30 protein-coding genes and 1 pseudogene (1 of these 31 only partly in view) are annotated in these 41476 nt (G+C 70.6%); 22 read left to right on the forward strand and 9 right to left on the reverse strand.

Annotated features, from left to right (window positions below; all coding sequences use genetic code 11):
- A protein-coding gene (locus tag ACWDR3_RS11925) for a cellulose binding domain-containing protein (protein WP_450352339.1) crosses the window boundary here: on the forward strand, positions 1-522 show its final stretch. The gene continues 906 nt to the left of window position 1, outside the view; only the last 522 of its 1428 coding nucleotides appear in the window; the start codon falls outside the window, past its left edge; the stop codon is at positions 520-522.
- 53 nt (positions 523-575) lie between these two features.
- Here ACWDR3_RS11925 and ACWDR3_RS11930 read toward each other — a convergent pair whose 3' ends face one another.
- The 3 genes from ACWDR3_RS11930 to ACWDR3_RS11940 form a co-directional block, all read right to left on the reverse strand.
- On the reverse strand, positions 576-1139 hold the full coding sequence (locus ACWDR3_RS11930; RefSeq protein ID WP_450352340.1) for a hypothetical protein: 564 nt from the start codon (positions 1137-1139) through the stop codon (positions 576-578).
- 34 nt (positions 1140-1173) lie between these two features.
- Positions 1174-1620, reverse strand: coding sequence for a hypothetical protein (locus ACWDR3_RS11935; protein ID WP_450352341.1), 447 nt, complete (start codon positions 1618-1620; stop codon positions 1174-1176).
- Positions 1621-1714: 94 nt separating this feature from the next.
- The gene (locus ACWDR3_RS11940) at positions 1715-4600 is read right to left on the reverse strand and encodes an alpha-L-rhamnosidase-related protein (protein WP_450352342.1); all 2886 of its coding nucleotides are present in this window, start codon (positions 4598-4600) and stop codon (positions 1715-1717) included.
- Between the two features lie 351 nt (positions 4601-4951).
- On the opposite strand from ACWDR3_RS11940, the gene ACWDR3_RS11945 reads away from it, so the two are divergent.
- The 3 genes and pseudogenes from ACWDR3_RS11945 to ACWDR3_RS11955 form a co-directional block, all read left to right on the forward strand.
- Positions 4952-6784 (forward strand): glycoside hydrolase family 76 protein, encoded by a 1833-nt coding sequence (locus tag ACWDR3_RS11945; protein WP_450352343.1) that lies wholly within the window; start codon positions 4952-4954, stop codon positions 6782-6784.
- Between the two features lie 103 nt (positions 6785-6887).
- On the forward strand, positions 6888-7643 hold the full coding sequence (locus tag ACWDR3_RS11950; RefSeq protein WP_450352344.1) for an Atu4866 domain-containing protein: 756 nt from the start codon (positions 6888-6890) through the stop codon (positions 7641-7643).
- Between the two features lie 225 nt (positions 7644-7868).
- A pseudogene (locus ACWDR3_RS11955) lies at positions 7869-8231 on the forward strand (alpha/beta hydrolase); the annotation flags it as partial.
- Between the two features lie 256 nt (positions 8232-8487).
- Here ACWDR3_RS11955 and ACWDR3_RS11960 read toward each other — a convergent pair.
- Positions 8488-9198 (reverse strand): TetR/AcrR family transcriptional regulator, encoded by a 711-nt coding sequence (locus tag ACWDR3_RS11960; protein WP_450352345.1) that lies wholly within the window; start codon positions 9196-9198, stop codon positions 8488-8490.
- A gap of 133 nt (positions 9199-9331) precedes the next feature.
- On the opposite strand from ACWDR3_RS11960, the gene ACWDR3_RS11965 reads away from it, so the two are divergent.
- The 3 genes from ACWDR3_RS11965 (at position 9332) to ACWDR3_RS11975 (ending at position 11615) form a co-directional block, all read left to right on the forward strand.
- Positions 9332-10081: an SDR family NAD(P)-dependent oxidoreductase gene (locus tag ACWDR3_RS11965; protein WP_450352346.1), complete on the forward strand. Its 750-nt coding sequence runs from the start codon at positions 9332-9334 to the stop codon at positions 10079-10081.
- Between the two features lie 153 nt (positions 10082-10234).
- A complete protein-coding gene (locus tag ACWDR3_RS11970; RefSeq protein ID WP_450352347.1) occupies positions 10235-10903 on the forward strand; it encodes a hypothetical protein in 669 nt (222 codons plus the stop codon).
- A gap of 214 nt (positions 10904-11117) precedes the next feature.
- Positions 11118-11615 (forward strand): DinB family protein, encoded by a 498-nt coding sequence (locus tag ACWDR3_RS11975; RefSeq protein ID WP_450352348.1) that lies wholly within the window; start codon positions 11118-11120, stop codon positions 11613-11615.
- Positions 11616-11668: 53 nt separating this feature from the next.
- On the opposite strand, the gene ACWDR3_RS11980 is transcribed toward ACWDR3_RS11975, so the two are convergent.
- Complete coding sequence (locus tag ACWDR3_RS11980) at positions 11669-12454, reverse strand: SDR family NAD(P)-dependent oxidoreductase (RefSeq protein WP_450352349.1); 786 nt, start codon at positions 12452-12454, stop codon at positions 11669-11671.
- A gap of 407 nt (positions 12455-12861) precedes the next feature.
- Between ACWDR3_RS11980 and ACWDR3_RS11985 the strand changes: the two genes are divergently transcribed.
- Positions 12862-13200 carry a hypothetical protein gene (locus tag ACWDR3_RS11985; protein ID WP_450352350.1) on the forward strand — a complete coding sequence of 113 codons (339 nt, stop codon included), beginning with the start codon at positions 12862-12864 and terminating at the stop codon, positions 13198-13200.
- Between the two features lie 87 nt (positions 13201-13287).
- Here the strand turns inward: ACWDR3_RS11985 and ACWDR3_RS11990 are convergent, their stop codons facing one another.
- The gene (locus ACWDR3_RS11990; protein ID WP_450352351.1) at positions 13288-13539 is read right to left on the reverse strand and encodes a Smr/MutS family protein; all 252 of its coding nucleotides are present in this window, start codon (positions 13537-13539) and stop codon (positions 13288-13290) included.
- Between the two features lie 255 nt (positions 13540-13794).
- Here ACWDR3_RS11990 and ACWDR3_RS11995 point away from each other — a divergent pair, with 255 nt between their 5' ends.
- The 3 genes from ACWDR3_RS11995 to ACWDR3_RS12005 all read left to right on the forward strand — a co-directional run bounded on the left by ACWDR3_RS11995 (position 13795) and on the right by ACWDR3_RS12005 (position 18295).
- Complete coding sequence (locus ACWDR3_RS11995) at positions 13795-14493, forward strand: thioesterase II family protein (RefSeq protein WP_450352352.1); 699 nt, start codon at positions 13795-13797, stop codon at positions 14491-14493.
- A 10-nt stretch (positions 14494-14503) separates the two neighbouring features.
- Positions 14504-15331, forward strand: coding sequence for an SDR family oxidoreductase (locus ACWDR3_RS12000; RefSeq protein ID WP_450352353.1), 828 nt, complete (start codon positions 14504-14506; stop codon positions 15329-15331).
- A 486-nt stretch (positions 15332-15817) separates the two neighbouring features.
- Positions 15818-18295, forward strand: coding sequence for an amino acid adenylation domain-containing protein (locus ACWDR3_RS12005; protein WP_450352354.1), 2478 nt, complete (start codon positions 15818-15820; stop codon positions 18293-18295).
- Between the two features lie 40 nt (positions 18296-18335).
- Here ACWDR3_RS12005 and ACWDR3_RS12010 read toward each other — a convergent pair whose 3' ends face one another.
- Entirely contained in the window at positions 18336-19004 is a 669-nt protein-coding gene (locus tag ACWDR3_RS12010; protein ID WP_450352355.1) for a response regulator, read from the reverse strand.
- Positions 19001-20146: a sensor histidine kinase gene (locus ACWDR3_RS12015; protein WP_450352356.1), complete on the reverse strand. Its 1146-nt coding sequence runs from the start codon at positions 20144-20146 to the stop codon at positions 19001-19003. Before ACWDR3_RS12015 ends, ACWDR3_RS12010 begins: the two co-directional genes overlap by 4 nt.
- 118 nt (positions 20147-20264) lie before the next feature.
- On the opposite strand from ACWDR3_RS12015, the gene ACWDR3_RS12020 reads away from it, so the two are divergent.
- The 3 genes from ACWDR3_RS12020 to ACWDR3_RS12030 are packed head-to-tail and all read left to right on the forward strand — an operon-like array spanning position 20265 to position 22373.
- A complete protein-coding gene (locus ACWDR3_RS12020) occupies positions 20265-20438 on the forward strand; it encodes a hypothetical protein (RefSeq protein WP_450352357.1) in 174 nt (57 codons plus the stop codon).
- 49 nt (positions 20439-20487) lie between these two features.
- Positions 20488-21390, forward strand: coding sequence for an ABC transporter ATP-binding protein (locus ACWDR3_RS12025; RefSeq protein ID WP_450352358.1), 903 nt, complete (start codon positions 20488-20490; stop codon positions 21388-21390).
- Positions 21387-22373, forward strand: a complete 987-nt coding sequence (locus ACWDR3_RS12030) for an ABC transporter permease subunit (RefSeq protein ID WP_450352359.1) — start codon at positions 21387-21389, stop codon at positions 22371-22373. Before ACWDR3_RS12025 ends, ACWDR3_RS12030 begins: the two co-directional genes overlap by 4 nt.
- Positions 22374-22400: 27 nt before the next feature.
- On the opposite strand, the gene ACWDR3_RS12035 is transcribed toward ACWDR3_RS12030, so the two are convergent.
- Positions 22401-24338 carry an ABC transporter ATP-binding protein gene (locus ACWDR3_RS12035; protein ID WP_450352360.1) on the reverse strand — a complete coding sequence of 646 codons (1938 nt, stop codon included), beginning with the start codon at positions 24336-24338 and terminating at the stop codon, positions 22401-22403.
- A gap of 469 nt (positions 24339-24807) precedes the next feature.
- On the opposite strand from ACWDR3_RS12035, the gene ACWDR3_RS12040 reads away from it, so the two are divergent.
- The 8 genes from ACWDR3_RS12040 to ACWDR3_RS12075 all read left to right on the forward strand — a co-directional run.
- The gene (locus tag ACWDR3_RS12040) at positions 24808-26394 is read left to right on the forward strand and encodes an MBL fold metallo-hydrolase (protein WP_450352361.1); all 1587 of its coding nucleotides are present in this window, start codon (positions 24808-24810) and stop codon (positions 26392-26394) included.
- A gap of 48 nt (positions 26395-26442) precedes the next feature.
- Positions 26443-26655 (forward strand): MbtH family protein, encoded by a 213-nt coding sequence (locus tag ACWDR3_RS12045; RefSeq protein WP_450352362.1) that lies wholly within the window; start codon positions 26443-26445, stop codon positions 26653-26655.
- Between the two features lie 40 nt (positions 26656-26695).
- Positions 26696-28462 carry a fatty acyl-AMP ligase gene (locus tag ACWDR3_RS12050; RefSeq protein WP_450352363.1) on the forward strand — a complete coding sequence of 589 codons (1767 nt, stop codon included), beginning with the start codon at positions 26696-26698 and terminating at the stop codon, positions 28460-28462.
- Positions 28459-30222 carry an acyl-CoA dehydrogenase family protein gene (locus ACWDR3_RS12055; RefSeq protein ID WP_450352364.1) on the forward strand — a complete coding sequence of 588 codons (1764 nt, stop codon included), beginning with the start codon at positions 28459-28461 and terminating at the stop codon, positions 30220-30222. Before ACWDR3_RS12050 ends, ACWDR3_RS12055 begins: the two co-directional genes overlap by 4 nt.
- Positions 30219-31901, forward strand: coding sequence for an acyl-CoA dehydrogenase (locus ACWDR3_RS12060; RefSeq protein WP_450352365.1), 1683 nt, complete (start codon positions 30219-30221; stop codon positions 31899-31901). Before ACWDR3_RS12055 ends, ACWDR3_RS12060 begins: the two co-directional genes overlap by 4 nt.
- A gap of 10 nt (positions 31902-31911) precedes the next feature.
- Positions 31912-32184 carry an acyl carrier protein gene (locus ACWDR3_RS12065; RefSeq protein ID WP_450352366.1) on the forward strand — a complete coding sequence of 91 codons (273 nt, stop codon included), beginning with the start codon at positions 31912-31914 and terminating at the stop codon, positions 32182-32184.
- Between the two features lie 17 nt (positions 32185-32201).
- Positions 32202-38642, forward strand: coding sequence for an amino acid adenylation domain-containing protein (locus ACWDR3_RS12070; protein WP_450352367.1), 6441 nt, complete (start codon positions 32202-32204; stop codon positions 38640-38642).
- 8 nt (positions 38643-38650) lie between these two features.
- Positions 38651-41476, forward strand: a 2826-nt coding sequence (locus ACWDR3_RS12075; protein ID WP_450352368.1) for a non-ribosomal peptide synthetase, incomplete at its 3' end; no start/stop codon positions are given.

A 41476-nucleotide genomic window follows, 5' to 3' on the forward strand; every position in this document is an offset into this window, starting at 1 on the left:
AAGTACGGTCCCGACGGCGACCACCTCGTGCAGACCTTCTTCACCATCAACGACCTCACGGCACCGATGGCCGACGACTACGCCGAGTACGACTTCGAGTACCTGCCCAACGGCGGCTGGGGCGAGAGCTCCGACATCCTCTACACCACGTCCTGGGAGACCTACCAGGCCGACCCGTGGGTCGCGGTCAACCAGCACACCGAGGGCCGGCAGAGCTACAACGGCTGGCACGACCTGGTGCTGACCATCGACAACAGCTCCATCAAGTACTACGTCGACGGGCAGCTGTTCGGCACGCACGACGCCGCGTATCTACCGGAGCGGCCGATGTCCATCAACTTCAACCAGTGGCTGATCGACTTCGGCGGTCTGAGCAGCTCCACACCCCGGGCGTACGACCAGCAGGTCGACTACGTCCTGCACGTCAAGGACCAGGTCCTCACGCCCGCTCAGGTCGCCGCCAAGGTGACGGCGTACCGCGGCGCGGGCACCACGTTCGAGGACACCGTGCCGGGCAGCTGATCCCGCAGGACGGATGTCGGGGGCCGGAGCTCTCCCAACCGGCCCCCGATGGCTCAGGGTTGCTTGGCCATGTCCTTCACCGAGGTCGGCCCCAACTGCTTGGCGCTCGCGTACTCCGGCATCGTCATGGGCTTGTCGAACAGGAAGAACGACTGGTTCGTGCCGACCGTGAACTCCATGTACGCGCCCGTCGTGGCGTCGAATCCGTAGTAGGCGTTGCAGGTGGAGCCCGACGTGTAGGTGCCGTCCATGCCGGGCTGCGAGAGGACCGCGACGCTGTCGCCGTAGGACTCCGCCCGCTCCGTCGGAGTGAGCATCTTGCAGCGCGCCGTCGGGAGCCCCTTCATGATGAAGTACCCGTACTCGCCCTTGGCGTTCTGTATGTAGACGTACGAGAGTTTGCCCCGCTTCCCCCACGTCTTGACCCACTGATTGATCGCCTCACGGGTCGGCGAGTACTCCATGCGGCCCGCCGGCTGCTCGGCCACGAGGTGGTCGTAGCCCTCCTGCTTGCGCTTGTTCTCCTTGTCCTGGCTGGAGTCGGTACAGGACGCCAGGGCGAAGCCCACGACGAGTGCGACGACGGTGGCCAGAGCCATGCGTGCGAACTTCTTCATGCGATGCTGCCCTCTTCCCGGGTCGAGGTGGGGATCAGGTGGTGCACGTCGTGCGCTCGGCAGCGGCATCCAGCCGGTACGGCAGAGACCTGTCGCGGAAGGGCGCGCGCAGCTCCTGGGCGGCCTTCGCGTTGTAGTCGTTGACCGACTCGATCCGCGTGGCCCTCAGCGCGGTGATCGACTGGTCGATCAGTGACGTGCGGGTCTCCGAAGCGGACTTCCGCTCCTCCTGAAGCGCCTGGATCGTTCCTTCGGCGTTCTGCACGGCCCCGCACAGATCGCGGAACTCCTCGTACGTCGTCTGCTGGAACTCGGCCGGGGTGTCGGACTTCCCGCGCTCGTCCCCGTCACCGCGGAACGGGGCGGTGATCCACGCCGGGCCACCGAAGACGAACACCCCGATCACGTACACCTGCACCAGGACGGCGACCCCGACGGCAGCCCAGACCCTTAATCGTGTTCTCTCGCGTACCCCCCACATGGACATCCCCCTTCGCGGGTGGTCCCGTTGTGTGGAACCACCTTGTGCGAAGGAGGACACCGCGCCCGGAGAAGCGGTTCCGCATCGACGGGGTCTAGGAGGTCAGGTAGCAGCCCTTCCGTACGCCGGGCAGCGGATCCGTGCCGCCGAAGGTCGCGGTCGAACAACTCGCGCTGCCTGTAAGGGACTTGTAGACGAAGGTGCCTCGCGCGCCGTAGGCGACGGTCTGCTGTCCGCTGAAGGAACAGGTCCCTGCCTCGTCCGCGCAGGCCGTGCCATAGCCGACCGGGCCGCCGGTGGCGGTGTAACAGGCCTTCGACTCACCGGGGATCGGGTCGCCGAACGTGGCGTCGGTGCACGGGGTGTCACCCGTGGCCGTGATCCTGGCGAACGCCCCGAAGGCGCCGTACATCAACGGCTGTCCGGACGCGGCCGCACAAGTGCCGTTCTGGGATGCGCACTTGGTCCAGCCACCGGCCGGTGCTCCGTCGGGTGGCAGGTAACAGGACTTGGCGACACCGTCGATGGGGTCGCCGAAGTGGGCGTTGGTGCAGTCCACGGAGCCTTTGGTGACCTGGTGGACGAAGTTGCCGTTGGCACCGTAGGCGACATCGCGGTTGTAGCCCGGTACGGAGCAGGTGCCGCCCTCGGCCGCACACGCGGTGTATCCGGGCGGACCGCCCACGTCGGCCACGTAGCAGGACTTGACGAGGTTCTCCGCCGGGTCGCCGCCGAAGGAGTCGTTGCCGCAACTGGTGCTGCCCGTCACCGTCTTGTAGACGTACGTCCCCGCCCCGTAGGCCACCGAGCGGGTGCCGCTGAAGGAGCAGGTGCCGCCCTCGCCGGCGCACCGGGTGAAGCCGGGCCGCAGCGCGCCGGTGCCGGGGTCCGCGGGCGGCGCCGGATTGCCGAGTCCGGTGGCGGCCACGGTGTAACTGCCGGGGGCGACGCCGGTGAAGTAGACGTAGGTGTCGTCCTCGCTCGCCGCGGTGATGCCGGAGGTGGGCGTGAAGGTTCCGTCGCGCCATACGGTGGTGCCGTTCACGGTCACCGTGATGTTGCCGCCGCCGAACTTCGGCACGCCGATGCGACCGGTGGAGCCGGACGGGCTGGTCAGGTGGGCCGCGTAGGTGCCGGCGGCGGGGTCGCGGGACCAGGAGGCGTTGACCGGCCCCTGGGGCATGGTGATGCGGCCCTCGGCGCTGGTCAGGTCGCCTGGGTGCGGGACGAAGCGGTAGGCGCCGGTCGACGACTCGGGGGCGGTGCCGAGCACGTCGAAGGTGAGGGTCGAGGTGGGCGCGGTGGACCAGCCGTGCGCCAGGCTCATGAACGAACCGCCGTACGCCAGACCGCCGTCGGCCTTGACGCCCTCCCAGAAGGTGCTCTTGGTGCCGATGTCGGTGGTCAGCATGTGACCCCAGGTGCGGCGGATCTGGTCCAGGGCGGTGTAGTCGTCGTTGGCCGTGAAGCGGGCGTTGAGCTCCATGCCGCCGGCGAAGGGGGAAACGTTGCCACCCCACTCAGGAGTGGCCGGGCCGTAGATGCCCCAGTTCTTGCCGAGCCCCGCGATGACGCTCTTCGACTTGGCGGTGGAGTCGGTCAACCCGTACCAGACGGCGAGGGAGTTGCCGTCCTGCGGATACAGACCGCTGGTGGGGTTGTCCTTGTACATGCCCTTCGAGGCGTCCCACAGCAGGGAGTTGGCCGCGGACTTGATGGCGGCCGCCTTGCTGTTCCAGCTCGCGGCGAGCGCGCTGTCGCCCTCGGCCGTGGCCAGGGTGGCACCGCCCTTGAGCGCCGCGTACAGCAGCGCGTTGGCGGAGATGTTCTCACCGCCCTGGCCGACCCGGGCCCAGTCCTGGGTGCGGGTGACGTTGAGCAGGCTGTTGCCGTCGATCTTGTTGGTGATGAAGGCCATCCCGCGCTTGTAGTTGGCCCATTCGGAGTCCAGCCACGCCCGGTCGGCGGTGTAGGTGTAGTACGTGGACGTCCCCAGCAGGGTCCAGGTGTGGTAGGTGTCCGAGCCGGTGAGGTTGAACGGCGGTCCCGACCAAGGGATTTCGCCCGCCGCCGACTGCGCGTTGAACATCGTGGTGAGCGCGTTGCGGGTGGAGACCAGGTCGTTGGAGTACGCGTACTGCGTGGGTACGGCGATGCCCATGTCGCCCGGCCACACCGTGCGGTCGCGCTTGGCACCGTCGACCAGGACGGAGTCGCCCACGCCGACGGTCGCGCCGTTGTCCCACGCCGAGGAGGGCGGGGGCCAGGCACGGCCCTGGTTCGAGGCGATGGTGTTGAGCTGCACGGTGTACGCACCGGCGTACCAGATGCGGTTGAGCAGCTCGTCGTTGGAGGAGAAGTAGTTGGCGTAGTCGGCGGGGTTGGCCTTGCCCGGAGCCGCGGTGAAGTTGAGGCTGACGCCCTTGAGGTCGACCCAGCCAGAGGTGTCCAGGAAGACGGTCAAGTAGCGGAAGCCGCCCCGCTGTTGAGCGGTCGGAACCGTGTAGGTGCCGTTCGTGGTGGCCGTTGTGTAGAGCGCCCCGTCCTCGCCGTCGCGTCCACTGCTGCGATCGCTGTTGTTGCCCACGTAGAGGGACGACTCGCTGAAGGCCAGGCCGACCCGCTGCCCGCCGTCGCTCGCACTGCCGAAGGACAACGTTGTCACACCGCCGACCTCTTTCCCGAAGTCGAGGGTGATGGCCGACTGCGAGCCGGAGATCCGCGTCGACTGCCCGTTGAGGACGTTCTGCGGGTTGGCGACGCTGCCGGACGTGCGGTAGATCGCGGTCGGCTTGAGGGTGCGCGAGGTCGGCGAGTAGTTCGGGACGGCAACGGCCGCCGTCCGCACGCCCGTTGCGGGCGCGGAAGTCGCCGCAGGGGCGGCGGGAGCCGTGAGCAGTGCGGCGGCCACTACTGCGGCGAGGCCGAGCACGCGCTGTGGACGGGATGTTCGGATCAGCGAGGGGCGGCGGCGCCGCATGGGGTACCTCCCGGGTTCGGGTGGGGAACGAGGTGCTTGAATCGATTCAAAACTGAGCCGACAGAGGTCGGAGGTGAGTGAAGCAGTGGATGTGCGAGGCGCCTCGCCGAAGTTCCACCGATGATGTGCGCCCCGCAACGGGGTGTCAACCCGTCACAGCCGGTGTGAACCGCCCCTGGAATCACTGGCGTTGGAGGCGTTGACAGCGCCCCACCGAGCCGGTTCACTGCCTCCCTACAGGTATGGACCAGTACCCGCTCCGCATGGCTCAGTGAGACCCGACCGGCGTCCCCCACTCTGAAATCGAGGCGAGTTCCGGTGCCCTCACACAGATGCGACATCGTTGTCAGAATGCGGCTCCTCCTCACCTTCCTGCTGACGGCCGCCCTCGCGTTCGCGGCCCTCGTCCCGGCCGCCTCCCCCGCGTCCGCCGCGACCCAGGTGTGCGTGCTGTCCTGCGACACGCTGGACCCTTCGCAGGCTGTACAGGAAACGTTTCCAGTGCCGAACAAGGACCTCAACGGCCGGCGCCTCGAACTGCACATGTCCGACGCGGACGACATGGCCTGGGCCAGCATCGACAACGCCGTGACCGGCGACTCGGTGTGGCTGGACCGCTCCTGGGACGGCGGCGCCAGCTGGGAAGGGCTGCTCGGCAAGGCGAGCGTGCCGAGCTCCTGGACCGGCACCAGGACGCTGATGTACAACATCACCGACCCGCGCAACCACCGACGCGGTCTGGTCCGCGCCTGCGGCGACGCGGCCGGCGTCGGCTGCACGAACTGGGCCTATCCGACCGTCTGCGACACCCTGTGCGACGGCACGAGCGCGGGCCAGGCGGCGGGCGACGACCAGCCGGTGCCCTCAACGACCTTGTACGGCCGCACTATTCGCCTGCACCTCGACCAGAGAAACGCGATGGCCTGGGCGAGCATCGAATCCGGTGGCTCCGCTGACGAGATCTGGCTCGACCGCTCCTGGGACGGCGGTTCGACCTGGCCGGACGGCTCCTCCCGCGGCCGTACCAGCACCCCGTCCGGCGCCACCGGCACCCGTACCGCCATGTACGCGACCCGCGATCCGCGCGGGCTCCTCTACGGCGGTGCGGTCCGGGCGTGCGGCCGGGAGGCGAGCCACAACGAGGGCAGTTGCACCGCATGGGTCAGGCCGGTGCCGACCAGGGCGCGTGCCGCGGCGGACGCGCTGATGACCTCGTACGACCCCTACAACGGCTGGTGGCCCAGCAGTTGGTGGAACTCCGCCGCCACACTCACCTCGCTCATCGACTTCGCGAAGACCACCGGTGCGCACGACTACGACTGGGTCATCGCGCGCACCTTCGACCGGAACAAGGGCGTCTTCGCGGCCGGTACGCGCAGTTCGGACGCGATCGAGGGGCACTTCATCAGCCGTGCCATCGACGACTCGGCGTGGTGGGCGATCGCGTGGCTCGACGCGTACGACTACACGGGCGACTCCCGGTATCTCAACGAGGCTGTCACCATTGCCAATTACGTCCAGCAGTACTGGGACACCGGCAGTTGTGGTGGTGGCGTGTGGTGGGACCGTGAGCGCACGTACAAGAACGCGGTGACGAACGGGCAGTACCTGTGGCTGACCACGGCCCTGCATCAGCGCATCCCGGGCGACACGGTCTGGCTCCAGCGGGCGAGGACGTCCGCCGCCTGGTACCGGGCCAGCGGGATGATCAACTCGGCAGGTCTGGTGAACGACGGACTGACCTCGTCCTGCGCCAACAACGGCTCCACCGTGTGGAGTTACAACCAGGGACTGGCCATCGGGGGCTTCACCGAGCTGTGGCGGACAACCGGGGACGGTTCCTACCTGACCACCGCCCGCACGCTGGCCGATGCCGCGATCAGCAGCTCGCAGTTGACCGTCGGCGGGGTGCTCACCGAGTCGTGTGACGTCGGCTCGGCGTCCTGTGACGACAACCAGAAGCAGTTCAAGGGCATCTTCATGCGGAACTTCGCGGACCTGGCGAAGGCCACCGGTGCCAGCTCCTACCAGAGTTACGTCCAGAAGCAGGCGGACACGCTGTGGACGCGGGATCGCAGCTCCCTCAACGCCCTCGGTCAGCGGTGGGCCGGCACCAGCCCCAACCAGACCGACTGGCGTACGCAGGCCAGTGCGCTCGGGGCACTCACCGCTGCCGCGGGCTGAGCACAGGGTGGGTGCCGGGCACCTGGGATATCGGCGACCTGGTTGCGTTCCGTGGACGCGACCAGGCTGGCCGTGCACCACCCACCCACCTGAGGAGCCCGCGATGAGCGTCACCCCCACGGACACCGTGAACTGGAACAACAAGGCCTTCGAGGAGATCGTCTCGAACGACGCGGGACGCCCCGTCCTGTTCACCAACGCCCGCGTCCTGACGATGGATCCGCTGATCGGGACCATGGTCGGCGCGGACGTCCTCCTCGTGGGCGCCCTTCTGGTGGGCGTCGGCCCGGGCATCATCACGGCGGCGCAGGACGACAACGCCATCGTCGTCGACTGCACGGGCATGACCGTGGTGCCGGCCGTCGTGGACACCGTCGCGCTGGTGGGTGGCCGCGGCCATCGCTCCGAGTACGTCACGACGCTGACGCCCGGGAACGCCGGTGACCTGCTCATCGTGCCGGACGAGTTCGCGCCGGACGTGGCGGGCGCGCAGGCCACGCTGCTGACCCGTCCTGAGGAGGTCCGTGCCCTGGTCGCGGGCGGCCGGCCCGTCCTCTGGGCCGGTGCCGACGCCCCGGGTCGCCCCACCGCTCCCGAGGCCGGCATCCCGGCCGCGCAGGACCTGACCGGCAGCCCGCGCGTCGGCGTCTGGATCGACGAGAACGACTTCCTGCACCAGGAGTTGACCGCGGACGGCCGCTACGACGAGACCCGGGGCGGTCGCCCGCACGCCTACCAGGGCCGGTACTGGATCGACGGCGACCGGATCGACTACCTGGACGACCTCGGTTTCTGGGCCTTCGGGGAGTTCCGGGGCGAGGAGCTGCACCACGCGGGGTACGCGATGCGGCTGGGCTGAGCCCTTCGCCGTAGCGGTCCTGAGCGCCCGGACCGCTGCGGGAAAACCGGTTGGGCGGGGTGAACGCCGGTTGGTAACGTGCGAATTGACCGCGATACCGCGCGAGGAGGTGAGGCCCATGGACGCAACAGCTGTATGGGTGCTCCCCTCCCTTCCGCGGTCGGTCCGTTGACATAGGTGTCGCCGGGAGCGCCTCGACAAGGCGAACCCGAAGGGCATCAACCTATGCAATCTGCGTGTTTCACCGCCGAGACGACGACGAACGGTGTCATCGAGCACGACTTCACCGTGGGTGGGGTCACCGGCGCATTCTGGTCGCCCCAACGTGCCGATCGCGCGCCACTGGTGCTGATGGGCCATGGCGGCGGCAACCACAAGAAGTCACCCGCGATGCTGGGCCGGGCCCGGCGCCTCGCGCTCCACGGCGGCTTCCACGTCGCCTGCCTGGACGCGCCCGGTCACGGCGGCCGGCCGCGGACGGCGCACGACGAGCGGGAGATCGCCGCGATGCGGCAGGCGATGGAGGCGGGCGAGCCGGTCGGCCCGATCGTCGTCCGGTACAACGCCCATCTGGCGGAGCGTGCTGTAGTAGTCGGTGCTCACCCCGGCCAGGACGGCGACCTCCTCGCGGCGCAGACCAGGGGTGCGGCGCGTCCCCGCAGGCATCCCGTGGTCCTCGGGGCGCGCCAGTGCGCGACGGGCCCGCAGGAACTCGCTCAGCCGGTTGTTCTTCTCCATGCCCGCCAACGTACGGGCCGGTACCGGCGGCTGGGTGGCCGTGTCACACCCACCCAGAGCGTGGGGTCGGGGCCTCGCCGACAGACGTGAGCACCGCGCGTCGGCCTCAGCCGCGGCGTGCGAGTCCGTCCAGGATCAGCTCGATGGTGAAGTCGAAGCGTTCGTGGTCGGTTCCCGCGGTGAGTTCGGCCGCGTGGCGTTTGACGTGCGGGAAGGTGTCGGGGAGGTCGGCGAGGCGCTGGCGCATCTCGTCGCGACTGACCACCCATTCGCCGTCGCCGCGGCCGACCAGCGAGATCTCCAGGGTGTAGGAGCTGATGTAGAGCGACAGGGCGTCGATGCCCCAGGCGGCGCTCTGCGGCGCGACGCCACCGGCGAGCAGAAGGGCGAGCAGGCACTCGGCGAGACGCAGCGTGTCGTTGTTGGTGGGCGCGGCGGCGAGCGCGGCGCGGGAGATGCCGGGGTAGCGCAGGTACTGGTCGCGCAGCTGGGCGCAGACATCGGTGATCTGCTCGCGCCAGGTGGCGGGGTCCGGCTGAGGGAGAGAGATCTCCGCGCACAGCCGGCCGATGAGCAACTCGTCCAGGTCGTCCTTGTTGACGACATGGGCGTACAGGGACGCGGATCCGGTGTCCAGAGCGGTCGCCACGCGGCGCATGGTGAGCGCCGGGTATCCCTCGCGGGCGACGATGTCGAGGGCCACCTCGATGATCCCGTCGACCGTGATCGGCTTCGTGCGTCGGCCCCGCTTGGGGCTCGTGTCGGAGACGGGCAGGTTGTGCCGCGCCGCGCGCCGCTCCTGAGGGGTCGATGCCATGCCGCGAGCCTACCTCGGAACGAACCATGCACCACTGCAACGAGCACTGCTCGTAATAGCGCGAGCAGTGCTCTAGTATCGAATGGTGTTCGTGCGTGTAAGTCGCACGCCATTCATCTGAAAGGTGCGCACCATGGCCACCAAAACCGCCCTGATCACCGGAACCAGCCGTGCGGCCGGACTCGGCTTCGCCGTCGCCCGCGGCCTGGCCGAACGGGGCTATCACGTGATCCTCACCGCCCGCGATCGGTCCGCCGCGGAACCGCTGGCCGCCCGGTTGCGGCACGACGGTCACGCGGCCACGGCCCTGCGCCTGGACCTGTCCGACCGCGCCGGCATGGACGAGGCGGCCCGCCATCTCGCCGAGACCTTCGGCCACCTGGATGTCCTGGTCAACAACGCCAGCGGGATGCCCGATTTCCAGGTGCTCGACGCGCTGGACGCTGACATGGACGTCGTACGAAGCGCGATGGACGTCTCCGTGATCGGCCCGTGGGCTCTGACCCAGGCGATGCTTCCGCTGCTGTCCGCCGCACCCGCCGCCCGGATCGTGAACGTCTCCAGCCTGTCCGCCCAGCAGATCGCCACCGGTCTCGACCTCGGCGCACCCCTGCGCGCGCCTGCCTACTCGATGGCCAAGTACATGCTCAACGCCCTGACCACGGTCCTCGCCCGAGCCCTGGCCGACACCTCGATCCTCGTGAACGCCGTCGACCCCGGCAACACCGCGACGCATCCTGAGCGGGGCGACGACGAAGGGGATCGTTCGGCCGAGGAAAGCGCCCAGGACATCGTCAAGGCGGCCACCTTCGGCGCCGACGGACCCACCGGACAACTCTTCGCGGACGGACAGGTGTTCGCTGGCGGACGGTCCGCTGCCTGACTCCGCGACCGGAGCCGACGTCGGGTGGCAGTAGGTCCACCCTTCATCCGGTGTCCAGGCCCAGCGACGAGGACCGCCGCGAACGGCAAGGTTTCCCTCGTCGGCAAGGAGCCGACGAGGAATCCCGTACTCGGACGACTCAGGGGGACACCCATGAACGAAACCATCGCCAGGCGCCTGACGGGTCTCGCGGGCATCGCCACCGCGAGTGCCTTCATCGTCGAAGTACCCCTGTACTTCGTGTACTCCGGGCCGCCGCCGGACTCGAACGTCCTGGCCAGGCTGCTGATCGGAATCGTCGCGTTGGCCTCGCTGATCGTGTTCGTGACGGCCTTCCGCGAGCTGGTCAAGCGCGTGAACCCCGACTACGAATGGGTCGGCACGATGGCCTTCGCCACCGGGCTGGTCTACGCGACGATCACCCTGATCTCCAGCGGACTGGAGGCGGGCGCGGTCATCGCCGCCGACCGCCCGATCGACCCGACGATCACGGTCAGCGGCACCTACATCCTCTACGGGTCGATCGGCCGCCTGATGCTCGCGCTCTTCCTGATCACGGTGGGCTATGGCATCCGCCGTACGAACCTGCTGCCGCGCTGGACCGGCCGCTCGGCGTACGTCCTCGCCGGGGTCAACCTGGTCTTCGTGCCCTCCTTGTTCTTCGGAAACAACCCCGCACACTTCTACGCGGCGAACGGCTGGGGCACCACCGCCATGATGGGCGCCATCCTCAGCTACTGGCTGCTCGCCCTCGGCATCTCCACCTACCGCAGCGCCGGACGGCGTGCACTCGTCGGCGGCTCACCGGTCCTGCAACGCTGACTCCGCTCGCACAGCAGATGGTCGTGGTGTCCGGCATGAAGGCGGGCACCACGACACGTTTGCGGGCCGAGGGGTCTCCCTCCCGTCCAGGCGCGCGGTGAGCCGTTGTCGTCCATCTGAGCTCCACGGGTCCGCCTTGCCGAAACGGCAAGTTCCCGTGCCGGGCCGCGGCGCATCTGGTGAGACTGAGCGCATAGCAACGCAAGGAGCTTCGATGAGCACGACGCGCCGCACCCGCCGCCGCGACACCCCGCCGCCTCGGACCGGAAGCAATGAGGCCGAGGTCCTGCGCGGGTTCCTCGACTACCTTCGGACCTCCATCGCCGCCAAGGTCGACGGTGCCCGCGAACCGCAGGTGCGCACGGCCGCGGTGCCGTCGGGCACGAATCTGCTCGGCCTGCTCAACCACCTGACCTTCGTCGAGCGGTCGATTTTCCTCGGGGACGACGTCACCGACTGGCAGGCGACGTTCCAGGCCGCGTCGACGGACAGCGTGGCCGATGTCGTCGGGCGTTACCGGGACGCGGTCGAGCGCGCGAACGCGGTTCTCGACCGGTGCACGGATCTCAGCGCGCCGGTTCCCCGATCGAGGCCGGATCGGCCCGCTCCCAGCATCCGTTGGGCCCTCACCCACATGATCGAGGAAACCGGCCGGCACGCGGGCCACGCGGACATCCTCCGCGAACTCATCGACGGGGCGACCGGCCGCTGATGCCATGCCTCCTTCAGGCGGCCCCAACTCCGGGGCCGATCGCATGCGTTCGCTCAGGTGGCGAGAATGCCGCCGTCCACCGCGACGAAGCTTCCGGTGGCGAAGGACGCCCGATTGCTGAGGAGCCAGAGTGCCGCTTGAGCGATCTCGTCGGGCTCAGCCATGCGCTTCTGCACCTGCCGAGCGACGAACGCCTCTTCCAGCTCCGGAACCGCCTCGATCGCGCCGCTGATCATCTCGGTCCGGGTGGTCCCGACGACCAAGGCGTTGACGCGGATCCCATGGGCCCCGTACTCGGCCGCCGCCGCTTTCGTCAGCCCGAGCACCGCGTGCTTGGCCGCGACATAAGGGGCGGGTGCCCCGGTGGCGATGACGCCGGCGCTGCTGGCGGTGTTCACGATGGCCCCGCCGCCACCGGCGAGCATGACCGGGATCTCCTGGCGGAGGCAGTTCCAGGTGCCCCGCACGTTGGTGTCCATCACCAAGTCGTAGTCCGCCTCGGCGAGTTCGTGCAGCGGGCGGATCTCGGATCCCGCGGAGCCGGCGTTGTTGAGCGCGGCGTCCAGCGTCCCGAAGCGGTCCACGGCCACGGCGACCGCTCGCTTCACATCCTCGACGAGCGCCACATCACCCACGTGGTAGGCGGCCTTGCCACCGGCCGCCTCGATCTCCTCGACCAACTCCTTGAGCCGCTGCTCGCGTCGAGCCATCACCACCACCGCGGCCCCCTCCGCGGCGAAGAGCCGCGCGGCAGCCGCGCCGATACCGCTGGAGGCGCCGGTGACCAGGGCTGTCCTGCCCGCGAGCAGCCCACCCGGCACATGCTGATCAGCAATCATGAACTGGATCCCCCTCGATACTTCGTCGGCGGCAGTTCCCGCCACAAGGCCATCACACCTTGCCCCGCGGGCCGGCGCCAAGCGAGTTCAGCCGATCTTGCGCATGATTGCTTCCGCGGCCAGTGGCCGGCGGCGCCTCACTGATCGAGTGCCGTTGGGTCCCGGCGAGATGGCCGCGGACCGGGCTTGAGTGAGTGTCAGGTCCATCATGCCTGATCAGAGGCGTTTTCGGTAGGACGTAGCGCACGCCCGTTCGGTCTTGTTGTGGGTGGTGCCGTGACCGCAGAATCGTCGTCATCCACTCTTCGGCCCACGTGCCGGCATCCGTCATCGGCTGCCGGTGCGTTCGCCGCGCTGTCTCGCCGTGGGACAGCGCTGGTCGGGGGGTGGTGGGACGAAGGGGATCGATGGATCAGGACATGGTTGTGCTGGCGAAGGTCAGGCTGCTCAGTGCCAACCGGCGGGTGGTGCGGGGCGCGGAGGGACTGTGGATCTACCGTCTTCTGACCCAGGTCGACGCGGAGGCATACGGATCGAAGCTGGCGTACGTCCTGGTGGAGGAGAGCGGCTCGCCCCTGGTGCGGGAGATGCCCGAGCGACGGTTGGAGCTGTTGGACGAGGCCGTGGAAGTGGCGAAGGCCCTGAGTACGGAGAACCCGTTCCGGGCGAAGGTACTGGGGAGGGCACTGGCCGCCAGGCAGCGGGAGCTTGATGCCGCACCGGCGAATCCGCGCACGCCCCGGTAGGACCGCGATGTGCTGACGCTGTTCGACCAGTCGCGTGCGGTTGCCGCTGTGTGCGTGGCGTGGCGCAGGCGCGGCTGGTCGACGGAGTCAGCGGAGGTGGATCAGGATCCGGCCCGCGTTGGTCGGATCCGTCTCCACACGGACGTAGAGCTTCTTGAGGTGTTTCTGTGCCAGCAGCGCCAGCACGCGCTTCTTCAGCTGGCCCGTCCCCTTGCCCGGGATGATCTGGACCGTGTCGACCCCGGTGGCGGCAGCCTTGAAGAGGGTCTGCCGCAGGGCCGTGTCGATGGCGCGGTCGCTGCGGAAGACGGGGTGCAGATCCAGGGTGAGCAGGGCCATCGCCTCCGATGAACTCGGTCCCCGTCCGGCGCCGGGTCCCCGTGGGGCTCGTCGTACGGTCGCAGCGTATGTGATCCTCCGGGCCGTCGTCCCCTCTGCGGGTCCCGTACTTCGGCCGGGGCGGGGTGGTCAACTGCGGCGCGACGGCAGTTGGACGACGCGGCGCGATGGTCGTCGATTGACAGGGCACCGGACGTGGCTGGTAGACCGAGTGCCCGGCCGGGGATCCGGATGACGGGGGCAGGGGGACTCACTGTGAGCAGGGCGTTGGTATGCCTGCCGTTCGCCGGGGGCGGGGCGGGTTTCTATCGGGGCTGGACGGACGTGCCCGACGCGGGACCATGCATCGTTCCCGTCCAACTGCCGGGCCGGGAGGAGCTGTTCGCCGAGGAGCCGTACGACGACGTGGTCACGGCGGCCGAGCAACTCGCCCCGCGCATAGCCTCATTGACCGCCGAGCACGACGGATTCGCGCTGTTCGGGCACAGTCTCGGCGCGGTCCTCGCCTATGAGGCGGTCAAGGCTCTGGCCCGGATCGGCGCACCCGCACCGGAACATCTCTTCGTCAGCGGATCGCCCGGTCCCCGCAGCGGCCGTACGGACCGGGCGACCGGGCTGGGCGACGACGAATTCCTTGCCCGGGTCGAGCAGTTCGCCGGATACCGGCACGAGGCGCTGGACGATCCGGAGCTGCGCGAGATCCTCCTCCCGCTGCTGCGCGCGGACGTGGAGATGCACGAGAACTACAAGCCGCGCTCCGACGAACCGATCACCGTCCCGGTCACCGCGCTGCGCGGCAGCGACGACACGCTCGTCGGCGCCGACCAGGCCCGCGAGTGGTCCGGCGTCACCACGGCTGCCTTCCACTACGTCGAGATCCCCGGCCGGCACATGTACCTCGTCGACGCGGCACGGCCGCTGTTGGAGAGCGTCACCCGAACTCTCGCCGGGTGAAGGGCCGTTCATGAAGCTGCTCGACGGCATGACCGCGGTCGTTACCGGAGCCGCGCGCGGACTCGGCCGCGCCTGCGCCACCCGGTTCGCCGCGGAGGGAGCCGAACTCGTCCTGGTCGACATCGCCGAGGACCTGGCCGGGGTGCCGTATCCGCTGGGCACCGAGAGCCAGCTCGCGCACACCGCCGACCTGTGCCGTGCCCACGGGGCCGCCGTGCTCACCGAGGTCGCGGACGTCCGCAGCCTGGAGGCGTGCGAGACGGTCGCCGAGCGGGCGCTGGACCGATTCGGTGCGGTCGACGTCCTGGTCAACGGGGCCGGGATCGCCGCCCCTTCGGGCAAGGCGGTGCACGAGATCGCCGAGGACGAATGGCGGCTGATGATCGACACGGATCTGTCCGGCGCCTGGCACATGATGCGGGCGATCGTCCCGGCGATGGTCGCCCGCCGGGAGGGCAGCATCGTCAACATCGCGTCCACCGCCGGGCTGGTCGGCTACCGCAACTTCGCCGGGTACGTCGCGGCCAAGCACGGGCTGATCGGACTGACCAAGGCCGCCGCGCTCGACTACGCCCCGTTCCGGGTGCGGGTCAACGCGCTCTGCCCCGGCTCGGTGCGCGACGATCCGCTCGTCGAGGGCCGGATGCTGGCCGAGATCGCCCGGTCGCTGGAGGTGGACGTCGCCGAGCACGAGGAGATCTTCACCCGGGCCCAGCCGATGAACCGGCTGATCGAGCCGGAGGACATCGCGGGTGCCGCGGTCTGGCTGGCAGGGCGGGACGCCGTGCAGGTCACCGGCACCACACTGACCGTGGACGGTGGGTTCGTCGCGAAGTGAGGCGCAGCAAGTGAGTGGCGGGTGTCCCACCGACCAGGAGACCGTATGGCACATCAGCTCCGATCTCGCGTCCATCCCTCAACCACCCAGGAGCGAAAGGCCGTTCAGGGTGCCGACCCCTGTCACAGTCTTGTCCTACGGCTGAGCCCCGACGTCACTCTCGACGCAGCGCGGAATCGCCTCCGAGAGGCTGCGGCCGGTCACCCGGCGCTGACCGGGTTGCCGCTCTGGCACGACCGGCTTGCCGTCGCCCGCGACGATCCCGCCGCGCGGGACCGGGTCCGAGCGGAGAGTCGGCGCACCCTGCACGGTTCGGGCCGTCCGGTTCGTGCCCTACTGGTTCAATTCGCCGACGGTTCCGGCGACTTGGTGCTTGTGGCCCGGCGGTCCGTCCTGTCCCCGTGTGCCCTGCGTGGTCTGGGGCAGGTGCTGTCGGGTGCTGGTCCGTGTCTGCCGGTGGAACCCGCGCCGGTGTCGGGTCGGCCGGTGACCGGTTTCGGCTCGGCTCCCGTGTGGGGGCTCGGTGATCCGGGCGCCGGCGGGCGGTACGGCGAGGTCGCCGTGCCGGCGGCGGTACCCGCGGCGGGCGACCCGCTCCTGCTGGCGGCGCTGGCCCTCACCGGGGCGCGGCACTCCGGCCGGGGACAGGCCGAAGTCGTTGTCTGGAGTGGAGCCGCGGACTCCACCGGCGGCGGCATGGTGCACCGCGTGGACTGCGACGAACAGCTGACAGTGAGCGACCTATTGACGCAGTGTCAGTTGGCGGTCGAGGGGGGATCCCCCGCGAGTGGCGACCCCGTGGACGACGGACCGCTGCCCGAACTCGGCATGGTTCTCGACGAGGAGCATCCCGGGGAGTCGTATCTACCCTTCCTGGAAACGGAGTTGCCCGTCCTCGTGCACTGGACGCGCGCGGCCGACGGCCGTACCCGTGGCCTCCTCCGTCATCGCGAACGAGATCTGGCGCCACGGATCGCGCGGGACTTCGCCGAACATCTTGCCCACGTGCTGGGACAGCTGGCCACCGCCGAACCGGATCTGCCGTTGGGTGACGTCGAGTTGATGCCGCTCGACGCGTGTCTGCGCATCGTGCGAGAGGGCGCCACGCCCCGGCACCCCGAGGCGCAGGCGGGAACCGACGCCACTGTCCACGGACTGCTGGCGGAGGTCGCCCGGCGGCAGCCGCACGCCGTTGCCGTGGTCGACGACACGACCGAACTCACCTACGCCCGGCTGGAGGAGCGGGCCGAGCAGTTGGCCCGGGGGCTGGTGGTGCTCGGGGCCCGGCCCGATGACGTGGTCGCCGTGGCACTGGACCGTACCGCCGAACTCGTGGTGGTGCTGCTCGCGATCCTCAAGGCGGGGTGCACCTATCTGCCGCTGGATCTTCGGCATCCGGCCGAGCGCCGTCGATACACGGTCGAGCACGCCGGTGCGGTCGCCGTCGTCGCGGACCCGGACGCGTCCGCATCCCTCGAACTCCTCGACGGAGTGCGGTGCGTCTCGCCGGGCGAGCTGAGCGACCTCGCCGACCGGGTCGGTGCGGACACCGCGCTGCCGGCCGACACCGATGGCTCCCGGCCCGCGTACGTCATCTACACCTCCGGAACGACCGGGCGGCCCAAAGGAGTTGTGGTGCCGCACCGCAATGTGGCCGCCCTGGTGTCGGCGACCCGGGGGGACTTCGGGCTCGGGCCGCAGGACACCTGGACCTTCTTCCACTCCAGTGCGTTCGACTTCTCGGTGTGGGAGATCTGGGGGTGTCTGCTGACCGGTGGGCGGCTGGTGGTGGTGCCGTACTGGGTGGCTCGGGACACCGAGCTCTTCCATGAGCTCGTCGAGCGGCGGGGGGTGACCGTGGTGAGTCAGACGCCGTCGGCGTTCGCCCAGTTCATCGAGGCCGATGCGGTGCGGCAGGCGTCGCTGCGGGTGCGGCTGGTGGTGCTGGGGGGCGAGGCGCTCGACGTCGGGGTGCTCGCCGGGTGGTTCGGGAGGCACTCCGCGTCCAGTTGTCGTATCGCCAACATGTTCGGGATCACCGAGACCACCGTGCATGTCACCGAGCAGACCGTGACTCCGGCGGAGGTCGTGGCCGGCAGCCGGAGTGTGGGGCGGGCGTTGCCGGGCTGGTCGTTGTCGGTGCGGGACGCGCGGGGCAGGGTGCTGCCCGCCGGCGTCGCCGGAGAGATCCATGTGGGCGGCGACGGTGTCGCGTCGGGGTATCTGCGCCAACCCGAGCTGACCGCCGAGCGGTTCGTCACCGATCCGTACGGCGGGGGACGGCTGTACCGTTCCGGTGACCTCGGGCGGATCCGGGACGACGGCCGGCTCGACCACCTCGGGCGGATCGACAGCCAGGTGAAGATCCGCGGCCACCGCATCGAACTCGACGAGATCCGGCAGGTGTTGCTGGGCCACCCCGCGGTCGCCGCGGCCGCTGTCGTGCTGCGCCACGGCAGTCCGGGGGACCGGGACACCGCGCGCATCGACGCGTACTACGTGCTGCGGGGTACGGCCGCGCCGAGCGGTCCGGAGCTGCGCCGGCATGCCGCGACCCTGCTGCCGGAGTACATGCTGCCCGCCACCCTCACCCGGCTCGACGCGATCCCCTTGACCACGAACGGCAAGACCGACCTGGCCGCGTTGCCGGAGCCCTCGGCTCCGGCGGCGCAGCCGACCGGGCCGGTGGAGGGAGTCGAGCCCGGTGAATCCGAGGGCAGTCGCGGCGATTCCACGGCCGGTACCGTCCTCGCGTTGTGGAGCCGACTGCTGAACACGGACGTCGGCCCGCACGACAACTTCTTCGAGCTGGGGGGCAATTCGCTGCTGGTGGTCCGACTGCTGCGAGAGTTGCCGGACCACGGCTTGCCCCGGATCGCGGTGCGGGACTTCTACCGGAACTCGGACGCCAGGAGCTTCGTCCGGCTGGTGCGTTCGGTCGCGGCGGCGGACACGGGTCCGTGACCCGGCTGCGCGGGAGGCACCTCTCCGGCTCCCGCGTCCGTCAGCGGCGCCGGTCCGGCGAATCCATCAACCGGCTCTCCCACGCCCACGCCGCGACCTCCACCCGGTTGCGCATGCCGAGCTTCGTCTGAATTGTCGCCAGGTGGCTCTTGACCGTGCTGATCGAGATGAACAGCTGTGCCGCGATCTCCTGGTTCGTACGGCCGCGGCCGATGGCCCTGATGACCTCCAACTCCCGTTCGGACAGGGGCTGGGAGGGGTTCGCCGTCGTCGGTTGTCGGGCGGGGGCGAGCTGGCGGAGCAGGCGCAGGGTGATCGACGGGGAGATCAGGGCGTCGCCGGAGCTCGCGGCGCGGACCGCCTCGACCAGCAGAACCGGGCCCGCGTCCTTGAGGACGAACCCGACGGCGCCGGCCTGCAGCGTGCCGTAGACGTACTCGTCGAGGTCGAACGTGGTGACGATGACCACGCGGAGCGGGTCGGTGACGCCGGGGCCGGCCAGGGCGCGGGTGACCTCGATGCCGTCCAGGCGGGGCATCCGGATGTCGACGAGGCACACGTCGGGGCGCAGCCGCCGCGCCATCTCGACCGTCTCGGCGCCGTCGGCCGCTTCGCCGACGACCGTGATGTCGGGCTGGTCCTCAAGGATGAGGCGCAGGCCGCTGCGGATCATGGCCTGGTCGTCGGCGAGCAGAACATTGATGGTCAACGACGGTCTCCCGAGGGGATCGGCAGGGTGGCGAACACCGACCAGCCGGCGTCGGTGCCGGGGCCGACCCGGAGCGTACCGCCGAGGGCCTCGACCCGTTCGCGCATTCCGATCAGGCCGAATCCGCCCGAGTGACGGTGCCGGGCGGGGGAGGGCGGGGCGTCGTCCGTGATGCGTACCGTGATGTGCTCGTCGGCCTGGGCGACGTCGACCGTCGCGCTGCGGGCGTGCGCCGCGTGGCGGGCGATGTTCGTCAACGACTCCTGCACGATCCGGTAGACGGTCGCCGTCACCTCGGGCGGCCAGGACGTCGGCTCGTCCGGCAGGCCCAGATGGACGGCGGGGCCGTGTCCGTCGAAACGGCGTACCAGCTCGGTGAGTTGCTCAGGACCCGGCGAGGTGGTGGCCCCGTCGTCGGAGTCGCGCAGCAGTCCCACCACACGACGCATCGCGGCCAGCGCGTCGGTGCCCGCCGTCTCGATGCCCTCCAACGTCTCGTCCAGCTTCTCGGGGTACTTGCGGCCGATGATCCGGGCTCCCTGCGTCTGCAGCACGATGCCGGTGATGTGGTGGGCGACGACATCGTGCAACTCCCGCGCCAGCGCCAGCCGTTCGTCATGCCGCGCGGACTCGGCGGACACCCGGTGCTGGTAGTCGCGGAAACGCAGCCACAGGCCCACCGCCACGGCCGCGCACCAGCCCTCCGTGCCCCGGCGGAACAGCGTGCCGGAGGCGCCGGAGGTGACGTCGGCGGTGAACAGGCCGATCGCCATGAGCAGCAGGCCGGCCACCGCGACACAGGCCGCTGTCCGGGTCGGCAGGGTACGGACGGAGTAGGTGGCCAGGATCAGCAGACCGAGCAGCGCCACCGCGCCGGGCTCGCCCGGCAGATCACCGATCCGGGCGACGACGGCGGCGACCGCCGAGACGACGAGAGCGACGATCGCCGCCCACTGCCCCAGGCGGTGCCGGAACAGGGCGGCAAGGCTCACCGTCGCGCCGACCGCCAGATCGAAAATCCAGGGCCGGCCCTCATGGGCGTAGATGGCGGCGACCACGACGAGCAGGGCCGCGAACACGACGGCGAACCCGGCGTCGATCGCGGTCCGGTGCCAACCGGTCGTTGACTCTTCAGCGTTCACGCGATTCACGCTACGGGAACGCCCCCGGCGTCGAACCGGCCGAAAGTACCAGTGCGTTCGCCCAGAGGCGTGCTTTCGGCGGGTGCGGGTACCGGCCCGGATTCCACATCCTGAGGTCATGACCGATCTCGTCGCACACTCCGTGACCTCGCTCTCCGTCCTCGCCGCGCCGGACCACCCGGCCACCGAGCGCAGCCCGATGCTCTACCTCCTCTACGTGCTCAGCGCCCTCGGCGTCATCCTCCTCGTCTACGTGATCGTCCAGGCCATGCGGAAGAACAACCGTCCGTGACCCGGCCGCCGACGCCGCACACCCCCACTCACCTCGACCAGGGAAAGACATGACTCCAGTACTGGAAGCCGACAAGCTCGGCAAGCGGTACGGCAAGCACCAGGCCCTGACCGACTGCGACCTGAGCATTCCGCAGGGGCGGGTGATCGGTCTGGTCGGTCCCAACGGCGCCGGCAAGTCGACCCTGCTCAACCTGGCCTGCGGGCTGATCCAGCCGACCTCGGGCTCGGTCCGGGTGCTCGGCTCCCGCCCCGCCGCGAACGCCGACCACCTTGCCAAGGTGGGCTTCGTCGCCCAGAACACCCCCGTGTACGCCGACCTGTCCGTCGCGGACCATCTGCGCATGGGCGCCCGGCTCAACCCCCGCTGGGACACCCCGCTCGCCCAGCGCCGTATCGAGCAGATCGGCCTGGAGCCCAAGCAGAAGGCGGGCCGGCTCTCCGGCGGACAGCGCGCCCAGCTCGCCCTCACCCTGGCGGTGGCCAAACGGCCCGAGCTGCTCATCTTCGACGAGCCGGCCGCCGCCCTCGACCCGCTGGCCCGGCGCGGGTTCCTGGAGAACCTGATGGAGTTCGTCCTCGACCTCGGGGCCAGCGCCATCCTCTCCTCGCACGCGCTCTCCGACGTGGAGCGGGTCTGCGACTACCTGATCGTGCTGGCCGAGTCCAAGATCCAGGTCGCGGGCGACGTGGCCGAACTGCTCGCGCAGCACCACCGGATCGTCGGCGCCTGGGACGATCTCGCGGTGCTGCCCGCCGGCATCGAGGTCATCCGGTCCGAACCGGCGCGGCGCGAGAGCTCCGCGATCGTCCGGTCCACCGGCCCGCTGCCCACCGACGCGCGCTGGAGCGTGGAGGCCCTCGACCTGGAGGAACTGGTCCTGGCGTACATGACCCGGGCCAGCCTCGCCGACGCCGTACCCGCATCGATGGCTCAGGAGACACACCGATGACCTGGCTGACCTGGCGGCAGTTCCGCACACAGGCGCTCGTGGGGCTCGGCGCGCTGGTGGCGGTCGCGATCTACATGGTCGTCATCGGCCTGCAGTCCCGTGACCGCTACGACCAGCTCCACGCCCAGTGCGACGGCGGCGGCTGCTCGAAGATCCTCAGCTCGCTGACCGACGACTACGGACTCGCGTATGACTTCGCCGGCTATCTGCTCATCGCCGTACCCGGCATCATCGGGCTGTTCTGGGGGGCACCCCTGATCACCCGCGAGCTGGAGGCCGGCACCCACCGGCTGGTGTGGAACCAGAGCGTGACGCGCACCAAGTGGCTGGCCGCCAAGCTCGGCCTGGTCGGGCTGGCCGGCATGGCCGTGACCGGCCTGTACAGCCTGCTGCTGACCTGGTCCGCCAGCAAGGTCGACCTCGTCGCCGACAACCGCTTCCAGCCGCTGGTGTTCGCCGCCCGCAACATCGCGCCGATCGGCTACGCCGCGTTCGCCCTGGTGCTGGGCACGATGGCGGGGCTCTTCCTGCGCCGGACCGTGCCCGCCATGGCGGTGACCCTGGTGATCTTCGCCGTACTGCAGATCGTCGTGCCCTTCGTGCTCCGCCCGAACTACGCCTCCCCGGTGACCGCGAAGGTGCCGGTCACCGCCGAGACGATCCGCAACCTGTCGATGATCGGCCACTACGGCAAGATCGGCGGGCTCAGCGTGGGCGGCGGGCCCTGGGTGGTGTCCACCAGCGCGCTGCTGAACTCGGAGGGCAAGGAGGTCGGGCACACCGACTGGTACCAGAACTGTGTGAACAAGGGGCTCGAGGAGATCCCCGGCTGTCTCGCGGCGGGCAAGCTGCACGTCCAGGTGACCGAGCAGCCGGCCGACCGCTACTGGAAGTTCCAGTGGTTCGAGACCGCGCTCTTCGCCGGACTCGCGGCGGTGCTCGCGGGGTTGTGCTTCTGGCGGATCAGAGGACCCGTCAACTGAGGCCGCACACAGGCCTGAGCGGACACGTCAGCGGCCGGTCGCCTCGCGACCGGCCGCCGTCGCGTTGCCGGCGGGCAGTGGGCCGGAGCCGTCCTGAGCGGCGAACTGGGTCCGGTACAGGGTGGCGTACCGGCCGTCGGCGTCGAGGAGTTCCTCGTGCGTGCCGCGCTCGGCGATCCGCCCCGACTCGACGAAGAGGATCTGGTCGGCCTCGCGGACGGTGGACAGCCGGTGCGCGATCACCAGTGAGGTCCGGTCGGCGAGCGCGGTCTTGAGAGCGCGCTGGATGGCGGCCTCCGACTCGGAGTCCAGATGCGCGGTGGCCTCGTCGAGGACGACCACGGGCGGGTTCTTCAGCAACAGCCGGGCGAGCGCGAGCCGTTGCTTCTCGCCGCCGGACAGCCGGTGGCCGCGGTCGCCGACCACGGTGTCCAGCCCGTCGGGCAGCGCCGAGATCAGCTCCCAGATCCGGGCCGCCTCACAGGCCTCGACCAGCGCGCGCTCGGGGGCGTCCGGCGCCGCGTACTGGAGGTTGGCCCGCACGGTGTCGTGGAAGAGGTACGTGTCCTGCGTGACCACGCCGATCGCGTCCCGCAGGGAGTCCAGGGTGAGCTCCCTGGCGTCCTGGCCGCCGATCCGGACCGTGCCCGAGACCGGGTCGTACAGACGCGGCACCAGCTGGGTGATCGTGGTCTTGCCGGCCCCCGACGGGCCGACCAGCGCGGTCAGCCGGCCCGCGGGCGCCCGGAAGGTCAGGTCGTGCAGGACCAGGGAGTCGTCGGCGCGCTCCCGGGTCGGCAGTGCGATCGACTCCAGGGAGGCCAGGGAGGCCTCGGCGGCGTTCGGGTAGCGGAAGCTGACGCGGTCGAAGGCGATCTCCGGGGCCGTGCCGGCTGTCGTCGGTACCCCTTCGTCCGTGGACGCGGGCCTGGCGGGGGAGGCCAGCGGGCGGGCGTGCGGGCTCTCGGAGATCAGCGGCTTGAGGTCGAGGATCTCGAAGACCCGGTCGAAGCTGACCAGCGCCGTCATGACGTTGATCTGCAGGTTGGACAGCTGGTTGATCGGGGCGTAGAGCCGCGAGAGCAGCGTGACCATGGCGACCAGGGTGCCGATCTCGAAGGCGCCCTCGATGACCAGACGGCCGCCGAAGCCGTAGACCAGCGCGGTCATCAGCGATGCCAGCAGGGTCGCCATGATGAAGAACAGCCGCCCCACCGTCGCCTGCAGCACACCGACGTCCCGGACGCGTCCCGCGCGCTCCCCGAACAGGGCGGACTCCGCCTCCGGCCGTCCGTAGAGCTTGGCGAGCATCGCGCCGCCGACGTTGAACCGCTCGTTCATCAACGAGCCGATCTCGGCGTCGAGTTGCATGCTCGTCCGGGCCAGTCGCTGCAACCGGCGGCCGACCGCCTTGGCGGCCAGCAGGAACAGTGGCACGATCACCAGGGCCACCAGGCTGATCTGCCAGGAGAGATAGAACATCGCGGCGATGATGAGGACCACGGACAGGATGGTCGACAGCGCTTGCGACAGGATCGCCACGACCGCCTGCTGACTGCCGATGACATCCGCGTTGAGCCGGCTCACCAGCGCGCCGGTCTGCGCCCGGGTGAAGAAGGCGATCGGCTGGCGCTGCACATGGCCGAAGATCTGCGTGCGCAGGTCGTAGACGAGCCCCTCGCTGACCCGTGCCGACAGCCAGGTCTGTATGTACACGGCGATCGCGCTCAGCACCGCCAACGCACCCACGGCCACGGACAGTTGGACGACGACATCGGTCTTGCGCGGCACGATGCCGTCGTCGATGATCATCTTCAGCAGCAGCGGGCTGCCGGCCAGAACAGCCGCGTCCACCACGGTGAAGACCATCAGCGCGGCCAGCGCCCTGCGGTACCGCAGGGCGTACGGAAGAATCCGGCGTACCGTACCGGGTTTGATCCGCTGTTTGCTGATGCCCTCGTGCATGCGCGGAATGAATGCCCCAGATGTGCTCAACGCTGAAATCCTTCCGGGTGTTTCCGACTCGGTGAAGCCACAATGGCGGGATTGCCCGAGGACGACGTCGTCGTCGAAAGGCGAAGCGCACCGAGGCTATTGCCGCCACGGACGTGGAACAAGCGCTCGCCATGCTGTAGCAGTGTGGGGGCGACGCCGGGCAGCGGTACCGGATCCGCAGGTGACACTGTTCAACCGGCGCGAAGCAGCGGTTGAACAACGGCGGCACAGATGAGCGGTGTTGAGCGGCCTGTAGTGGTGTGACATCGTCCTGTCTCCGAGGCCCAAGGGGGCCGCAACGGGGATGTGACAGGGTCGTGGCGGGTAATTCCCGTGACCCTTCGGGGGGTAATCCGCGGCGAAGTCGTCGAAGGCGCGCGGAAATTCGCTGAATACATGAACCCCGATTTTTGCCGGACTTCCTGGATGGGGTGCTGTGGTGGGTGACGCAGAGAAGTTCCTTCGATCGAGGGCGATCGTGGAGCCCTTGGTCGACCGGTTCTACGCCTGGTTCCACACGGTGGCACCGGTCCAGGCCGCGATGAACCTGGCCAACCTGCAGGTGCCGCTCCTGGAGTCGTACCTCCAGTCGCCGCAGGTGCACGTCGCGGCAGGCACCAACCCGGAGCTGCGCGGCGGCTACTTCGTTAACGTCGCCGAGGAACGCGGCGACGAGATAGGCGACCTGCTCGCCTCGATCAAGCGCGACCGCGCGCCGGCCCTGCGGTTCGCCGCGGCCGTCGCCGACGCGGAGGAGCTGCTGCGGCAGAACGCGACCGGGTTCGATCTGACCCCGTTCTACCCGCAACTGCCCGCGGAGCTGTCGGGGCTGGTGGAACTGGCCTACGACACGAACAACCAGGCGTCCGTGCGCTATCTGGAACCGCTGCTGTACACGAGCGAGCTGTACAGCGAGGCCCGGCAGTCGGTGCAACTGTCCCTGGAACCCGGCGTGGAGCGGCCGTTCATCCTCAGCACCCCGCGCCTGCCGTCGCCCGACGTGCTGGAGCTCGACATCCCCTTCCGCCACCCGGGCCTGGCGGAGCTCTTCCGCGCCAGGTTCCGGCCCACCAGCGCAGCCCGGCTGCGCGAGGCACTCGAACTCGACGACGCCCAGGCCGAGTTCCTGCCCAGGCTGCTGGCCGACGAGCCCAGCGTGTCCACCGACCGGCACATCGAGGCCGGTGGCCGGATCCGCTACTTCGGCCACGCCTGCCTGGTCCTGCAGACCCCCGACGCGGCCGTCGTCACCGACCCGTTCATCAGCGCCGACGCCTCCGCGGGCGACCGGTACACCTACGACGACCTGCCCGACCACATCGACCTGGTCCTGATCACCCACGGGCACCAGGACCACATCGTGCTGGAGACCCTCCTCCAACTCCGCGGCCGGGTCGGCACGGTGGTGGTCCCGCGCGCCGGCAAGGGCAGCATGGCGGACCCCTCCATCGGCCTCTACCTCAAGCACCTCGGACTTCCGGTGCTGGAGGTCGACGACTTCGACGAGGTGCCCTTCCCGGGCGGCAAGGTGGTCGCGACCCCCTTCCTCGGCGAGCACTGCGACCTCGACATCCGCGGAAAGTCCACCTACTGGGCCCAGTTGGCGGGCAGGAACGTGTTCATCGGCGCCGACTCCTCGGGCATCGACCCGGGCCTGTACCGACGCGTCCGCGAGCACCTGGGCACCGCCGACCTCGCGTTCCTCGGCATGGAGTGCGACGGCGCCCCGCTGACCTGGCTCTACCAGGCCCTGCTGACCCGCCCGGTCTCCAAGAAGATGAGCAACTCGCGCAAGCTGTCCGGCTCCAACGCCGCACAGGCCGCCGCCATCACCACCGAACTCGGCGCCGGCGAGGCCTACATCTACGCCATGGGCGAGGAGAGCTGGCTCGGCCACGTCATGGCCACCTCGTACACCGAGGACACCTACCAGCTCAAGCAGATCGACGAGTTCCTCACCTGGAGCTCTGACCACGGCGTCAAGGCCGAACACCTCCTCAACCAGCGTGAGTGGCGCTGGCAGTGACGCCTCCCGACACCACCCATGAGGAACCCACCCGGAAAGGAACCTCCCGTGCCCAATCCGTTCGAGGACGACGACGCCCCCTACCTGGTCCTGGTCAACGACGAAGGCCAGCACTCGCTGTGGCCGGTCTTCGCCGACGTACCCGAGGGCTGGCAGCGGGTGTTCGGCGAGGCCGCACGTCAGGACTGCCTCGACTACATCGAGCAGAACTGGACCGACCTGCGGCCCAAGAGCCTGATCGAGGCCATGGAGAAGAACTAGGCCCGCACACCGTGCGGTCGGGCCGGGGGGAGGTCGCGCCATGACAGTGGAACTGCTGCAACACCGGAGCGTGGCGGAGGCGTTTGCCGAGCGCGCCGCCGCGCACCCGGAACGCATCGCGCTGACGATCGTCCGGAGCTCCGCCGAAACGGAGCAGGAGACCCTCTCCTACGGCGAGTTGGCCCGGCGCGTCCGACGGCGCGCCGAGCGTCTCGCCGCCCGGTTCGCGCCCGGCGAGCGCGTACTCGTCGCCCTGCCCACCGGCACCGCGTTCGTCGAGGTCTACCTCGCCTGCCTCACCGCCGGCCTGGTCGCCGTACCGGCGCCGGTCCCCGGTGACTCGGCCAACGCCACCGACCGGGTCGCCGGGATCGCCGAGGACTGCGCCCCCGCCCTGGTGATCGCGGAGGCCGACGCCTGGGAGCCGCTCGCCGAACGGCTGCGCGGACACGGACCGGTCGTGGAGGCGGCGGGCGCGGCCGGCCCCGGCGACGGTCCGGCGCCGTACCGCGGCGACCGGGACACGCTCGCCGTCCTTCAGTACAGCTCGGGATCCACCGGAAGCCCGCGCGGAGTGATGCTCAGCCACGGCAACGTCCTCGCCAACACCGCCGCGTTCTGTGCGGCCACCGGCGTCGGGCCCGAGGACGCCTTCGGGATCTGGCTGCCGCTCCACCACGACATGGGACTGTTCGGCCAGCTCACCGCCGCACTGCTCCTCGGCGCCCCCATCGTCCTGATGCCGCCGACCGTGTTCGTACGGCGGCCCGTGGAGTGGCTGCGCATGATCGACCGGCACGGCATCACCGTCACGGCCGGCCCCGACTTCGCCTACGACCTGTGCCTGCGCCTGGTGACGGACGACATGCTCGACGGAGTCGACCTGTCCCGGCTGCGCGTCGCCTTCAACGGCGCCGAGCCGATCCACGTCCCCACCATGACCGCCTTCACCCGCCGCTTCGCCCGAGCCGGCCTCCGTCCCGACGTGATGTCACCCGCCTACGGCCTGGCCGAGGCCACCGTCTACGCCACGGCGGTCCCCATCGGCACGGCGCCCACGGTGCTCGTGGCCGACCCGGGCCGGCTCGCCGCCGCCGAACACCCGCGCCTGTGCCCGGCCGAGAGCGGCACGGGCAGGGAGATCACCGCCGTCGGACGGCCGGGCCATCCGGAGATACGGATCGTCGACCCCGACACCCGACACGCCCTGCCCGCCGGCTCGGTCGGCGAGATCTGGGTGCGCGGAGCGAACGTCGGCTCCGGCTACTGGGGGCGCCCCGAACTCGACGCCCAGGTCTTCGCGGCCCGCCTCGAAGGCACAGGCGTCGACGAGCAGGACACCGGCTCCTGGTTGCGTACAGGCGATCTCGGCGCGCTCGTCGACGGCGAACTCTTCGTGACCGGCCGGCTCAAGGAACTGCTCGTCGTCCGTGGCCGCAACCTCTTCCCGCACGACCTGGAACAGGAGGCCCGGGCCGCCCACCAGGCCCTGCGGGGACACGTCGGCGCGGCCTTCGCCGTCGCCGCACCCGACGAACGGATCGTCCTCGTGCACGAGGTCGCCCCCAGGACGGCGGACGACGAACTGCCCCGCGCCGCGGCCGCGGTGACCCGGCGCCTGACGACCGCGTGCGGGGTCCCCGTCCACAACGTCCTGCTGGTCCGCCGAGGCACCGTACGTCGCACCACCAGCGGCAAGATCCGCCGCGCCGAGATGCGCGACCGGTTCCTCGCGGGCGACATCACGGCACTCCACACCGAACTGGACCGAGAGGTACGGCAGTTGAGCGCAGGGGGCACCCCGTGACGGCACCTCGGACCGCCTACGCGGTATCGGACACCGCCCTCGACGCCGCCCTCGGCGACCCCGAGGAGTCCGCCGTCCGCAGCGCCGCCCTCGACGCCGCCGAGGAGTTCCCCGCGCACCTGTGCGCCCGGCTCGACGCGTTCGGGCTGCCCGCCCACTACGTACCCGCCGAGCAGGGTGGAGCCCTCACCGATCACGAGGAACTGCTGCGCCTGTGGCGGACGGTGGCCCGTCGGGACCTCAGCGCGTTGATCGCCCACGGCAAGACCTACCTGGGCGCCGTACCGGTATGGCTCGCGGGCGACGCCGAGCAGACCGCGGCGACCGCCGCCGCCGTCCTCGCCGGCCGGCCCGTCGCCTGGGCCCTGTCCGAACCCGACCATGGCGCCGACCTGTTGGGCGGCACCCTCACCGCCACACCGCACCCGGGCGGATACCGGCTCGACGGCATCAAGTGGCCCGTCAACAACGCCACGCGCAGCAGCCATCTCACTCTGCTTGCCCGCACCGGCGCGCCCGGCGGCGCACGCAGCCACAGCCTGTTCCTCGTGGACAAGCCGGCCCTGGCGGCCGGGACGTGGCACACCCTGCCCAGGGCCGCCACCCACGGCGTCCGCGGCATCGACATCTCCGGCCTCGCCTTCGACGGGGCGACTCTCCCGGCCACCGCCCTCCTGGGTCCCGAGGGCACGGGTGTCGAGACCGTCCTGCGCGCTCTCCAGCTGACCCGCACGATGTGCGCGGTCCTCTCCCTCGGCGCCGGCGAACACGCCCTGCGACTGACCGCGCGCTTCACCGCAGAGCGCGTCATCCAGCGCCGCCCCCTCGTCGACCGCCCCCACCCCGGCGCGGTCCTCGCCCGCTGCGCCGCACTCCTCGCCGCCGTCGAGGCCACCGCACTGATCGGCGCCCGCTCCATCCACGGCCTCACCGCGGAGCTGAGCGTGAGCTCGCTGGTGGTGAAGTCCCTCGCCCCCACCCTGGTGGACGCGGTCCTCGGCGAACTCGCCGAACTGCTCGGCGTCCGCTCCTATCTCACCGGCGTCCACGCGCACGGCGCGTTCCAGAAGGTGCGGCGCGACCACCACGTCGTAGCGGTGTTCGACGGCAGCACACCGGTCAACCGCAGTGCTCTGGCACAGCAGTTCCCCCGCCTGGTACGCGGCTGGACCACCGGCACGGTCGACGCCGACGGCCTGGCCGAGACCGTCTCGGTCGGCACCGCGCCCCGGCCGCTGGACCTCTCCGAGCTGACCCTGATGTCCCGGCACGGCAGTTCCGTCGTCCAGTCACTGCCCGCGCTCGTGGAGTCGATCGCCGTCCGGGGCGCCCCCACCGGGCTCGCCGAACACGCCGCCGCAATGCGGGCCACCGCCGCCGCGCTGACCGGCCCGCTGAGCGAGGTACGGCCGGCGCCCCGACCGCCCATGCACGCCTACGAGTTGGCCGAGGCGTACGAACTCTGCTTCGCGGGCGCCGCATGTCTGCACCTGTGGGCCGCGCACCACGACCGGCACGCCGGGGAACCGCTGTGGCAGGACGGCCTGTGGGCCAGGGCCGCGCTGCGCGCCCTGTCGGCCCGGCTCGCCGATGTGCTGCGCGCGCCCCGCCCGGGCCCGGCACCCGGCGACGACCACATCGACGGCCTGCTCTCCCACCACATCTGCGAGTCGACGGCCATCGGCGCCCCTGTCACGCCCTTCGGCACACCCCTGCCGCTCGCCACGGGCGACCGGCAGGCCCGGGAGCGCACCGCGTGAGCGCCGACCGTCTCGACACCCTGCTCGGCGACCCAGGTGACCCCGACAACCCGGTCGGGCACGCGGCCGTACTCGCCGCCGACGAACGCCAGTCGATGCTCCCCGAGGGCGAGCGACTGCTCGACGCGTACGGCATGAACGCCGAGTACGTGCCCGCCGCCTACGGCGGCCGGCTCACCCGCGTCGACCGACTCGCCGAGATCCTGCGCACCTTGTGGCGCCGCGACCCCTCCCTGGGCCTGGGCCACGGCTTCAGCTCCTTCATCTCCGCCGTAAACGTCTGGAGCGCGGGCGACGAGCAACAACGCCGCACCACGGCCCGGTTGCTGCTCGGCGGACACAAAATAGCCGCCGCCTTCCACGAGTTGGACCACGGCAACGACTTCCGGCACGCCGAGTGCGCCGCCCGCCCGACCCCCGGCGGAGGCCATCTGCTGTCCGGCCGCAAGGAGATCGTCACCAACCTCGCCCGAGCGCAGGCACTCGTGCTGTTCGCCCGCACCGGCGACCGCGGCGGCAGCCGCGACCACAGCCAGTTCCTCCTCACCCGCGAGACCCTCCCGGCGGACCGCGTCCACGACCTGCCCCGCTACCCCAGCTCCGGCATGCGCGGTGTCCAACTCGGCGGCATGCGATTCACCGACTGCCCCCTCCCCGAAGGCACGATGCTCGGCACACCGGGCCAGGGCATGGAGATCGCCCTGCGCGCCTACCAGATCACCCGCTCCGTCTTCCCGGCCATCAGCGTCGGCCCGCTGGACACCGCGCTGCGCACGACCCTCGCCTTCGCCCGCGACCGCCGCCTCTACGGCGGGACCGTCGCCGACATCCCCTACGTACGCGCCGTCGTCGCCCGCGTCCACGCCGACCTGCTCGCCGTGGACGCCTTCTCCGGCGTCGGCGTCCGCGCCCTCCACCTGGCCCCCGGCTCCACGGCCGTGTACGCGCCCGCCGCGAAATACCTGACGTCCCGAATGGTGCTCGACGCCTTCGAGGACCTCCGCTCGGTGCTCGGCGCCCATGCCTACCTGCGAGAAGGCCCGTACGCCATCTTCCAGAAGCTGGCCCGCGACATCGAGCCCGCCGCCTTCGCCCATGTCTCGCGCGCTGCCTGCCTGGTGATGCTCCTGCCGCAACTGCCCCGCCTCGCCCGCACCGCCTGGGAGACCGGCCCGGCCGCCCCGCCCTCCCTCTACGACCTCGGCGCGGACCTCCCCCCGCTGCGCCTGGAGAGCCTGGTGGCCGGCATGCCCCGCGTCGACGGAGTCATCGGCACCCTCACGGAGATCGCCGCCGGCGAGCCCTACAGCGGACCCGAAGGCCGGTTCGCGGCCCGCTTCGCCGGTGAACTGCGCACCCTGCGCAAGGAATGCGCCGAGCTCTCCCCGGCGGACATCACCATCGACGCCTCGCCCGAGGCGTTCGCGCTCGCCGACCGCTACACCGTCGTCCTCGCGGCCGCGGCGATGCTCGCCGTGTGGCGCCGGGGCGGCGACCGCCACCCGAGGGCCGCGCTCGCCCTCGCCCTCGACCGGCTCACCGGACGCCTCGGCGGCGCCCCGGTGCTGACCCCCGCCGAACGCGCGGACGCCGAACAGCACGTGTTCGACCTGGCGGTCGAGCGGTTCGAAGACCGCAGGCTCCTCGATCTGACCGCCCGGCCGATCCCGGGCCGATGAAGGGAACACCGTGACCGAGACCGATCCGACGCCCGCCCTGCGGACCCCCGAGGGCATCCAGTCCTGGCTCCTCGAAAGGGTCGCCCACTACCTCCAGCGGCCCAGCGAAGAGGTCTCCGCGGACGCGTCCCTCGCGGAGAACGGAATCGACTCGGTGTACGCGTTCGCCCTGTGCGGCGAGATCGAGGACCGCTACGGGCTGCAGATCGAACCCACGCTGCTCTGGGACGTCGACACCATCACCGAACTCACCGCCCACCTCGTGGGCCTCGTCCACGAGTAAGGAAGAGGAACACGGGAATGGTCCTGCCCGCACAGGGAGTCCGGGAACTGATGTCCGGCCAGCTCGGCATCTGGTACGCCCAGCAACTCGACCCGGACAACCCGGCCTACAGCATCGCCGAATACACCGAGATCCACGGCGACTTGAACGTGGACGTCCTGGTAGCGGCGCTGCGCCACGCCCTGACCGAGGCCGACACGTTCCGGCTCCGGTTCCGGCTGGACAGCGGCCGACCCCGCCAGTACGTCACCGACCTGGCCGACCCACCGGACCACCCGATCCACGTCGTCGACCTCACCGCCGATGCCGCCCCGCGCGCCGTCGCCGAGCAGTGGATGCGTACGGACCTGGACCGCCCCGTCGACCTCCTCCAAGGCCCGCTGTCCGCACAGGCCGTCCTCGTTCTCGGCCCGCGGCACGTCCTGTGGTACCAGCGCGCCCACCACATCGTCCTCGACGGCGGCAGCCTCGCGACCTTCGCCGACCGGGTGGCCACCGTCTACAACGCCCTCCTCGCCGGCCGGACCCCCACCGAAGGCGCACCACGCCCGGTCTCCGTCCTCATGGACGCCGACCACGCCTACCGCACCTCGGACGAGATCGACCGGGACCGCCACTACTGGCACGAGGCACTGACGGACCTGCACGAGAGCGGCCCCCAGGGCAGGTTGCTGTCCGGGCGGCCCGTACGGCACACGGACGACATCGCCCCCGACGAGGCCACCCTCCTCAGGACCGCCGCCCTCCGACTCCGCACCGGACTCGCCGGCCTGGCCATCTCCGCGGCGGCCCTCCACCACCAACACGCCACCGGGGAGAGCGACTTCGTCATCGGCGTGCCCGTCGCCGGCCGCACCACCCGCCAGGAACTCGGCATCCCCGGCATGACCTCCAACGTCCTGCCGATCCGCTTCGGGCTCCACCCGCGGACGACCGTGGCCGACCTCCTGCGACAGACCGGCCGATCCCTCCGCTCCGGCCTGCGCCACCAGCGCTACCAGCACCGCGACCTCCTCGGCGACCTCCACCTCGTCGGCGGCGGCTCGCTGTGGGACCTCAGCGTCAACGTCCTCTCCCTCGACCGGCCCCTCCGGTTCGGCGACTGCACCGCCGTCCGAACGGGCCTGTCCAGCGGACCCGTCGACGAGCTGAAGATCGACCTCTACGACCGTGGCGACGACGCCGGTCTCCAGACGATCGTCCAGCTCAACCCCGACCGCCACGACCCGGCATCGGCACCAGGCATCGCCCGCCGGTTCCGCGGAATCCTGGGCCGACTCGCCGCCGCGCAACCCACCGACTCCCTGCTGCGCCTCGACCCGCTCGACACACGGGAGCGACACCGGCTCCTGACCTTCGGGCAGGGGCGTACGGCCTCCAGGCCGCCGGAGATGATGGCCCCCGGCCTGTTCGAGGCACAGGCGGCGCGAACACCGGACGCGGTGGCGGTGGTGAGCGGCGACATCACGCTGACCTACGGGGAGTTGGACGAGCGGGCGGGCCGTATCGCAGGGCGCCTGCGGGCGCGTGGCGTCGGCCGCGAGAGCGTGGTGGGGCTGTGTCTGGCACGGGGTGTGGACATGGTCGCGGCGATTCTCGGGGTGTGGAAGGCGGGGGCCGCCTATCTGCCGCTGGATCCAGAACTGCCCGCCGAGCGGCTGCGGTTCATGCTCGCCGACACCGGCGCCGCCCTCACGCTGAGCCACCGCGACCTCCTCCCGCAGGGCGTCACCGAGGACGTTCTCCGCCTCGACGACCCGGCGATCGACGCGGAGTCGGACACCCGGTCGGTGGAAGGCGCGAGCACGCCCGTCGACCCGCGCGACCTCGCGTACGTGATGTACACGTCGGGCTCGACGGGCAGGCCGAAGGGCGTCGCGGTCACGCACGGGGGACTGGCGAACTACGTGGAGTCGGTGCCGGAGAGGCTCGGCTTCGAGCAACTCGGGGCCCGGTACGCCCTGTTGCAGCCCCAGACCACGGACTTCGGCAACACCGTGCTGTTTGCCAGCCTGATGTCAGGCGGTGAACTGCACATCCTGGACGCGGCGGCGGTGACGGACCCGGCGGCGGTGGCGGAGTACCTCGCGACGCACCGCATCGACCACATGAAGGCCGTGCCCTCGCACCTGGCGGCCCTGGCGTCCGTGGCCGGTCCGGAGAGCGTGCTACCTGCCGGATCACTCGCATTGGGTGGCGAGGCGGCCCAACCCACCTGGTTGGCTGAGCTGTTGACGGCCGCCGATGCCCGCCCTGTCTTCAATCACTACGGTCCGACGGAGACCACGATCGGCGTGCTCACCGGCCGGCTGGACGCGTCTGAGGTGCGCTCCGGTGTCGTAGCGCTGGGGGAGCCCGTCCCCAACACCCGTGCGTATGTGCTGGATTCCTGGCTTCGGCCGGTGCCGGTCGGTGCGACCGGTGAGCTGTATGTGGCCGGGGCGCAGGTGGCGCGGGGCTATGTGGGGCGCCCGGGACTGACCGCGGAGCGGTTCGTGGCCTGTCCGTTCGGCGGGTCGGGGGAGCGGATGTACCGGACCGGGGACCGGGTGCGGTGGACGGAGGACGGTCGGCTTGTCTTCGCCGGACGTGTCGACGACCAGGTCAAGATCCGCGGTTTCCGTGTCGAACCCGCTGAGGTGCAGGCCGTGTTGGCCGCGCATCCCGCCCTCGACCAGGCCGTGGTGGTGGCCGACGGTACGGAGACACCCGGCGGAACCCGGTTGATCGGCTACGTCGTACCCGTCGAACCGGACATCGACCGCGAGCAACTGGCCACTGACATCAAGGAGTTCGCCGCAGTACGGCTGCCCGCGCCCCTGGTGCCCGCAGCGGTCGTCGTCCTCGATGAACTGCCTCTGACCCCCAACGGCAAGCTGGACCGCAAGGCACTGCCCGCCCCCGAGCCCGGAGCCGGAGCGGGGCGCGGGCCGGCGGACGCGCAGGAGGAGCTCCTGTGCCAGGAGTTCGCCCGCGCGCTGGAACTGCCCCGGGTCGGCGTCGACGACGACTTCTTCGCCCTGGGCGGCAACTCGCTGCTGGCCGTGTCGCTGGTGGAACGGCTGCGTACGCGCGGGGTCGCGGTGTCGGTGCCGGCGCTGTTCGAGACGCCGACCCCGGCCCGGCTCGCGACGGCCGCAGGCCCGAGACCGGTCTCCGTGCCCGAGAACCGCATCCCGCAGGGCAGCGACCGGATCACGCCCGAAATGCTGCCGCTGATCGACCTCGACGAGGCGGAGATCGCGCGGATCGTCGCGGCGGTGCCGGGCGGTGCGCCGAACATCGCCGACGTGTACCCGCTGGCCCCCCTCCAAGAGGGCATCTTCTTCCACCACTTGGCGCGGGCCGAAGGTGAGACGGACGTCTACATGAGCTGGGCCGTGCTCCGGTTCGACTCCGGGGGCCGGCTCGACCGCTTCCTCCTGGCGCTTCAGCGGGTGATCGACCGGCACGACATCTACCGCACCGCGATCGCCTGGGAGGGGCTGCGCGAACCGGTGCAGGTCGTCGCCCGGCACGCCGAACTCCCTGTCGAACACGTCATGTTGGACCCAGCCGGTGCCGACCCGGTGGACCAGTTGCGGGCCGCCGCCGGCAACTGGATGGACCTGGGCCGGGCGCCCCTGCTGCGCGTCCACCATGGCACCGACCCCCGCGACGGACACTGCCTGGCACTGCTGCGCATGCACCACCTGGTGCGTGACCGCACATCGATGGAGGTGCTGCTGGATGAGGTCCGGGCGTTCCTGGCCGGGCGGGGCGAGGAGCTGGCGGCGCCCCTGCCGTTCCGGGACTTCGTCGCACAGGCCCGACTCGGCGTCCCGCGCGAGGAACACGAGCGGTACTTCGCCGGGCTGCTCGGCGACATCACCGAGACCACCGCCCCGTACGGGCTCCTCGACGTACGGCGTGACGGCACCGGCCTGGCACGCGCCCGGCAACCGGTCGACGACCGACTGGGCGCGCGGGTACGGGAATTGGCGCGCACGCTCGCCGTCAGTCCGGCCACCGTCTTCCATCTGGCGTGGGCTCGGGTGGTCGCGACCCTGTCGGGCCTGGACGACGTGGTGTTCGGCACCGTGCTGCTCGGCCGGATGAACGCCGGCGCGGGCGCGGACCGGGTCTCCGGGCCGTTCCTCAACACCCTGCCGGTGCGGGTGAGTCTGGACGGACCGAGCGTCACCGAGGCGCTGACGGGACTGCGGGGCCAGCTGGCCGGACTCCTCGCCCACGAGCACGCACCCCTCGCCGTGGCCCAGGCGGCGAGCGGAGTCCCCAGCGGGAGCCCGCTGTTCACGTCGATCTTCAACTACCGGCACGGGCAGACCGAGTCAGGTGTCGACATCGAGGGCGTCGAGCTCCTCGTCAGCAGGGAGCACACCAACTACCCGCTGAACGTCGCGGTCAGCGAGACCGGCTCCGGGTTCGACGTGAACGTCAGCGCGCTCACCCCCGCCGACCCCGAACAGATCCACACCCTGCTGCACACCTGCCTGCACAACCTGGTCACCGCACTCACCGAGGCCCCGGACACCCCACTGGCCGCGATCGACGTGGTGGGGGAGGCGGAACGCCACCGAGTGCTGACCGGCTGGCAGGGAACGGACCGCGAAGCGCCTGAGCTGATGGTGCCCGGGCAGTTCGAGGCCCAGGTGGCGCGGACGCCGGACTCGGTCGCGGTCGTGTGCGGTGAACAGGCCCTGACCTACCGGGAGATGGACGAGCGGGCGGGCCGGCTGGCCGGACTGCTGAGGGCGCGCGGTGTCGGCCGTGGAGGTGTGGTGGCGCTGTGCATGCCGCGAGGTGTGGACATGGTCGCGGCGATCGTCGGCGTGTGGAAGGCGGGGGCCGCCTATCTGCCGCTGGACCCCGAACTGCCGCCCGAGCGGCTGCGGTTCATGCTCACCGACAGCGGCACCGCCTTGGTCGTCGGCCTTGAGGAAGAGCTCGACGAGCTGCCGTTGGGGCGTGTCCAGACGCTCCCGCTCGACCATCCGGTGGTGGCCGCCGAGTCGGCGACCCGGCCAGCGGAGGGACCAGGTGTCCCCGTGGACCCGCGTGACCTCGCCTACGTGGTCTACACGTCGGGGTCGACCGGCCGGCCGAAGGGCGTCGCCGTCACCCACGGCGGACTCGCCCACTATGTGACCTCGGTGCCCGGTCGCGTCGGCTTCGGGGATCCCGGCGCGCGCTACGCGCTGTTGCAGGCGCAGGCGACGGACCTGGGGAACACCGTGGTCTTTGCCAGCCTGGTGTCCGGCGGGGAACTGCACATTCTGGACGCGGCGACGGTGACGGACCCGGCGGCGGTGGCGGAGTACCTCGCGACCCACCGCATCGACTGCCTCAAGGCGGTCCCCTCGCACCTGGCCGCCCTCGGCTCAGCAGGCGATCCGACCGGACCCGTCCCGGCGAAGTCGCTGGTGCTGGGCGGCGAGGCGGCCCAACCGGACTGGCTGGCGGAGCTGTTGACGGCTGTCGGTGAGCGGCCTGTCTTCAACCACTACGGTCCGACGGAGACCACGATCGGCGTGCTCACCGGCCGGCTGGACGCGTCCGAGGCGGACTCCGGTCTCGTACCGCTGGGGCAACCGGTCCCCAACACCCGTGTGTATGTGCTGGATTCACGGCTGCGGCCGGTGCCGGTGGGCCTGACCGGTGAGCTGTACGTCGCCGGTGCGCAGGTGGCGCGGGGCTATGTGGGGCGCCCGGGACTGACCGCGGAGCGGTTCGTGGCCTGTCCGTTCGGCGGGTCGGGGGAGCGGATGTACCGGACCGGGGACCGGGTGCGGTGGACGGCGGACGGTCGGCTGGTCTTCGCCGGACGGGTCGACGACCAGGTCAAGATCCGCGGTTTCCGTGTCGAACCTGCCGAGGTTCAGGCCGTGTTGGCCGCGCATCCCGCCCTCGCTCAGGCGGTGGTGGTGGCGCGTGAGGACGCTCCCGGTGACACCCGGCTGGTCGGCTACGTCGTACCGGATGATCCGGATGAACTGGACACTGACGCCGGTCAGTTGGGTGAGGCGGTGCGCGCGTACGTCGCCGAGAGGCTGCCCGGATACATGGTCCCCGCAGCCGTGGTCGTACTGGAACGTCTGCCGCTGACCGCGAACGGCAAGGTCGACCGGGCCGCCCTGCCCGCCCCCGAGCGAGTGACGACCACGCGCCGGGAGCCGGCCAACGAACGGGAGTCCGCTCTGTGCGGGGCGTTCGCCGAGGTGCTCGGGCTGCCGTCGGTGGGTGTGGACGACGACTTCTTCTCCCTGGGCGGGCACTCGCTGCTCGCGACCCGACTGGTCAGCCGGGTGCGGGTGGTCCTCGGTGAGGAACTGCCGATCCAGGAACTGTTCGCCTTTCCCACGCCGGCCGGGCTCGCGGTCCGGCTGGCCGAGCACGTCAGTGAGCCCGAGAGGGCCAGGCCCGCGCTGCGGCCGATGCGTCAGAGGGAGAACATCTGATGATTCCCATGTCGTTCGCTCAGCGGCGGATGTGGTTCCAGTGGCGGGTCGAGGGGCCGAGCGCGAGCTACAACAGCCCGACCGTCGTCCGCCTGCACGGCGAACTGGACCGTACGGCCCTAGGTGCCGCGCTGCGTGATGTCATCGGCCGGCACGAGGTGCTGCGGACCGTCTTCCCCGAGTCGGACGGCGAACCCGGACAGCGGATCCTCGACCTCGACGACCTGCCCTGGGAACCGACCCTCGTGCACGTCCGGCCGACGGACGAGCCGGCCGGCTCCGGGCAGCGCCTGGTCTCCCTCGACGACCTGCCCTGGGACCGGCCCGCACTGGATCTGCCGGTTGTCGAGCGGACCGTGGAGCCGCCGACCGCCGAGGTGACGGCGACGGACCTGGCCGGCGCCGTGGCCCGCGCGGCGGCGCACGCCTTCGACCTCGCCGCCGAAATCCCGGTGCGCGCGTGGCTGTTCGCCATCGCGCCGGACGAGCACGTCCTGCTCCTCGTGATCCACCACATCGCGACCGACGGCTGGTCGCACGGCCCGCTCGCCCGGGACCTCGCGACCGCCTACGCGGCCCGCTGTGAGCAACATGCCCCGGACTGGGAGCCGTTGCCGGTCCAGTACGCCGACTACGCCCTGTGGCAAAGGGAGTTGCTGGGCACCGCGGACGACACCGGCAGCGTCCTGGCCCGGCAGACCGCGTACTGGCGCGCAGCCCTCACCGCCGTACCCGAGGAACTGCCGCTGCCCACGGACCGCTCGCGCCCGGCCGCACTCTCCTACCGAGGACACGCCACCGGCGTCGGCATCTCTGCCGCGACGCACCGCGCGCTGACCGACCTGGCACGCGCCCGACGGGCCACCCTGCCCATGGTGTGTCAGGCCGCGCTCGCCGTGACCCTCTCCCGGCTGGGCGCCGGCTCGGACATCCCGGTCGGCGTACCGGTCGCCGGACGCTCGGACGAAGGCCTCGACGACCTGATCGGCTTCTTCGTCAACACCCTCGTGATACGCGCCGACTTGACCGGCGAGCCGACCTTCACCGAGGTACTCGACCGGGTACGGCGCACCGCCATCGACGCCCTCGCGCACCAGGAAGTGCCGTTCGACAGGCTCGTCGAGGAACTCGCCCCCACGCGCTCGCTGGCCCGCCACCCCCTGGTCCAGGTCCTCGTCGCCCCCATGGACACCGCGTCCACCGTCGAGCTGCCCGGCCTGCGCAGCGAGGTCCTCTCCCTCGGCCGCCCCCACGCAAAGTTCGACCTGGAGGTGTCGGTGGGCGAGACCTACGACGCCCAGGGCGCCCCCGCCGGACTGCGCATGGCCGTGATGGCGTCGGCGGACCTGTTCGACCTCTCCACGGTCGAGCGGATCGCGGCATGCCTGCGACACGTCCTGGAGACGGTGGCCGCCGACCCGGACGTCCGCGCCGCCGCGATCGACGTGGTCCAACCCGCCGACCTGCAAAAGATGTTGGAGACCTGGAACGGCGCTGACGTACCCGCGGCCGACACCACCGTCCCGGACGCCTTCGCCGCCCAAGCCGCCCGTACCCCCCAGGCCACCGCTCTGGTCTGCGGCGACATCGAACTCGACTACCGCGCACTCGACCAGCGCGCCAACGCCCTCGCCCACCGCCTCATCGCGTCCGGTGTCGGACCGGAGACCACCGTCGCCGTGGCGATGGAACGCTCCGCCGACCTCGTCGTCGCCCTGCTGGCGGTCCTGAAGACGGGCGCCGCCTATCTGCCTCTGGACATGGCCTGGCCGACAGCCCGTACGACCGCGGTGGTACGGGACGCGGGGGCCCGCGTCCTGCTGACCCACCGGGCCACAGCCGGACACGAGACCGTACGGGCCGCCAAGGCCGACGGCGCCCACCTCGTGGCCGTCGATGCCGCGTCCCTGCCCTCGGACTCGCACCGTCCGACGTCGACGGCATTGCCGGACGGCGCCGCGTATGTGATGTACACGTCGGGGTCGACCGGTGTGCCCAAGGGCGTGGTGGCGTCGCACCGCGATGTCGTGGCGTTGGCGTCGGACCGGTGTTGGGGTGTGACGCCTCGGGTGTTGTTCCATGCGCCGCATGCTTTTGATGCGTCGTCGTACGAGTTGTGGGTGCCGTTGTTGTCCGGTGGCACGGTCGTTGTGGCGCCCACGGAGGCGATGGACGGCAAACGCCTGCGCGCCCTGATCACCGACCACGACGTGACCCACGTCCACGTCGCGGCCGGACTGGGTCGGGTGCTCGCGGAGCAGGATCCGCATTGCTTCTCGGGTGTGCGGGAGGTGTTGACCGGTGGTGATGTGGTGCCGGTGGGTGCGGTGCGGCGGATCCTGGCGGCCAACCCGGGTGTGGTGGTTCGGCACTTGTACGGGCCGACCGAAGTGACGCTCTGCGCAACCCAGTTCGCGGTCGAGGACGTGGAACGGGTCGGCCAGGTGCTTCCGATCGGGCGACCGCTCGACAACACGCGGGTGTTCGTCATGGACGGTGGGTTGCGTCCAGTGCCGGTGGGTGTGACGGGTGAGTTGTATGTCTCGGGTGCGGGGTTGGCGCGTGGTTATCTCGGTCGCGCTGGGTTGACGGCGGAGCGTTTTGTGGCGTGCCCGTTGGGTGCGGCTGGTGAGCGGATGTACCGGACCGGGGACTTGGTCCGCTGGTCGGCGGACGGGCAGCTCGTCTTCGTGGGTCGGGCGGATGAGCAGGTGAAGATCCGCGGTTTCCGGGTGGAGCCGGGTGAGGTCGAGGCACTGCTGGCCGCACACCCGGGTGTCGCGCAGGCCGCAGTCGTCGTTCGTGAGGATGTCCCGGGCGACAAGCGCCTGTTG

It is taken from the genome of Streptomyces sp. NPDC001002 (genome assembly GCF_053599215.1).

Bases quoted from the DNA above. Each gene is read 5' to 3' on its own strand.
- ACWDR3_RS12020 (WP_450352357.1), top strand. From the start codon at position 20,265: ATGACCGATCTCGTCGCACACTCCGTGACCTCGCTCTCCGTCCTCGCC.
- ACWDR3_RS11930 (WP_450352340.1), bottom strand. From the start codon at position 1,139: ATGAAGAAGTTCGCACGCATGGCTCTGGCCACCGTCGTCGCACTCGTC.
- ACWDR3_RS11950 (WP_450352344.1), top strand. From the start codon at position 6,888: ATGAGCGTCACCCCCACGGACACCGTGAACTGGAACAACAAGGCCTTC.
- ACWDR3_RS11960 (WP_450352345.1), bottom strand. From the start codon at position 9,198: ATGGCATCGACCCCTCAGGAGCGGCGCGCGGCGCGGCACAACCTGCCC.
- ACWDR3_RS11935 (WP_450352341.1), bottom strand. From the start codon at position 1,620: ATGTGGGGGGTACGCGAGAGAACACGATTAAGGGTCTGGGCTGCCGTC.
- ACWDR3_RS11940 (WP_450352342.1), bottom strand. From the start codon at position 4,600: ATGCGGCGCCGCCGCCCCTCGCTGATCCGAACATCCCGTCCACAGCGC.
- ACWDR3_RS12030 (WP_450352359.1), top strand. From the start codon at position 21,387: ATGACCTGGCTGACCTGGCGGCAGTTCCGCACACAGGCGCTCGTGGGG.
- ACWDR3_RS12035 (WP_450352360.1), bottom strand. From the start codon at position 24,338: ATGCACGAGGGCATCAGCAAACAGCGGATCAAACCCGGTACGGTACGC.
- ACWDR3_RS12050 (WP_450352363.1), top strand. From the start codon at position 26,696: ATGACAGTGGAACTGCTGCAACACCGGAGCGTGGCGGAGGCGTTTGCC.
- ACWDR3_RS11965 (WP_450352346.1), top strand. From the start codon at position 9,332: ATGGCCACCAAAACCGCCCTGATCACCGGAACCAGCCGTGCGGCCGGA.
- ACWDR3_RS12070 (WP_450352367.1), top strand. From the start codon at position 32,202: ATGGTCCTGCCCGCACAGGGAGTCCGGGAACTGATGTCCGGCCAGCTC.
- ACWDR3_RS11980 (WP_450352349.1), bottom strand. From the start codon at position 12,454: ATGATTGCTGATCAGCATGTGCCGGGTGGGCTGCTCGCGGGCAGGACA.
- ACWDR3_RS11945 (WP_450352343.1), top strand. From the start codon at position 4,952: ATGCGGCTCCTCCTCACCTTCCTGCTGACGGCCGCCCTCGCGTTCGCG.
- ACWDR3_RS12025 (WP_450352358.1), top strand. From the start codon at position 20,488: ATGACTCCAGTACTGGAAGCCGACAAGCTCGGCAAGCGGTACGGCAAG.
- ACWDR3_RS11985 (WP_450352350.1), top strand. From the start codon at position 12,862: ATGGATCAGGACATGGTTGTGCTGGCGAAGGTCAGGCTGCTCAGTGCC.
- ACWDR3_RS11975 (WP_450352348.1), top strand. From the start codon at position 11,118: ATGAGCACGACGCGCCGCACCCGCCGCCGCGACACCCCGCCGCCTCGG.
- ACWDR3_RS12000 (WP_450352353.1), top strand. From the start codon at position 14,504: ATGAAGCTGCTCGACGGCATGACCGCGGTCGTTACCGGAGCCGCGCGC.
- ACWDR3_RS11970 (WP_450352347.1), top strand. From the start codon at position 10,235: ATGAACGAAACCATCGCCAGGCGCCTGACGGGTCTCGCGGGCATCGCC.
- ACWDR3_RS11990 (WP_450352351.1), bottom strand. From the start codon at position 13,539: ATGGCCCTGCTCACCCTGGATCTGCACCCCGTCTTCCGCAGCGACCGC.